At 44.5% G+C, this 57,671-nt stretch carries 56 protein-coding genes and 2 pseudogenes (2 of these 58 cut by a window edge); 35 read left to right on the top strand and 23 right to left on the bottom strand.

From position 1 onward, the window contains the following. The 18 genes and pseudogenes from QUA13_RS01210 to QUA13_RS01125 all read left to right on the top strand — a co-directional run. On the top strand, window positions 1–254 hold the end of the coding sequence (locus tag QUA13_RS01210) for a DUF3122 domain-containing protein (protein ID WP_333135994.1). It extends 268 nt beyond the left edge of the window; 254 of the gene's 522 nt are visible here — the last part of the coding sequence; the start codon falls outside the window, past its left edge; its stop codon occupies window positions 252–254. 22 nt (window positions 255–276) lie between these two features. Further along, window positions 277–2,796 (top strand): magnesium-translocating P-type ATPase, encoded by a 2,520-nt coding sequence (gene mgtA, locus QUA13_RS01205; RefSeq protein ID WP_333195998.1) that lies wholly within the window; start codon window positions 277–279, stop codon window positions 2,794–2,796. A 337-nt stretch (window positions 2,797–3,133) separates the two neighbouring features. Continuing rightward, complete coding sequence (locus QUA13_RS01200; protein WP_333195997.1) at window positions 3,134–4,609, top strand: serine hydrolase domain-containing protein; 1,476 nt, start codon at window positions 3,134–3,136, stop codon at window positions 4,607–4,609. Between the two features lie 344 nt (window positions 4,610–4,953). Further along, a complete protein-coding gene (locus QUA13_RS01195) occupies window positions 4,954–5,775 on the top strand; it encodes a CPBP family intramembrane glutamic endopeptidase (RefSeq protein WP_333195996.1) in 822 nt (273 codons plus the stop codon). Between the two features lie 498 nt (window positions 5,776–6,273). After that, the gene (gene tnpC / locus QUA13_RS01190) at window positions 6,274–7,656 is read left to right on the top strand and encodes an IS66 family transposase (RefSeq protein ID WP_333195995.1); all 1,383 of its coding nucleotides are present in this window, start codon (window positions 6,274–6,276) and stop codon (window positions 7,654–7,656) included. A 3-nt stretch (window positions 7,657–7,659) separates the two neighbouring features. Continuing rightward, the gene (locus QUA13_RS01185; protein ID WP_333196069.1) at window positions 7,660–8,640 is read left to right on the top strand and encodes a calcium-binding protein; all 981 of its coding nucleotides are present in this window, start codon (window positions 7,660–7,662) and stop codon (window positions 8,638–8,640) included. A 119-nt stretch (window positions 8,641–8,759) separates the two neighbouring features. Next, window positions 8,760–9,800 carry a calcium-binding protein gene (locus QUA13_RS01180; RefSeq protein ID WP_333195994.1) on the top strand — a complete coding sequence of 347 codons (1,041 nt, stop codon included), beginning with the start codon at window positions 8,760–8,762 and terminating at the stop codon, window positions 9,798–9,800. 138 nt (window positions 9,801–9,938) lie between these two features. Beyond that, the gene (locus tag QUA13_RS01175; RefSeq protein WP_333196068.1) at window positions 9,939–11,003 is read left to right on the top strand and encodes a calcium-binding protein; all 1,065 of its coding nucleotides are present in this window, start codon (window positions 9,939–9,941) and stop codon (window positions 11,001–11,003) included. A 235-nt stretch (window positions 11,004–11,238) separates the two neighbouring features. Then, window positions 11,239–12,042: a CPBP family intramembrane glutamic endopeptidase gene (locus QUA13_RS01170; RefSeq protein WP_333195992.1), complete on the top strand. Its 804-nt coding sequence runs from the start codon at window positions 11,239–11,241 to the stop codon at window positions 12,040–12,042. Window positions 12,043–12,216: 174 nt separating this feature from the next. Continuing rightward, on the top strand, window positions 12,217–13,086 hold the full coding sequence (locus tag QUA13_RS01165; protein ID WP_333195989.1) for a hypothetical protein: 870 nt from the start codon (window positions 12,217–12,219) through the stop codon (window positions 13,084–13,086). Window positions 13,087–13,171: 85 nt separating this feature from the next. Continuing rightward, window positions 13,172–13,981 (top strand): CPBP family intramembrane glutamic endopeptidase, encoded by an 810-nt coding sequence (locus tag QUA13_RS01160; protein WP_333195987.1) that lies wholly within the window; start codon window positions 13,172–13,174, stop codon window positions 13,979–13,981. Then, the gene (locus tag QUA13_RS01155; RefSeq protein WP_333195986.1) at window positions 13,978–14,676 is read left to right on the top strand and encodes a DUF6064 family protein; all 699 of its coding nucleotides are present in this window, start codon (window positions 13,978–13,980) and stop codon (window positions 14,674–14,676) included. The genes QUA13_RS01160 and QUA13_RS01155 overlap by 4 nt, the downstream gene beginning before the upstream one ends. A gap of 354 nt (window positions 14,677–15,030) precedes the next feature. Next, window positions 15,031–15,792, top strand: coding sequence for a DUF6920 family protein (locus tag QUA13_RS01150; RefSeq protein ID WP_333195985.1), 762 nt, complete (start codon window positions 15,031–15,033; stop codon window positions 15,790–15,792). Window positions 15,793–15,822: 30 nt separating this feature from the next. Then, window positions 15,823–16,614, top strand: coding sequence for a type II CAAX endopeptidase family protein (locus QUA13_RS01145; RefSeq protein ID WP_333195982.1), 792 nt, complete (start codon window positions 15,823–15,825; stop codon window positions 16,612–16,614). 35 nt (window positions 16,615–16,649) lie between these two features. Then, the gene (locus tag QUA13_RS01140) at window positions 16,650–18,191 is read left to right on the top strand and encodes an NAD(P)/FAD-dependent oxidoreductase (protein ID WP_333195979.1); all 1,542 of its coding nucleotides are present in this window, start codon (window positions 16,650–16,652) and stop codon (window positions 18,189–18,191) included. A gap of 216 nt (window positions 18,192–18,407) precedes the next feature. Beyond that, a pseudogene (locus QUA13_RS01135) lies at window positions 18,408–18,732 on the top strand (transposase); the annotation flags it as partial. Between the two features lie 52 nt (window positions 18,733–18,784). Beyond that, a complete protein-coding gene (locus QUA13_RS01130; RefSeq protein WP_333195977.1) occupies window positions 18,785–19,282 on the top strand; it encodes an adenylate/guanylate cyclase domain-containing protein in 498 nt (165 codons plus the stop codon). Window positions 19,283–19,512: 230 nt separating this feature from the next. Continuing rightward, entirely contained in the window at window positions 19,513–21,123 is a 1,611-nt protein-coding gene (locus QUA13_RS01125) for a chemotaxis protein CheB (protein ID WP_333195975.1), read from the top strand. On the opposite strand, the gene QUA13_RS01120 is transcribed toward QUA13_RS01125, so the two are convergent. After that, complete coding sequence (locus QUA13_RS01120) at window positions 21,118–22,065, bottom strand: IS630 family transposase (RefSeq protein ID WP_333195973.1); 948 nt, start codon at window positions 22,063–22,065, stop codon at window positions 21,118–21,120. The two genes, QUA13_RS01125 and QUA13_RS01120, sit on opposite strands and share 6 nt — an antisense overlap. A gap of 41 nt (window positions 22,066–22,106) precedes the next feature. Between QUA13_RS01120 and QUA13_RS01115 the strand changes: the two genes are divergently transcribed. The 10 genes and pseudogenes from QUA13_RS01115 to QUA13_RS32635 all read left to right on the top strand — a co-directional run bounded on the left by QUA13_RS01115 (window position 22,107) and on the right by QUA13_RS32635 (window position 32,303). Beyond that, on the top strand, window positions 22,107–24,749 hold the full coding sequence (locus tag QUA13_RS01115) for an ATP-binding protein (protein ID WP_333195971.1): 2,643 nt from the start codon (window positions 22,107–22,109) through the stop codon (window positions 24,747–24,749). 795 nt (window positions 24,750–25,544) lie between these two features. After that, window positions 25,545–26,393 (top strand): DUF6920 family protein, encoded by an 849-nt coding sequence (locus tag QUA13_RS01110; RefSeq protein ID WP_333195968.1) that lies wholly within the window; start codon window positions 25,545–25,547, stop codon window positions 26,391–26,393. A 268-nt stretch (window positions 26,394–26,661) separates the two neighbouring features. Further along, entirely contained in the window at window positions 26,662–27,117 is a 456-nt protein-coding gene (locus QUA13_RS01105) for a pyridoxamine 5'-phosphate oxidase family protein (RefSeq protein ID WP_333195965.1), read from the top strand. A 53-nt stretch (window positions 27,118–27,170) separates the two neighbouring features. Continuing rightward, the gene (locus QUA13_RS01100; protein ID WP_333195963.1) at window positions 27,171–29,993 is read left to right on the top strand and encodes a cation-transporting P-type ATPase; all 2,823 of its coding nucleotides are present in this window, start codon (window positions 27,171–27,173) and stop codon (window positions 29,991–29,993) included. 184 nt (window positions 29,994–30,177) lie between these two features. Then, the gene (locus QUA13_RS01095; RefSeq protein ID WP_333195960.1) at window positions 30,178–30,408 is read left to right on the top strand and encodes a helix-turn-helix domain-containing protein; all 231 of its coding nucleotides are present in this window, start codon (window positions 30,178–30,180) and stop codon (window positions 30,406–30,408) included. Then, window positions 30,386–30,685, top strand: coding sequence for a winged helix-turn-helix domain-containing protein (locus QUA13_RS01090; protein WP_333195959.1), 300 nt, complete (start codon window positions 30,386–30,388; stop codon window positions 30,683–30,685). Before QUA13_RS01095 ends, QUA13_RS01090 begins: the two co-directional genes overlap by 23 nt. A gap of 88 nt (window positions 30,686–30,773) precedes the next feature. Further along, the gene (locus QUA13_RS01085; protein WP_333195957.1) at window positions 30,774–31,238 is read left to right on the top strand and encodes an IS630 family transposase; all 465 of its coding nucleotides are present in this window, start codon (window positions 30,774–30,776) and stop codon (window positions 31,236–31,238) included. A gap of 460 nt (window positions 31,239–31,698) precedes the next feature. Next, complete coding sequence (locus tag QUA13_RS32645; protein ID WP_445242663.1) at window positions 31,699–32,082, top strand: transposase; 384 nt, start codon at window positions 31,699–31,701, stop codon at window positions 32,080–32,082. Continuing rightward, a pseudogene (locus QUA13_RS32640) lies at window positions 32,030–32,170 on the top strand (transposase); the annotation flags it as partial. The gene QUA13_RS32645 and the pseudogene QUA13_RS32640, both read left to right, overlap by 53 nt. Further along, window positions 32,118–32,303 (top strand): transposase, encoded by a 186-nt coding sequence (locus QUA13_RS32635; RefSeq protein WP_445242662.1) that lies wholly within the window; start codon window positions 32,118–32,120, stop codon window positions 32,301–32,303. The pseudogene QUA13_RS32640 and the gene QUA13_RS32635, both read left to right, overlap by 53 nt. 527 nt (window positions 32,304–32,830) lie before the next feature. On the opposite strand, the gene QUA13_RS01075 is transcribed toward QUA13_RS32635, so the two are convergent. From QUA13_RS01075 to QUA13_RS01040, 8 genes are all read right to left on the bottom strand, one after another. Continuing rightward, window positions 32,831–33,949, bottom strand: coding sequence for an ISL3 family transposase (locus tag QUA13_RS01075; protein WP_333195954.1), 1,119 nt, complete (start codon window positions 33,947–33,949; stop codon window positions 32,831–32,833). A 373-nt stretch (window positions 33,950–34,322) separates the two neighbouring features. Next, a complete protein-coding gene (locus QUA13_RS01070) occupies window positions 34,323–35,228 on the bottom strand; it encodes a ThiF family adenylyltransferase (protein ID WP_333195953.1) in 906 nt (301 codons plus the stop codon). After that, window positions 35,194–35,832, bottom strand: coding sequence for a Mov34/MPN/PAD-1 family protein (locus QUA13_RS01065; protein ID WP_333195952.1), 639 nt, complete (start codon window positions 35,830–35,832; stop codon window positions 35,194–35,196). The genes QUA13_RS01070 and QUA13_RS01065 overlap by 35 nt, the downstream gene beginning before the upstream one ends. A 44-nt stretch (window positions 35,833–35,876) precedes the next feature. Beyond that, window positions 35,877–36,584, bottom strand: a complete 708-nt coding sequence (locus QUA13_RS01060; protein ID WP_333195951.1) for a hypothetical protein — start codon at window positions 36,582–36,584, stop codon at window positions 35,877–35,879. A gap of 66 nt (window positions 36,585–36,650) precedes the next feature. After that, window positions 36,651–37,007, bottom strand: coding sequence for a DUF3768 domain-containing protein (locus QUA13_RS01055; RefSeq protein ID WP_194060237.1), 357 nt, complete (start codon window positions 37,005–37,007; stop codon window positions 36,651–36,653). Window positions 37,008–37,140: 133 nt separating this feature from the next. Beyond that, on the bottom strand, window positions 37,141–37,938 hold the full coding sequence (locus QUA13_RS01050; protein ID WP_333184770.1) for a hypothetical protein: 798 nt from the start codon (window positions 37,936–37,938) through the stop codon (window positions 37,141–37,143). 136 nt (window positions 37,939–38,074) lie between these two features. After that, on the bottom strand, window positions 38,075–38,443 hold the full coding sequence (locus QUA13_RS01045) for a hypothetical protein (protein ID WP_333195950.1): 369 nt from the start codon (window positions 38,441–38,443) through the stop codon (window positions 38,075–38,077). Between the two features lie 10 nt (window positions 38,444–38,453). Next, window positions 38,454–38,924: a hypothetical protein gene (locus QUA13_RS01040; RefSeq protein WP_333195948.1), complete on the bottom strand. Its 471-nt coding sequence runs from the start codon at window positions 38,922–38,924 to the stop codon at window positions 38,454–38,456. A gap of 243 nt (window positions 38,925–39,167) precedes the next feature. Between QUA13_RS01040 and QUA13_RS01035 the strand changes: the two genes are divergently transcribed. Continuing rightward, complete coding sequence (locus QUA13_RS01035; protein WP_333195947.1) at window positions 39,168–39,311, top strand: hypothetical protein; 144 nt, start codon at window positions 39,168–39,170, stop codon at window positions 39,309–39,311. 791 nt (window positions 39,312–40,102) lie between these two features. On the opposite strand, the gene QUA13_RS01030 is transcribed toward QUA13_RS01035, so the two are convergent. From QUA13_RS01030 to QUA13_RS01010, 5 genes are all read right to left on the bottom strand, one after another. Further along, window positions 40,103–40,420: a helix-turn-helix domain-containing protein gene (locus QUA13_RS01030; RefSeq protein ID WP_333195944.1), complete on the bottom strand. Its 318-nt coding sequence runs from the start codon at window positions 40,418–40,420 to the stop codon at window positions 40,103–40,105. Further along, window positions 40,389–40,739 carry a hypothetical protein gene (locus tag QUA13_RS01025; protein ID WP_333195943.1) on the bottom strand — a complete coding sequence of 117 codons (351 nt, stop codon included), beginning with the start codon at window positions 40,737–40,739 and terminating at the stop codon, window positions 40,389–40,391. Before QUA13_RS01025 ends, QUA13_RS01030 begins: the two co-directional genes overlap by 32 nt. Window positions 40,740–41,137: 398 nt before the next feature. Next, window positions 41,138–41,800, bottom strand: coding sequence for a 4'-phosphopantetheinyl transferase superfamily protein (locus tag QUA13_RS01020; protein WP_333195942.1), 663 nt, complete (start codon window positions 41,798–41,800; stop codon window positions 41,138–41,140). 20 nt (window positions 41,801–41,820) lie between these two features. Beyond that, window positions 41,821–42,090 (bottom strand): hypothetical protein, encoded by a 270-nt coding sequence (locus tag QUA13_RS01015; RefSeq protein ID WP_333195940.1) that lies wholly within the window; start codon window positions 42,088–42,090, stop codon window positions 41,821–41,823. A 415-nt stretch (window positions 42,091–42,505) separates the two neighbouring features. Beyond that, window positions 42,506–42,871 (bottom strand): helix-turn-helix domain-containing protein, encoded by a 366-nt coding sequence (locus tag QUA13_RS01010; protein WP_194060227.1) that lies wholly within the window; start codon window positions 42,869–42,871, stop codon window positions 42,506–42,508. A gap of 289 nt (window positions 42,872–43,160) precedes the next feature. Here QUA13_RS01010 and QUA13_RS01005 point away from each other — a divergent pair, with 289 nt between their 5' ends. The 3 genes from QUA13_RS01005 to QUA13_RS00995 all read left to right on the top strand — a co-directional run bounded on the left by QUA13_RS01005 (window position 43,161) and on the right by QUA13_RS00995 (window position 47,345). After that, window positions 43,161–46,142 (top strand): DUF3987 domain-containing protein, encoded by a 2,982-nt coding sequence (locus QUA13_RS01005; protein WP_333195938.1) that lies wholly within the window; start codon window positions 43,161–43,163, stop codon window positions 46,140–46,142. After that, on the top strand, window positions 46,124–46,399 hold the full coding sequence (locus QUA13_RS01000; RefSeq protein WP_333195936.1) for a hypothetical protein: 276 nt from the start codon (window positions 46,124–46,126) through the stop codon (window positions 46,397–46,399). Before QUA13_RS01005 ends, QUA13_RS01000 begins: the two co-directional genes overlap by 19 nt. Before the next feature lie 691 nt (window positions 46,400–47,090). Then, a complete protein-coding gene (locus tag QUA13_RS00995; RefSeq protein WP_333195934.1) occupies window positions 47,091–47,345 on the top strand; it encodes a hypothetical protein in 255 nt (84 codons plus the stop codon). A 688-nt stretch (window positions 47,346–48,033) separates the two neighbouring features. Here the strand turns inward: QUA13_RS00995 and QUA13_RS00990 are convergent. Further along, a complete protein-coding gene (locus tag QUA13_RS00990; RefSeq protein WP_333136127.1) occupies window positions 48,034–48,270 on the bottom strand; it encodes a hypothetical protein in 237 nt (78 codons plus the stop codon). Between the two features lie 252 nt (window positions 48,271–48,522). On the opposite strand from QUA13_RS00990, the gene QUA13_RS00985 reads away from it, so the two are divergent. Beyond that, window positions 48,523–49,497: a tyrosine-type recombinase/integrase gene (locus QUA13_RS00985; protein ID WP_333195931.1), complete on the top strand. Its 975-nt coding sequence runs from the start codon at window positions 48,523–48,525 to the stop codon at window positions 49,495–49,497. 141 nt (window positions 49,498–49,638) lie between these two features. Beyond that, window positions 49,639–49,962 (top strand): hypothetical protein, encoded by a 324-nt coding sequence (locus QUA13_RS00980; protein ID WP_333195930.1) that lies wholly within the window; start codon window positions 49,639–49,641, stop codon window positions 49,960–49,962. Between the two features lie 80 nt (window positions 49,963–50,042). Here QUA13_RS00980 and QUA13_RS00975 read toward each other — a convergent pair whose 3' ends face one another. The 5 genes from QUA13_RS00975 to QUA13_RS00955 all read right to left on the bottom strand — a co-directional run bounded on the left by QUA13_RS00975 (window position 50,043) and on the right by QUA13_RS00955 (window position 53,608). After that, window positions 50,043–50,561: a DNA-binding protein gene (locus tag QUA13_RS00975; protein ID WP_333195928.1), complete on the bottom strand. Its 519-nt coding sequence runs from the start codon at window positions 50,559–50,561 to the stop codon at window positions 50,043–50,045. Further along, the gene (locus QUA13_RS00970) at window positions 50,558–51,004 is read right to left on the bottom strand and encodes a DUF6932 family protein (RefSeq protein ID WP_015211867.1); all 447 of its coding nucleotides are present in this window, start codon (window positions 51,002–51,004) and stop codon (window positions 50,558–50,560) included. Before QUA13_RS00970 ends, QUA13_RS00975 begins: the two co-directional genes overlap by 4 nt. 386 nt (window positions 51,005–51,390) lie before the next feature. Next, window positions 51,391–51,690 carry a hypothetical protein gene (locus QUA13_RS00965; RefSeq protein WP_333195925.1) on the bottom strand — a complete coding sequence of 100 codons (300 nt, stop codon included), beginning with the start codon at window positions 51,688–51,690 and terminating at the stop codon, window positions 51,391–51,393. Window positions 51,691–51,927: 237 nt separating this feature from the next. Beyond that, window positions 51,928–53,112: a transposase gene (locus tag QUA13_RS00960; RefSeq protein ID WP_333195923.1), complete on the bottom strand. Its 1,185-nt coding sequence runs from the start codon at window positions 53,110–53,112 to the stop codon at window positions 51,928–51,930. 112 nt (window positions 53,113–53,224) lie between these two features. Then, window positions 53,225–53,608, bottom strand: coding sequence for a hypothetical protein (locus QUA13_RS00955; RefSeq protein ID WP_333195921.1), 384 nt, complete (start codon window positions 53,606–53,608; stop codon window positions 53,225–53,227). Window positions 53,609–53,784: 176 nt separating this feature from the next. Between QUA13_RS00955 and QUA13_RS00950 the strand changes: the two genes are divergently transcribed. Then, complete coding sequence (locus tag QUA13_RS00950) at window positions 53,785–55,074, top strand: hypothetical protein (RefSeq protein WP_333195918.1); 1,290 nt, start codon at window positions 53,785–53,787, stop codon at window positions 55,072–55,074. Window positions 55,075–55,479: 405 nt separating this feature from the next. On the opposite strand, the gene QUA13_RS00945 is transcribed toward QUA13_RS00950, so the two are convergent. The 3 genes from QUA13_RS00945 to QUA13_RS00935 form a co-directional block, all read right to left on the bottom strand. Continuing rightward, window positions 55,480–56,421, bottom strand: a complete 942-nt coding sequence (locus QUA13_RS00945; RefSeq protein WP_333195915.1) for a ParB/RepB/Spo0J family partition protein — start codon at window positions 56,419–56,421, stop codon at window positions 55,480–55,482. Next, window positions 56,418–57,173, bottom strand: coding sequence for an AAA family ATPase (locus QUA13_RS00940; protein WP_333195914.1), 756 nt, complete (start codon window positions 57,171–57,173; stop codon window positions 56,418–56,420). Before QUA13_RS00940 ends, QUA13_RS00945 begins: the two co-directional genes overlap by 4 nt. Window positions 57,174–57,358: 185 nt before the next feature. After that, window positions 57,359–57,671 carry the end of an ATP-binding protein gene (locus QUA13_RS00935; RefSeq protein ID WP_333195913.1) on the bottom strand. 2,018 nt of this gene lie beyond the right edge of the window, so only the last 313 of its 2,331 coding nucleotides appear in the window; the start codon falls outside the window, past its right edge; the stop codon is at window positions 57,359–57,361.

The raw sequence follows: 57,671 nt of genomic DNA, 5'->3' as shown, positions 1-57,671 counted from the left end.
TCGATCGCACTCAACCGCTGATTATGACAACATCTATGGGCGAAACTCTAACCGCCAAGGATATTTCTAGCGAAATTTCTAAGGACACACCAACCCCAGCGAATGTCGCAGAATATGACATTAAGTCTGTCCTACCGCAGTTGCAGGCTGAAATTCCCCTTCACCTAACTTTACCGATGGTAACTGGCTCAGCGATCGAGTTACAAATCCCATTCACGGCGATTCAAGAGTGGCAAACAATTTCTGCTCATTGACTAACTCCAAAAAATCAAACCGATGAATCCCCAACTCTCCACATTTTGGAGCTTACCCACAGATCAGGTGCTTCAGCAGACGCACTCTACAACCTCCGGTTTAAGCCGTGCTGATGCGAAACAACGCCTGAGCCAGTACGGCGCAAACAGCCTCAAACAAACACACAAATCGAGCGCATTGGTGCTGTTACTCAATCAGTTCAAGAGTCCGATTATCTTGATTCTGATTTTTGCGGCGCTGCTCTCGATTTTTCTGAAAGATGCGCTAGATGCGATCATCATTTTGGCGATCGTCCTCATCAGTGGACTATTAGGATTTTGGCAAGAGCGAGGAGCATCGAATGCTGTCGAGAAACTACTGGCATTAGTGCAAGTTAAAGCAACTGTGTTGAGGGATAATCAATCTCAAGAAATTCCCAATCATGAAGTAGTTCCCGGCGATATTGTGGTGCTTTGTGCAGGTAAAAATATTCCCGGTGACTGTCTAGTTTTAGAGTCGAAAGATTTATCCGTCAATGAAGCAGCACTGACAGGAGAAACTTATCCGGTTGACAAACTAAATGGTGTATTGCCGGCTGAAACTGGACTAAATCAACGCACCAATTCCCTCTATATGGGAACCAATGTGATTAGTGGAACTGGCAAAGCAGTAGTAGTTCATACTGGAAAAGAAACTGAATTCGGCAAAGTATCGGAACGCCTGAAACTCAGACCTCCCGAAACAGAATTTGAACATGGGCTGAGCAAATTCGGCTACTTTTTGATGGAAGTAACGCTAGTTTTGGTCGCTCTAATTTTTGCCGCCAACGTCTACCTGCATCGCCCTGTACTGGAATCCTTTATGTTTTCTCTGGCGCTGGCGGTTGGTTTGACCCCTCAACTGCTACCTGCGATCGTCAGTGTTAACCTGGCTCGCGGTGCTCAGACAATGGCGAAAAAGCGGGTGATCGTGAAGCGCTTACCCGCGATCGAGAATTTTGGCAGTATGAATGTGTTTTGCACCGATAAGACGGGTACGCTGACGGAAGGAGAGGTGAAAATTCACTCTGCGGTTGATGTCGAGGGGAAAGATAGCGATCGGGTTTTACTTTACGCTTATTTGAATGCCGCATCTGAGTCTGGTTATGTGAATCCGATCGACAAAGCAATTCGCGAATACAAAACATTCGACATTTCTGGTTATCAAAAGCTAGATGAAGTGCCTTATGACTTTAACCGCAAACGTCTCAGCATCTTGTTCAAAAAAGACAGCACACATCTGATTGTTACTAAAGGCGCACTGAAAAATATTTTGGATGTTTGTTCAACCGTTGAAACTGCTGAAGGGAAAACGATCGACATTGCAGATCAGCGACAAAAACTCCACCAACAAGCGGAAGATTTGGGCAGTAAAGGATTTAGAGCCTTGGGTGTGGCTTATCGGAATTGCGATCGAGATTCCTTCACCAAAGATGATGAAACAAACATGACATTTATGGGCTACCTGGCGCTCTTCGATCCGCCAAAACCTGGCATCGCTGACACCCTCAAAGAGTTGCAACAGCTAGGAGTCACCCCGAAGATGATTACTGGAGATAGCAAGGCGGTGGCTATGAGTATTATTCAGCAGGTAGGACTGCCTGAACCAAAGGCTTTGACTGGATCTGAACTAGAAAAACTCAGTGATGAAGCCTTGATGCACCGAGTACAAGAAACAAATGTTTTTGCTGAGGTAGAACCAAACCAAAAAGAGCGGATTATCATTGCTCTCAAAAAAGCGGGGAATGTAGTTGGATATCTGGGAGATGGCATTAATGATGCTTCTGCGCTTCATGCTGCTGATGTTGGTATTTCGGTAGAAAGTGCTGTGGATGTGGCGAAGGAAGCTGCTGACATTGTGTTGATGGAAAAGGATTTGAATGTCCTGATCGAAGGCGTAAAGGAAGGACGGATTACCTTTGCCAACACTTTAAAGTATGTATTTATGGCAACTAGCGCCAATTTTGGCAATATGTTTAGTATGGCGGGAATTTCTCTGTTTCTACCCTTTTTGCCGCTGTTACCTAGTCAGATTTTGCTGACGAATTTATTAACTGATTTCCCAGAATTGACGATCGCGAGCGATCGCGTAGACAAGGAGTTAGTCAACAAACCGCGTCGCATGGATATCAAGTTTATCCGCAACTTCATGATTGTGTTTGGTTTGCTGAGTTCCATATTTGATTACCTGACGTTTGGGGCGCTGCTATTCCTGCTGCACGCTCAACCACAACAGTTTAGAACAGGCTGGTTTTTGGAGTCTGTCATCTCGGCTTCGATGGTTGTGCTGGTCGTTCGTACCCGCAAATCTATTTTCAGCAGTAAACCTGGAAAATACTTGTTGATGGCGACGCTGGCGACCGTAGGAGTGACAATCGTCATTCCCTGGACACCTTTAGGAACGCTGCTCGGATTTCAACGGTTGCCGTTGAGTTTTATGCTGGTTCTGGCGGGGATTGTCATGCTCTATATTACTGCTGCCGAGAATGTGAAACGAGTGTTTTACAGCCGTGTAAAATTTTAGTAGTCAAGCAGTTTTATCTCTTAGCCCCCTGACTGAAAAAGATTTATCTGACCTGGATTTTGTCGCCACCCACGCAGATATTATTGGCTACTCTTTTGTGCAACGTCCTGCCGATATTGAGTTAGTTCAACAAGAATTGGACAAGGGATGTGGCAAAGATTGAAACCGCGATCGCCGTTTCCCATTTACCAGAAATTCTGGATGATGTTCTAACACGCATGGAAGCCCATCAATTGAAAAAAACGCCACAGTTGCGGGCGCTCCATTCGTGGTAATTCTTTTACTTCAGCGCAAAACCCTGGATTATGTTTTATCGAAATCAACAAAATCTAACCCAATGAATAAACTTTTCCGCCCGATTTTGATATTCCTGAGTGCGTTGATTGTCATCACATTCAACATCAATGGCAGTGCAAACCAACTGGACTTGGATGATAGGATCGATCGCTTCATCACAACTCAAATGAAGACTCATCACATTCCTGGTTTGGCACTCGCGATTACTCACAATAACCAAGTGTTGCACGTTAAGGGATACAGTACAGCAAACAACGAGCGGCCTGTTACAGCACAGACCCAATTCTTGATTGCTTCAATGAGCAAATCGTTTACCGCAATGGCAGTGATGCAGCTAGTTGAAGCGGGACAAATTAATCTGGATTCACCCGTGCAAACTTATCTACCACAATTCACCCTAGCCGATCCAGCGATCGCTGCCAAAATTACCATTCGTCATCTCCTCAATCAAGTGAGTGGTTTATCTGACGTAGGCTTTCCTGAGTTGCAGGTTTCTCAAGCAACAACAATTGGCGATCGCATTACTAGCCTTAGTCAAGCACGTCCCGTTGCGTTCCCCGGTAGTCAGTTTCACTATTTCAATCCCAATTACGAAGTGTTGGCGCGAGTGGTTGAAGTAGTGAGTCAACAGCCATTCTCAGCCTACTTACAAACGCATATTTTTACACCTCTTCAGATGTCGCGGACGCTCAATCCAACTACAAGTGCTGACGCATTCCAAGGTGCTACCAACATGGCACAAGGACATCTGATGGCATTTGGACTTCCCTTCGCATATCCAGAAATGTCTGGTTATGTGGGCGGCAGTAGCGGGATCATTTCAACCGCAGAGGACATGGCAAATTATCTAATCTTCCAAACCAACAGTGGACAATTTAAAGAGACAAAATTGCTTTCCCAAAGTAGTGTGGCGCTGATGCACACTCCACCCAAAACCATCGGTAGTTCCTATGGCATGGGTTGGTTTAAGGGCAGCGAGAACGGTGAACCAGCGATCGAACACAATGGAGTTTTGTCTACATTCTATACGGAGGTTGTGCTGTTGCCGAAGGAAAAGTATGGAATTGCGCTACTTTACAACATCAATGCGTGGCCGTTAACTGCGGCATTTCCGCAAATCAAAACTGGACTGATTCAATTACTAAAGGATGGGCAGCCTGCCACAGGTGGATTCTCAATTACCTTGTGGGGTATAGCGATCGTACTGCTGATGTTTATAGGTGTAATGCTGGCAATCCGCAGTTTGCTTTACTTACCGCAATGGAGACAGGCGATTCGTAGAACTCCATTGTGGCGGGTCTGGTTAGGGATTGGCTGTACATTCTTGCCAGCGTTTTTCCTACTTGTATTCCCTTGGCTATTCGCATTGGTGTTTGATCGATTCTTTGGATATGTACCACTGTTTCGATCTATGCTGGATCTGATGCTTTGGCTGAGTGTGTGTGCGGTTTTGGGCGTAGTGAATGGAATTGCACGTTTGATACTTCTGGCGCGTTCCAATGGAGCAGAGTATTAAAAAAGCCAAATTATCTATTCAATCTCACGTCAATTTCACAATTCAAAAGAAATTATTTTATCAAAAGCCAGCATTCATCCCCGCCCATGAGTACATGGACGGGGATAAATGCTGTCGATATAATTAAAAAGCTTTGTTGAAAGATAAGTCTTAAGGAGTAGAAATATGAAGTCAAAATTAATTAAACTTTAAAAGTTAGGAAGGCTGCATTTAATCCTGGTTGAAACAAAATTATAGTTGCTAATAATCCTGGTTTGAAAATGTCTTGATTGCAGGTTTGAGCAATTACCATTGCAGGTCGCTACAAATAATCAGTATAAAACGACATCTAACAGATCACAATTATGTACACCAGCACATCATCAAATAAATCACCGCTAAAATTCTTTCTACTGGTTTTTGCCCTTACTATTCCGTTATGGATAATTGAAACAATGGTCGAAGTCAAGGGACTTCCTCTGGATGTTCCTGTGACTGACTTTATAGTCACCTTTACTCCGTTAATAGCTGCTATTGTCCTTGTTTATCAAGAAGAGGGAACTATTGGTGTCCAGAGTCTGTTAAAAAGAATTTTCGATTTTTCAAAAATCAAGCAAAAAATCTGGTATTTGCCTCTTATTTTCTTGATGCCAATAATATATTTATTGATATATGGAGTAATGCAACTGTTTAGACTGCCACTTCCTGTAGGAGTGGAAATTCCGTTTCTACAGAATGCGCTAATTTCTGTTGTCATCTTCATCGGTGCTACAGGTGAAGAAGTCGGCTGGTCGGGATATGCCGTTGATGCTATGCAAAAACGATGGTCTGCACTAACAACCGCCATCACTATAGGCTTGGTGTGGGCAGTATGGCATTATCCATCAATCATTCAACAGGGTCACGGTTTGATATGGATACTATGGGCAACTCTCGGTACTGTTGCTATGCGGATACTTATTGTTTGGCTTTATAACAACACTGGGAAAAGTGTATTTGTGTGCATTTTCTTTCACACCCTAGCTAATATGGGGAGGATTTTATTTCCCAAAAATCAAACCCACAATCCGCTAGTTGACTATCCTGATATTCACTATTCAATAATTGCGATCGCCGCTGTTATTGTAATTTTTCTGTGGGGTTCAAAGACATTAGCCCGATATAGATATAGATATAGATATACTTGATTTGTGCCCCGTTGGTTTCCTGAAAACCTATGAAAGTAATATGTCATTTCCCCATGCTTGAAAATTTAGATTGGCTAAGTAAATTAGTCCCGCAAAGCATTCAGGAAGTTCAAAAATAGTTATTAAGAAAACAAGAAACTGTAGCCAACAAAATTTAGTAAGATAATGAAACAATTATTAACATATACAATTGCCATAATTCAGGGGGGAGCAAATCTAAATCTGCAAGAAATTGGGATGATAAATTCCTTTAATCCTTCAGCGGTTATCACTTTCCTCGGCTAGAAATCTTGCACAAGAATCAATCAGCCTTTTAGGGGATGACTCTTGGGTCAACCCCACAATAAAATTGAACTTAGCTTAGCAGGTCTGAAAGGCTGTTCGTGCAAATGGTGCAAGATGTCCGATCGCACCTTACTCTCTTCAAGGAACAACGATGAATTACGGTAATTGCTCAACCCCCTTGACAAGAGAACGAGATAGACATTAGATAAAGGAATGAAAAAACTCCCTGACCTAAAACAACTATCGGATGAGGCCAAAAACGCCTTGATAGTAGAGCTATGGCAGGAAATCCAAAAACTGCGGGCAGCATTAGACACTGACGAATCAAAACCCAACTCATCTCCCGCCAAAACCAGCTCGAATTCAAGCACTCCACCATCAAAAGGATTCAAGCCCAACATCAAGCCGAAGCCATCGAAAATAGAAGGAGTCAAAAGACAAAAAAGCATCGGCAGAGCAGGAGGGGGAAGACATCTACATCCCGAACCCGACCAAATCATTGTCGCTCAAATCAAAAGTTGCCCCCAGTGTTCAGAAACAGTCACTGCCACGTCCCAAAAATTGCAAGCGGTCTATGACAAAATTGAACTACCACCAATTCGTCCGCTCGTCACCCGCATCGAGCTCTATGGCGGTCGCTGCCCCTGTTGTCAAACCGAGTATCTGGCCCCGGTACCTGCTGGAATGGAACCAGGCTCACCATTTGGCAGCTCAATTCAAAGCTTGGTTACATATCTGCGCTACACTCATGCGATCGGCTACGAACGGCTGTCGGGAATCTTGGCGGAAGTTTTTGGACTCAAGATCTCCGAAGGAGCGATCGCCAACCTCTTAAGTACCGTCAAAACCAGTTTAGATGACCAGGTAAATCAAATACTGCAACGTTTGCGGCAGGCAAAATTAATTTGCTCGGATGAAACCAGTGCCAGAGTGAACGGACAAAACCAATGGGAATGGGTGTTTCAGAACCAAGATATTTGCCTGCATGTCATCCGTCCCAGTCGAGGGGCTCGAGTAATTAGTGAAGTTCTCGGAGAACATCGCCCGCAACTGTGGGTATCAGACCTTTTTAGTGCTCAAAAAAATCACCCAGCAGCACAATGGCAGGTGTGTTTAGCCCATCAACTGCGGGATTGTCAATATGCCATTGATGCAGGAGACAAGATTTTTGCCCCAGCGATGAAGAGGTTATTATTAAGAGCTTTTGTCATCCATCGACGACGCGACAGGATGGACGAGGCAAGAGTGGAGCGATATCGCAGTAATTTACGAGAAAGATTAATCACAATTTTGAGTTTAATGCCATATCAACCGGATGGTGTTCGGTTGCGAAAACGCTATGGCGAGCTGATGGATAATTTGTTTTTATTTCTGGAAGATGCTGCAATTCCACCGACAAATAATTCTAGCGAACAAGCGATTCGGATGAGCGTGATATTTCGTCGCGTGACTAATTGCTTTCGTTCCGAATGGGGGCGAGATTTATTTGCGGCGGTTCGTTCAGTTGTCAATACTGGTAAAAGGCAGGGCTTAACTGCTTATCAAGCTATTCAACAAGCCCTCTCTATTCATGGCTCCCTTTTTTCCCCTAGTTGAGCAATTACGAATTACGATATCTTTGACGAACAATACTACCTTTCGCAATATCCTTGGGTGAAACCAGCCATTGATGCAGGAAGCATCAAATCTGGACTAGAACACTTTCAAAAATACGGTCAAGCCGCCGGCCTCACAAAAGTATCGCGCTATTTTGACGAAGCTACTTACCTTGCTGGCAACCCAGACATCGCTGCCTTAGTCCGCACTCCCAGCAACCCAAACGCACCTTTTGCTACAGGCTTAGACCACTTTATCCAGTTTGGCTACGAAGAAGGCCACACCCCCGTATCGCCTGAGTACAACGAAGATTTTTATTTAGCAAATAACTCTGAGTTGCGATCTTTTATCGGGGCTAATGCAGCTTTCAAATCAGGATACCAGCATTTCATTCAATTCGGGGCAAAAGAAGGTCGTTTTGGGACTTCATTTTTTGAACCAGAATACTTAAGGAAAAACCCCGACATCGTGCCGTTTGTCAACTCTGGAAATTTGAAAACGGGTCGGGAACACTACTTCAATTTCGGAAGAAGCGAAGCCAGCCGCTCTGCTACTTTCGTCGGCACTCGCGGCAACGATATTCTCACAGGTATTGGCGTGGGGAATAACGAACTGATTGGAGTGGAAGTGGGTATCGATCGCATTGGCAATCGGCAATACGAAAGCTTTGGAACTAATGAATTTGATGTGCTGACTGGCGGGCCAGGAGTTGATACATTCGTACTCGGAGTTCCTGCTACAGCCACGAATAGCCCGATACCGCTGTATTTGAATAACGGTCAAGCTACTATTCGGAACTTCAACGCAGCAGATGATTTGATCCAACTGTCAGGAACTTCTTTAAGCACCTACGACTTAACTCCCGTTGGCAACAATTTGTCAATCCAGCGTTTTGGAGATGTGCTCGCCGTGATTGAAGGAGGAGGAAGTTTGAATTTAGTATTCCAACAATCTAATAGTAATAGTACTTTCTTGATTGGATAGTCATTGGTCATTGGTCATTGGTCATTGGTCATTAGGTAACGCCGATGATTCATGAATTTTTTATCTGGAAAACTAATGAGTATTCAAGCTCAAAATCATCCAAACATCAGGAGTAAAACATGGCTAACTACGCAATTTTCGACGAACAATATTACCTCTCGCAATATCCTTGGGTCAAACCAGCCATTGATGCAGGAAGCATCAAATCTGGACTAGAACACTTTCAAAAATACGGTCAAGCCGCCGGCCTCACAAAAATATCGCGGTATTTTGACGAATCTACCTACCTTGCCGACAATCCAGAGATAGCACCCTTCGTCCGCACAGTCAACCCAAACGCGCCCTTTGCGACCGGACTAGACCACTTTATCCAATACGGTTACGAACAGGGTCGCAGCCAAGTATCGCCTGAGTATGACGAAGCGTTTTATGTAGCAAATAACCGAGATATATTGCCGTTTATTCAGAATGGAACTTTTAAAAATGGCTACCAGCACTTCATTCAATTCGGAATCAAAGACGGTCGGTTTGGAACTTCATTTTTGGAATCGGACTACTTACAGAAAAACCGCGATATTGTGCCGTTTGTCAACTCTGGAGCCTTAAAAACTGGTCGCGAACACTACTTCAAGTTCGGAAGTTCCGATCCAAGCCGCTCTGCGACTTTTGTTGGAACTTCCGGCAATGACATTATAACGGGTTCCGGGGTGGGGAATGCCGAATTAATTGGAGTTGAAATAGGTGTAGAACCTCATTACGGTGCCCGATTGTATGAAAGTGATGGCAGCAATGAATTTGATACTCTCATTGGCGGTATCGGTCGTGATAAATTTGTGTTGGGCGAATATCAAGACTTCGCCCGTAATGTGTCATTGCGTGGAGTACAGTATTACATCGGGCCGGGTTTTGCTACAATTCGGAACTTTACCAAAGGTCAAGATAGCATCCAGCTATTAGTGGTTTCCTCAGATCAGTTATTGGTGTTTCCCATCAACAATAATCGAGATTTAGCTATCCAAAGGAAAGGCTATCCCACGTTTGAGAATGGAGTTTCTGTTCCCTCAACCAGTCCATTTGATACAATTGGTGTTATTGAAGGTGGCGGAAATCTCAGTTTGAATCTATCACCAGGATCTGGTTTCACACGTTTACTTACGTAGAAATCTTGAAGCTATTCAGGATTTGCCTGATTGCTGCTGGGAGTACGATCGCACATTCAACAAAATCTGCGATCGCACTTGCCGATGCCAACAACTCGCCTTTCGCGACTGTACTTTACTTTTTTTAAGAAAGCAACCATGAATTACGACATTTTCGACGAAAAATACTACCTCGCCCAATATCCGTGGCTGAAACCAGCCATTGATGCCGGAAGCATCAAATCTGGGAAAGAACACTTTGAAAAATTCGGTCAAGCCGCCGGCTTAACTAAAGTATCGCGGTATTTTGACGAAGCTACTTACCTCGCTGGCAACCCAGACATCGCTGCCTTAGTCCGCACTCCTAGCAACCCAAACGCGCCTTTTGCAACCGGACTAGACCACTTTATCAAATTTGGTTACGAAGAAGGTCGTACCCCCGTATCGCCTGAGTATGACGAAACGTTTTATCTAGCAAATAACCGAGATTTACTGCCGTTTATTCAGAACGGAACTTTCAAATCAGGCTACCAGCACTTCATTCAATTCGGGGTAAAAGACGGTCGGTTTGGAACTTCATTTTTTGAAACAGAATACTTACAGAAAAACCCCGATATTGTGCCATTTGTCAACTCTGGAACCTTGAAAACTGGTCGGGAACACTACTTCAATTTTGGGAAAAACGAGCCAAGCCGGTCTGCGACTTTTGTCGGAAGTTCTGGGAATGACATCCTCACCGGTTCCGGGGTGGGGAAAGTTGAATTAATTGCAGTTGAAGTAGGTTTAGCTACAGGTAATGGCTTTGGAAACAGTCGAGTTTATGAAAGTGATGGCAGTAATGAATTCGATATTCTCATTGGCGGTAGCGGCCGCGATACATTTGCGCTTGGTAAGGAGAACATAAGCCGTAGGGGATCGCCACTAGGATCGACACAGTTTTATATCGGGCCGGGTTTTGCTACAATTCGGAACTTTAATCAAGGTCAGGATACTATTCAGCTAGCAGGATCTTTCACACTATCAAATTCTTACTTAGATATATTCTCGGTGTTTCCCATTAACAATGGTCGAGATTTAGCTATCCAAACGAAGGGCTTTAGGAACTCTATAAATGGAGTGCCATCAATCAGTAACTTTGATACGATCGCTGTTATTGAAGGCGGCGGAGATCTGACTTTAAATCAATTACCATCATCTCCAGCTTTTACATTTTTAATTGGATAGAAATCTCGAAGTTATTAGGGATTTGCTTGATCGCTGCTGGGGAGTGCGATCGCTGCTGGGGAGTGCGATCGCACTTTTTTATTGGCTTGGGTGGAACAGAAAGATGGCTTGTTTATCCAATTGTGCTATGGATAACAGGCTTAGGCGGTTATTTGATGAACATAACACCAACCAAAAAACTTGGCGATCAGCACCTAGAAAATAATTTTGTAAAAAGTTAAGGAGAGATAAAAATATGAAACAAAAGAAGCGAGCGCTAAAGCAAATCGGATTTTTTCTGCTTTACACTTTTTCGATAACTTGGTTATCTTGGCTGATTATTATCATCGGGAATAAATACTTTAATTTCCTTTTGTATGGTGAGCCTTTATTTTGGATACCATACATAATCGGTGTCTTAGCTCCAGCCATTAGTTCTTATATTATCTATCGCCAGTTCAACAAAGATTTCATTCCAGAATCTTTTGTTAAGTATATCTTTGGTAAAAAAATCGATAGAAAAGCATGGCTAATATTTGGATTATTTACAATTTGGCGTTTATTGATGATTTGGATTGCTTTTGGCATCAACAGACCTATCTCAATACTCTCGATAATTATTAATTTACCACTGCTCATCCTTTTCGGTGGGTTAGAAGAATTAGGTTGGCGCGGAATTTTGCAGCCTCAATTAGAAAAGGTAGTTAATTATTCACCTTCTATTCTTATGGTGGGAACTATATGGAGCATATGGCATTTGCCGTTATGGTTTATAAAAGGGACAGTTCAAAGTTCATTTCCATTTGGGTTGTATTTATTCTCAGGCATAATTTTAACTTCCAGTTTTACAACTCTGTATAAATACACAAGCAATTTATTTCTCTGTGTATTAACTCATGCCTGGTTCAATGGGTGTATTGGCTTAGCTTTATATATAGGTAATAACGGAGCCTTGCAGCTAAACTTGAATTGGAAAGTAATTGTTGTTTTTTCCATCGAGCTAATAGTATCCGTCATTTTAGGAATAGCATATAGTCGTAAGAAAGCCCTTCTGTGTTAAGCAATACTTTCAATTGAAACAATTACTAACGTATTTCCGACTTGCATACTTAATCCCTTGGATGATTTGGTCGATTATAAGTCATCTCATTCAAACGTTACTCACAGTTTCTTCATTTTTGTTCGATATCATGAAAGATAGTTAATTTTCTTGTCGTTGACGAGGATGAAATCGATGAAATGGCAACAATTAATTCTGGCTTTTATAGCTACCATTTGCTTAATATTTGCAGGCAATGCCCTGGCGCAGACTGATATCAATATCAACAATACCAACCTCATCCGCTTTGGTGGAAGCGTAACCGTACCAGAGAACCAAGTTGTCGAAAATGCCCTTGCTTTTGGCGGGAGTGTTACGGTATCCCCTAATGCCAAAGTTGTGGATACAGCGATCGCGTTTGGCGGAGATGTCATCCTGCAAAAAGGAGCGCGGGTAGAAGGGGATGCTTACTCATTTGGCGGCAAAATCGTACAGGAACCAGGTGCCATTATTGGTGGTGAACGCGCTACATTCAGCGATCGACATGGCATGATGTATGGCTCCGATCGAGGCAGAAGTAGCTTCTTCGCGCAATATTTCTTCAGTACCATTTTTAGAACTTGTTCCGCTGTAGTAGCAGCTATTCTCGGACTGATCGTGTTACAAACCAGCCCACAGTTCCTGCCAAATTTGGCGACAAAATTGGGTCAACATCCCGGTTTGACTGCTCTATGGGGAATCGGGGCGATCGTTTCCTTTGTTTTTGCTACCGTGTTTTTAGCGATTACGCTCATTGGTATTCCTCTGATTCCACTCCTGAGTCTGACTGCGGTGATTACTGCTCTAGTCGGCTCATTAGGTGTGGCGCTTTTTGTCGGTCAACGTGTGGTTGGTAAGGGCGATCGATCTTTACAGCAGCAGTTCTTGGTGGGTTTGGCGATCGTGACAGTTATGACACTAATTCCCTTTTTCGGAGGGTTAGTAGTTTTCCTAGTCAATCTGTTCGGCTTGGGTATCATCTTGCTGTGGCAATTTGGTAGAGAAAAACCCCAAATAGCTACTTAGTGAGTAGGGCGGTATAAATGTTAATCAGAGTGAACAAGGTTCTGCCGAAGGCAACGGCCAAAAATGTTGAAGGTAAATTTCACAAATGAGAAATCCCCAGAAACCTTTCTCGCTCAGAACATATCTATTGATTGTCGTGGCGATATCTTGGCCATTTCAAATTGCGTATATGCTGTGGGCAGAGACACCGTTTATGCGCTATGCCTTAAGCTCATTACCAATGATTATGGTCACAGTTGCTACTTATATCGCCGGTCGATATATATTTCATGATAGCTTCTCAAAAGCTGGTTGGGATTGGGGTAAATCAAAACACTATTTAGCCGTCTTTTCAATAGCGATCTTTGTCTGGGTTGTTCCTACAATCCTCGAATTAGTCTTAGGAATGCGGAGTATTCCTAAAGCAGTTATCGTTCCCGAAATTCTCGGAAATTTTCTACTTCGTTTTATCGCAACCTTGATTCCAGCCTTGGGCGAAGAGTTTGGTTGGCGCGGCTATATGCTACCGCACTTGGTAAAACGATACAGCCTAAGAACAGCACTGCTGCTTCATGGATTTATTTGGTGGGCATGGCATTTGCCTGTAATTGTTGGAATGGGCGTGACTGAAAAACTAACTGACAATATGGGTACTTCCATAGCCATTATGCTTGCAGTAAGTCTAATTCCTACGATGATGCACGCGATGATTTATGCCTACATTTGGACAGTCACCCAAAGCCTTGCTGTTGTAACTGTTTATCACGCTGCATTTGATGAGATTCGGGATGCGATTGAGGTTTCGATCGGTTTTGGTTCTCTGGTTGAAATCTGGCAGATGCTTACCTTGACAGTCTTAGGGGGACTGCTGCTGTGGAAGGGAAATTGGAAACAGTTAACTGCGAGGAAAACATGAGTAATTCACAGATATCTCATCCGATGGGCAAACAACTTGGAATCCCCTTTACCACCGAACAATTTTTTCAGGTTTTTGATAATTACAATCAAACTACATATCCGATTCAGTTTGTACTGATTTTAGTAGCGGTTGCAGTGATTTTCATGGCGGTAAGTCGCAAACCGTTTAGAAACAAAATCATTTCAGGATTACTTGGATTGCTCTGGCTATGGGCAGGGATTGTTTATCATTTAATTTTCTTTACAGCAATCAGTCCACCTGCCTACCTGTTCGGTGCATTATTCATTTTTCAAGGCTTGTTATTTTTATACGAAGGCGTGGCAAGAAATCGTTTAAGTTTTCGTGCTAGTCGGAGATTTCACGGCATTCTCGGCGCGATATTTATTGCTTATGCACTGGTGATTTACCCGATAATTGGCTACGCTTTGGGACAAACTTTTCCATCATCGCCAACGTTCGGCGTACCTTGTCCAACCACCATTTTTACGTTCGGCTTGCTGCTCTGGACGGACAAAAAAGTTCCGTTAAGTTTATTGATTATTCCAGTTTTATGGTCGATTGTCGGAACCTCAGCGGCTTTGAATTTTGGGATTAAAGAAGATTTTGGATTGCTCGTCGCAGGAACGGTCGGAACAGCTTCTATTCTTTGGCGCAATTTAACGCCCAAAATGGAGAAAGTATATGGACGGTGAAACTAAACTGACTTTGATTAAAAGCATTCACACGTTGATATGGATATTCTTCAATGTTGTGATTTTCTATATGCTGTATGCCGCGATCGCCAATAAACTCGATATCGGGCTCTGGATTGGTTATGGATTTGTATCTTTAGAAGGTATAATCTTACTAACCTTTCGCTTCGTCTGCCCGTTAACTCTGATTGCACGGAAGTATTCAAATTCAACAAAGGACAATTTTGCGATTTATCTTCCTAATTGGCTATCTAAGTACACGTTTTCAATCTATACAGCTATTTTAGCGATCATTTTCATCATCACCCTCTATCAAATCTTGAATTAAGAAACGTCAAAACACTGGAGGCAGTAATGACCAAACAAATTTCTCTTGATGCGCTATGGAATTCAGCCACATCTCAGGATCGTGTATTCCACTTAGATGACTTCACTCACTTGCCAGAAGCGGCCAGACGGTATCTCGAACACGCGATCGCACCTGGAACAAAGCTCGCCTCTGCGGTTCGGTGGAAAATGCACGGCGAAATTAAATTGAAAAAGTGGATTCCATTCACAGCCGAGCAAGTCGTTTGTTGGGAACATGGACTGATTTGGAGTGCTACAGCATGGATGAATAGCTTCTTGCCAATTGTCGGCTCGGATCGCATCATCGACGGCATCGGTGCGATGCAGTGGAAGCTGTTGGGATTATTCCCTGTCATGACGGCGAGTGGTGCAGATATTACGCGGTCTTCTATTGGTCGCCTCCAATCAGAGTCAGTGTGTTTACCGTCTGTGTTTTGTGGCGATGACGTTTTATGGACAAGCACAGAGTCATCGAATCTAGACTCCAATTTGCATTCCAGTTTTGTAGTGCAAGACGAGCGAGCCGAACTAGATTTCACGATCGATCGAACGGGTCGTCTTAAGACCTTCAAGTTACCACGCTGGGGCAATCCAGACGGTGCTGAGTTCCGTTATGTGGACTTCGGTGGAATTTTAGAGGAAGAGGGTACATTCTGCGGCTACACCATTCCAACCCGTCTACGGATTGGATGGTACTTTGGCTCCGATCGGTTTGAGTCGGAGGGCGAGTTCTTCCGAGGCACGATCGATGATGCAATCTATCGATAGACCAACTTATGTCAAAGGAGAGAATGAAAAATGAGAAAATATCCGATTGCTTGGTTCTATATCTTGGCTTTTGGTATGTCATGGCTTGGCATGATATCGACCGTCTTAGCCTCGCGAGGCATTGCCCCATTTAACAGTCCCTACTTCCAAGTTCTTTTCATCTTTTATGCCGTTGGACCTGCTCTTGCGGCTATTATTGTGTCACAGGTGACGCATGGTAAAACAGGGATTCGGGATTTGAACAAGGGACTAATCCGATGGCGGGTTAGCCTAATCTGGTACATCGTAGCGGTGCTGGGGTCTGCAATTTTGCTGATTGTGGCGCAAGTCGTCACGAAATTATTGGGCTTTTCAGTAACAATTGCAGTGCCACCAGTCAATCTATCTCCCTATGTTATTTTCGGTTTGGGAGTAAATTTTCTCGCCACTACTTGCGAAGAAATTGGGTGGCGTGGCTTTGCATTACCACATTTGCAGAAACGATATAACGCTCTGATTGCTACTCTCATTGTGGGCATATTGTGGGGTTTATGGCATTTACCGCTTGTCTTTTTGGTAGGCCACCCGATGTCTGAGTTCCCTTTCCTCTGGTTCATCATCATCGTGACCAATGCTTTTATCTATACTTGGATTTACAACAGCACTAAAGGCAGTATTTTGCTAGTGGCGCTTTTTCATGGTTCGCTGAACGTATGGGGATTATTTATAACTGGGGTGTCCCCTGTCGCAGATGCTCTCCTGAATTGCGTTGTGGCGATCGCACTGATCGCAGTATTGGGAAAAACCAATCTCTCTCGCCGAGAAAGGGTTCTTGCGGGCTAACACGAGGTATAGCAAACATATAGGAAATCTTCATTATGAAGCCTAATTGTGGTGGCACCATTATCATCATTGGGGCGGGGATTGCTGGGCTGGCAGCAGGTTGCTACGCCCAGATGAATGGTTATCGATCGCAGATCTTTGAAATGCACGATCAACCCGGTGGGCTGTGTACGTCATGGCGACGACAGGGATTTATTTTTGATGGTTGCATTCACTATTTGTTTGGCTCTGGGCAAGGACAGCCTTTCTATCGGCTCTGGGAAGAACTTGGCGTTATGCCGCAGCAACAATTTGTCCATCACGATGAATTGCTACGAGTTAGCGAACCTCATGGTAAAACCTTAATTGTCTACAGCAATCCCGATCGGCTGGAGCAGCATTTAAAAGAACTATCACCCGTTGATCGGCGATTAATTAGCGATTTCTGTGCTGGGATTCGCACGTTTACTCACTTTGATCTATCCCTACTTCAGCAGCAACCCAAAGCATTAATGCGTCTGGGTGACTGGGGACGCCTGATGGGAAAACTGTTGCCGTTTGTATGCCCAATGTCGCAGTGGGGAAACCTCTCAGCAACGGAGTTTGCCGATCGCTTCCAAGACCCATTTCTTCGCCGTGCTATTCCTCAGATGTTTGGCTGGGAAAGCATTCCAGTGATGGTGGGTATGTCTCTACTGGCGTATATGCACACCAAAAATGCTGGATTTCCGCTGGGGGGATCGCTACAATTTGCTCAAACGATCGCCCAGCGCTATCGGGAATTAGGAGGTGAAATCCACTATGAATCACAAGTAGAAAAGATTTTAGTGCAGAATCATCGAGCGAATGGTGTGCGATTATATGACAACGAAAAATACTTTGCCGATCGAATTATTTCAGCCTGTGATGGACACAATACGCTCTTTGGGTTACTCGTTGGCGGAGCCTCTCCGAAGAAGAATCAGCAATATGTCCCTCGCGAGATGCAACGTTACTATGATGGACACTTACCCATTCATTCTCAACTACAGGTATCACTAGGAGTCAATCGAGATCTATCATCTGAACCGCATTGGACGACACATTTACTCGACGAACCTGTAGTCATTACGGGGGAAGCGCGGTATGAGATTGGAGTCAAGCACTATTGCTTCGATCCCTCACTAGCACCACCAGGGAAATCGGTTCTGATGGTCATGTTGACGACTAATTATGAATATTGGCAACGTATTTACGGTCGATCGAGCTACGACGCGGAGGAACTTCAAGAATCGCAAATTCTCATCGATCTTCTAGAGCAATTTTACCCTGGTATTAAGACTGATATTGAGTTTGTCGATGTGGCAACTCCCTTGACCTACGAGCGTTACACTGGGAACTGGAAAGGATCAAGTTGTGGCTGGCTACTGACGAAGCAAACCCTCCCACTGTCGATAAAAGGATTACCGAAAACATTACCTAAACTGCGGAATTTCTATTTGATAGGTCAGTGGGTCGAACCCGGTGGTAGTGTGCCAGTGGTGGCAATGTCTGGACGCAATATTATTCAGCAAATCTGTCGGGAAGACAAGCAGAATTTTCAGGCAATGACACCTTGAAAATAGGGAGGGAATATGGAAAATAAAACCAAATTGATGCTGATTAAAATCGTCCGCACGGGGATCTGAATATTCTTCAATTTTGTGATTTTCTATATGCTTTATGCCGCCATCGCCAATAGACATTTTGCAAAATAATTTTATGATATAATGAGAACTTTTGCTTTACTTGATTAAATCCCAGATCCTAACTTAATTTTCACAAACTTTTGCTAAAAACAAGATAAAAAGAAACAGAAAAAATGTTATTCAGGCAAGAAAAAACAGCATACGCTAAAAACTCAATTAGTAGCATAAAGGATTATCACCGGAATAGTTATATCCCTAGAAAGAAACCTAAAAATGGGCAAGTTTATCTGTTAGCAAAAAACTATAACCGAACTCTAGCCCAGAAAAGAATAGGGAATTGAACACGTTAATCGGAGTCTCAAAATTTTCTGGCATTTTGTCGAGTCGTTATCGGAATCGTCGTCGCCGTCATGGTCTGCGTTGTAATTTGTTGTCAGGAATTTACAATTATGAGTTAGCTCTAGGCGATTAAATTTAAAACTTCTCATTATAACAGAGATTTTTTTTGCAAGAGGTCTAATATTGTGCGCGATCATTTTGAAATTTTCTTTGAGTCGATCGAGAAAGTTGGCGGTAAAGTCATTAAAACCATTGGCGATGCCGTCATGGCTTCCTTTATCAGCAACGAACAAGCAATTATGGCGGCAGTCGCTGCTGTGACCCGTTTCAGAGAGTACAATTTAACTCGCCCGCAATCCGAGTGGGTTCAAGTCAGAATTGGCATTCACCGAGGGACGGCTTTGCTCGTAAATCTCAATAATTCGATCGACTATTTTGGCTCGACAGTCAACAAAGCCGCCCGCATCCAAAATCTTTCTAAAAGTGACGAAGTTTCGTTTTCCGAAGATGTTTACAACGACCAAGGATTTTTAACTGCATTAAAAGCGGCTGGAGTGTCCGAAGTTCACAAACGAGTTGAAGACTTAAAGGGGATACAAGGGGCGCAAGTCGCTTATACTGCTAGAATTAATACGGAATCTGTAATCGCACTTTCTGGTACACTGGTCGCTGGAAGAAGCTAAGTAGGTAAACAAATATAGCTGGTTATGGCTAGCTTCTGCTTGCGATCGCCCCAACAGCAGATAAAGTTCTTCGATCGCGCTCAGCTCATGGCTCCAAGAGTGTAGCTCATCCTTAAGGGAGTTGCGTTATGATGGCAACTTAACCGACGCTCAAAATAGTCGGAATTAATCAGTAGCACACTTGCCAGATAGGTATGCTGCTAAATAACTGAAGTCGAGGACTTCACATCATGACTTCTCCTCAATTCTCTCAAGAAAATACACCAGAATCGATCGCCCCAGCCACCCTCGACATCGAACAATCAGCAAAAACCGAGGCCCCCTTTCCCATAGTTGGGATTGCCGCCTCCGCAGGAGGGTTGGAAGCATTCACGGGGTTACTGACCCATTTACCGATAGATACGGGTATGGCGTTTGTGCTGATTCAGCATTTAGCCCCGGATCACAAAAGTTTGCTGAGGGAGATTCTCAGCAGAAGCACGCAAATGCCTGTTAATGAGGTACAAGACGGCATGGCTGTAGAGCCGAATCAAGTCTACGTCATTCCGCCCAACACCAAGATGGTGCTATCTAAAGGCGTGCTGCAACTATCACCCCGCGAGAAGCTTTATGGCAAATATATGCCGGGAGATGCGTTTTTTACGTCATTGGCGATCGATCGCGGACACAAAGCAATTGCCGTAGTATTATCCGGGGGAGACGGAGACGGTTCACTCGGGCTCAAGGCAATCAAAGCAGCCGGAGGCATGACTTTTGCTCAATGTCAAGACACGGCAAAATTCGATAGTATGCCGAATACCGCTGTTGCGACAGGAAATGTCGATTTTGTTCTGCCACCGGAAAAAATTGCCGAGGAACTGGCAAACTACAGTCGCAGTCCCCTTCTCACTGGCCCGCTTCCCCTGACAAAAGTTGAGGAATCGCCCGAACAGCCATCGGCCCTGGCCACTATTTTGGCGCTGTTGAAATCGATCGCAGGCGTTGACTTCAGCCAGTACAAAGCGGCTACCCTGAACCGACGCATCCAGCGACGGATGGTATTGTACAAGCTAGAGAACTTGGATGATTACGCCGAATACCTTCGACACAATTCGGCTGAAGTCAAAGCTTTGTATGAAGAAATCCTGATTCACGTTACCAGTTTCTTCCGTGACACCGAAGCCTTTCAAAAGTTAAAAAAGCTGGTTTTCCCCACGATTACCCAAAATAAATCGGCAAATGCTCCCATTCGGATTTGGGTGGCGGGATGTTCGACTGGTGAAGAAGTTTATTCGATCGCCATTTGCTTGTTAGAGTTTTTGGGCGATCGAGTTATCCCGCCGATCCAGATTTTTGCCACGGACATTGGCGAGGCGACGATCGGCAAAGCTCGGTCAGGCGTCTACCTAGAAAACCAGATGGTAGACGTTTCACCAGAGCGACGCAATCGCTTCTTTATTCTCCAAGAAGGAGGTAGTTATAAAATTTGCAAGGCTGTCCGCGAACTGTGCGTATTTGCCCGACAAGACTTAGGTAGTGACCCGCCTTTTTCCAATCTCGATTTAGTTAGCTGTCGCAATGTGCTGATTTACTTGGGAGAGTCATTGCAAAAGAAAGTGATGCCGATTTTTCATTACAGCCTTAACCCAACAGGCTTTCTGATGTTAGGTACTTCTGAGAGCCCCGGAAAATTTTCATACTTGTTTAAGTCAGTGGATAGAAAGTATAAAATTTATGCCAAAAAGTTGACTGCGACTCGTCCCACTTTTTCCTTTACGGCGAGCTCCTATCCCGTCGCTAAAACTGTTCAAAAACAGGAAATGAATGAAGAAAATTTAATACAGCAGATTCCAGGCTCATGAAGTACAGTAGCAGCAGCTTGTAAACCAGTTTTTAAAGTGCTTAATATTGACTAAATCAAGCGCAGTAGCAAGTATTACATCAACCATCTTGGTAGTGGTTGGTGAAAACTGACGTAAAAAAGCTTTCAGTTGTGACCACCATAATTCTATAGGATTAAAGTCAGGAGAGTAAGGCGATAAATTCAGCACACTGGCACCAGCCGCTTGAATCAATGGTTCAATCACCGCTAACTTATGAGCTGGTAGATTATCCATGACAACCACTGCACCATCCCATAAGTTTGGCACTAAAAAGTGTTCCACAAAAACTGCAAATGCCTGACTATCCATCGACCCATTTAGCGTCATTAATCCTACTACTTTTTTTAAGCTGATTGCTCCAACAACTGTTACTTTGGTTCCACGATAAAATGGTTTTAAATCGTAAACTCTACTACCATATCTTGAACGTGCGTGGGTTCGTGTTAACCCAAGTAAAACCCCCATTTCATCCAAAAATACGAGGTTATTCTGGTCGATGTTTTTCACTTTTTCCCAATATTCATACCTCAAAATTTGCACTCTTTCTGTGGCAGACTGACTACTTCGTATGGTCTTTTTTTTTCGCGTTAGATTTTGTTTGATTAGTTCGCGACACATCATACTAGGGCTGACAGCTTCCTGGTAGGTATCTAGCCAATATTCACAATATTCTGACAAGGTAAGATCGGGATATTTTTCCACCATCTCTGTTAATTGAATTGTACGCGAGTGTAAGACACTTTTTTGACTTCCACCCTGTTTTTTGGGTTGAATATGACCAGTCGTTTGTTTTTGTTTTAAGAGCTTCTGGATAAAGGCTTTACTCACATCAAACCTGGCGGCTACTTTCCGAATTGATGTATCACCTTGTTCATAGGCTTTAACTATTTTTTTACGAAACTCAATCGAATAAGGTTTCATTTTTTCCGCGATCGCTACTGAACACAGTGTACCACATATACATGGAATCTGCTGTAAATAGCTTCGACTTACAGCGAGAAACTGAGCAACGGATTTTGAATCGTTATGCCCCAGCCAGTGTGCTTGTCAACGAGGATATGAAAATCTTGCAAGTGCGGGGAGACATCGATCCTTACTTTAGAGTGGCAGCCGGAACGCCGGACTTAAACTTGCTGACAATGGCAAGGGCAGGCTTGCTTGTTGAGCTTCGCACCGCAATTTATCAGGCACAAACGCAGAACCTGACAGTTAGGAAAGAAAGGGTAGTGGTTGAATCGGGCGGACGATCGACTATCGTCAATATTGAGGTGATGCCGTTTCAGCCGCAAGCGTTCACAGTACGCTATTTTTTGCTGCTACTTGAAGAGGTTTTACCCCAGGCGATCGATTTGGGCACCGTCACTTCTGCAAGCTGCGAGCCAGGTGATTTAGCTTCGGAAAATGAGTGCCTGAGGCAGGCACTAGCCACCGCTAACCAAGAAAAAACTGCGGCTAAAGTGCACCTGCAATCACTGATCCAGGAGCAGGAAAATCTCAACCAAGACCTCAAAATTGCCAACGAAGAAATCCTATCGAGCAACGAGGAGTTGCAAAGCACCAACGAGGAGCTAGAAACTGCCAAAGAAGAGATTCAAGCCACTAACGAGGAACTCACCACCACTAACGAGGAACTTCGCAGTCGAAATATTGAACAAAGCCTGGTCAATAACGATCTGACAAATTTGCTTGCCAGTATCAATATCCCTATCTTAATGCTGACAAACGATTTACAGATTCGACGGTTTACGCCAACGGCACAGCAACTTTTTAGTCTGATTCCTACAGATGTTGGACGACCTTTTAGGGACATCCGATCGACTCTTGAGGTTCCCGACTTGGAACAGATGATTTTGGAGGTGATTGATACTCTCCAGACGCAAGAACAAGAAGTTCAAACTTTATCGGGATATTGGTACAACATCCGCATTCGTCCTTACCGCACAACGGAAAACCAGATTGACGGTGTGGTGATGGTTTTGATAGATATTGATGCTCTTAAACGCAGTGCCGCCACCTTGGAAGATGCCCGAAACTACGCTGAAACCATCGTGGAAACTGTGCAAACGCCTTTAGTCGCGCTAGATGCTAATTTCCGAGTGAATAAAGCAAATCGATCGTTCTATGAAACGTTTCAGGTTTCATCCTCAGAAACAGCAAAATCTTCGCTGTTTGAGCTAGGCAACGGGCAGTGGAATATCCCCCAATTGCGATGGATATTGGAAGATATTCTGGTTAGTGATGTTCAGCTTCAAAACTTTGAGTTGGATCACCTGTTTGATAATATCGGGCAGAAAACTATGCTGCTTAATGCTTGTAAACTTGAACGAGAAGATCGAGCTTTAATGATTCTGTTGTCGATCGAGGATATCACCGAGCGCAAGCAGTTTGAGACGCTACGATCGCAGTTATTGCAGCATGAACAGTTGGCCCGCCAACAAGCAGAAACCGCCAACCGTGCTAAAGATGAATTTCTCGCGAATCTCTCCCACGAGCTCCGCAATCCCCTGACTCCGATCCTGGCCTGGGCACAACTGCTGCGTTCTGGCAAGCTTAAGGAAGCAGACGCTATTCGCGCTATAGAGGTGATCGAGCGCTCCGCGAGGGCGCAATCTCAGTTAATCGAAGATATTCTCGATATTTCTCGGATTACGAGCGGCAAGCTCGCTTTTGATACCAGTTTGATCGATCTGCAGTTAGTGGTGGAAGCTGCGCTGGAGGGGGTTCAATTATCAGCCGAAGCAAAAAACATTCAAATTGTTTCGCATTTGATTGCTACAACTGTTTTAGGCGATATCAATCGCTTGCAGCAAGTTGTGTGGAATCTTTTATCTAATGCGATTAAGTTTACTCCGGCCGGGGGACGAGTGGAAATCACGCTCTCGGCGATCGACGATCGCGCTCAACTTCAAATCAGCGACACGGGAAAAGGCATTCGGGCAGAATTCTTGCCGTATATTTTCGATCGTTTCCATCAAGGCGATGCCAGCACCACTAAGGCTAATCAAGGGCTGGGATTGGGTTTGTCCATCGTGCGTCATCTGGTAGAATTGCACGGGGGAACGGTGCAAGCGGATAGTCCCGGTGAGGGACAAGGAACTACAATGACTCTGAGATTGCCGTTGAGAGCCTCGCCTCAAAATTTGACACCGGCGATCGATTTAGAGCCAACTTTTTTGGTAGAGCCTTTAAATGCCTCAAGAAGCGATTGTGTCCCCTCTCTCGAAGGCTTGCACATCTTAGCTGTGGACGATGGGCTCGATACCCGGGAGCTCGTAGCATTTGTGCTCGAAGGCTACGGGGCTGAGGTTTTGACAGTTGCATCTGCCAGAAGTGCGATCGCTGCTTTGACTGAGAATCCCGGCCGATACGACGTGCTAATCTCTGATATCGGAATGCCAGAGGAAGATGGATATTTCTTAATTCGAGAAGTGCGAACCCTTGCTGCGGAAGCCGGAGGAGAAATCCCAGCCGTCGCGCTGACTGCTTATGCGAGCGATACAGAACGGCAAAGGGCGATCGAAGCTGGTTTTCAAACTCATATTGCTAAGCCGCTAAAGCCTATTCAACTAGGATTAATTATTGCCAATCTAGCAGGACGATTTTAATTTATTTTGAGATAATACTCGGCTGTTGAAACCGCTTTTTGTCAAAGGAAGCATAGTCCCGCGCCGGATTTAGCCTGGGCCGTTTTCCTACAAATATCCCGTAGTGATTTTGTAGGGACACAGCACTGTTGTGTCCTAATTTTGTAGGGAAACAATTCAATCTTATACCAATCATATCATGTCCGATCGATCGCCCATAATACATAGCCGGGGCGGGTTTGTGAGATTGTCCGTTTTTGGCAAATATTATTGGTGAACCCGCCCCTAGAGGAATCAGGGTAATCGACCGGACATGATATCATTAACAGCCGCAGACTCCAGCGCCACATACAACAATGCCGTTTTTCTATAAATATTGCGTACTGATTTTGTAGGAAAACAACTTAGCATATGCTGTTTTTTCTTGCCTGAATAACATTTTTTCTGTTTCTTTTTATCTTGTTTCTAGCAAAAGTTTGTGAAAATTAAGTTAGGATCTGGGATTTAATCAAGTAAAGCAAAAGTTCTCATTATATCATAAAATTATTTTGCAAGAGGTCTAATAAAATCGATATCTGGCTCTGGATTGGTTAGGGATTTGTATCTCTAGAAGGTATAATCTTACTAACCTTTCGATTGGTCTGCCCATTAACCCTGATTGCACGGAAGTATTCAAATTCAACAAAGGACACTTTTGCGATTTATCTTCCTAATTGGCTATCTAACTACACGTTTTCAATCAATACAGCTATTGTAGCGATCGTTCTGATCTTCACAATCTATCAACTTCTGAATTAACAAACATAGGTAAGTATCATGTGGATTAAGTGGATTGCAATTATTGGTGTTTTAATCATAGTCAGCTTGGGAATTGCTGCCATTTATGGTAGCTATCGCTGGGAGTCAGATACCGATCGCCTACGAGCAAAACTAACAAATGGACGGCGAACAATTAAGCCCAAAATCTACGACCCAAAAGAGATTGAAGGCTTGCCAGAACCCGTACAGCGATTTTTTCGGACAGTAATTAAGGACGGACAAGCGATCGTGGCGGCGGTCAAACTCTCTCAGCAGGGACTGTTCAATATGAGTGAAACTGAGAACAAGTGGAGTCCGTTTACTGCCACTCAATTTGTGATTACTCAACGTCTGGGTTTTGATTGGGATGCACGCATCCAGATGGCTCCAGGAGTTAATGCCTTTGTTCATGATACCTATCTCTTAGGAGAAGGCAGCTTACACGCATCATTACTCGGTCTTTTTACCGTTGCAAAAATACCCAGTACGCCTGAAGCGAACCAAGGTGAATTATTGCGGTTCTTTGCTGAGGCTCCTTGGTATCCCACTGCACTATTACCCAGTCAAGGTGTGCGCTGGGAGGCGATTAATGACACCTCTGCTCGCGCTACTTTGACGGATGGTGCAACCACTGTCTCCGTCGTATTTCAGTTTAATGCTGAAGGGACGATCGATACGTTTCGGACTGAGGCTCGTTATCGCGACAAGCTGACTGCGATGCCTTGGGGCGGTCGATTTGGGGAATATTCAGTTCGCAATGGGATGCTGATTCCTTTAGAAGGCGAGGTGGGATGGGAGTATCCAGAAGGCACTCGGCTCTATTTTAAAGGAAGAACTACAGAGATTAGCTATGAGTTTGTGCTGTAGCAAAATCTTGGGATTGTAACCCTTGCCAATTTTTTTTACGATCGAGGTCGATCGCCCTAGTCACGGTTTGTTTAGTTGTGGCCAGCGTAGCTGCGGGCAAAAAAGCATCAATTAGGCGCGCAGAGGATTTGCGAGGCGATCGTTTTCTCAACAGGCTATTGACTCCGATAATTGACTTTCAGATATCGACTCTATCTAACGACAGATGTAAAGCCGGGATTATTTCTGTTCAATACTACCAATCAACTGACTTTTTAAGAGAATAATAATGTTAGATATTGATGAAATGAGTTCCAAAGAAATACAGGAGCTGCTACACAAAGTAGGATACGGTCATCTGGGCTGCATACACGAAGGCAAGCCCTACGTGATACCAATGAATTATTATCTCGAAGAAGAGGAGATTTACCTGTTTACAACGATCGGCATGAAGACTCACGATCTTGATGCAAATCCAGAAATTTGTTTGCAGGTTGAAGAAATACGCGAGCCGCTTCATTGGCGCAGCGCGATCGTCAATGGTCGAGCTTCGCGCCTAACTGAGCAGGAAGATATCGATCGGGTAATGCACCTCGTCAAAAAGCGCAATCCCATGCTCTCACCTGCGATCAATCGAACCTGGACTGATTCTCAGGGACGTTCAGAGGTAATTGCAATCTACCGCATCCACGAGAGTGAAATGAGCGGACGCACGACTGATGGAGTCAGCAGTAAGAACCCATAGGAGCGCTCTCGTCAACCGTGCAGCAAACTTATGAGGCAACTTGTTGATCCTGTATGGCATCTCATTTACCTGTTTGGACACTATCGACCCCGCAAGTCTACGAAACTTTGTCAACTTCAGAAAAGGGACTTTCAGAGGCAGAGACAGCAATAAGAATCAAGCAATACGGCTTTAATGAACTGCCCGAACCAGCCAGAAGATCGCTATTACTCCGCTTCACCGATCAGTTGACCCATTTCATGGCACTCTTGCTCTGGGTTGCAGGTGCGCTGGCTTTTGTGTCCGGTACACCAGAACTCGGCTGGGCAGTCTGGGCTGTAATCTGGATTAATGCCGGTTTCAGTTTTTGGCAAGAATTCCAGGCAGAACAAGCGTTAACAGCACTCAATAAAATGTTGCCCGCCCGCGCTAAAGTCTATCGAGATGGCAAGCTAGGGGAGATTCCCGTCAGGGAGATGGTTCCGGGAGATGTCCTGCAATTGGAAGAGGGCGATCGCATCTCTGCTGATGCCAGACTGGTTTCGGCTCAGTCTTGTTATGTCGATGTCTCGGTGCTGACTGGAGAATCGCTGCCGGTTGCCCGATCGGCCGAACCTGTAGCCACTGAAAAGATGCGTGCCTCGGAATCAAGCAATCTGGTTTTTGCGGGTTCTACCGTTTCGGCAGGGCGTGGATTAGCTGTCGTGTACGCTACAGGAACTCAGACCGAGTTTGGTCAGGTTGCCCATCTCACTACAACTGTGAAGCGAGAACCTAGCACCCTGGAAGTTCAAATTAACAGCGTGGTGCACGTCATCACCACGATCGCCCTTGGGCTGGGTGTTGTGGTGTTTCTGCTGACTAGCCTGTTGGTGGGCATGGAACTCAAGGAAAGCTTCATTTTTGCGATCGGGATTATTGTGGCATTTATCCCAGAAGGACTGCTGCCAACGGTGACTCTGGCTCTAGCTATGGGTGTCAAGCGCATGGCAAAGCGTAATGCTCTGGTGCGTCGGCTCTCGGCAGTGGAGACATTGAGTGCCACAACAGTCATTTGTACAGACAAAACAGGGACGCTGACCAAAAATGAGATGACGGTTTGCCGACTCTGGATTCCGACATCTGAGATTACAGTAACTGGAATAGGGTACGACCCGACGGGAGGAGAGGTACAAGTTCCTGCTGGGCGAATGGAATCACAGGTAAAGCTGCTGTTGGCGGGTTCGGCGCTCTGTTCCAATGCCCGCTTGAACCATCCTGCAGGTTCCAGTCAGTGGCAGGAGATTGGCGATCCCACTGAAGCGGCTCTGCTGGTGGCTGCCCTAAAAAAGGGACTGAATTTTGAAGAACTACAGCGTCAGCTTAAAAGAACGCAGGAAGTTCCCTTTGATTCGCGCAGACGGATGATGAGTGTTGTGCTGCAAAGAAGTTCGGATAATTCAGGTTTAGGGTTTGAGTTAGAAGGGCAATCGGACAAGCTCAAACCACTCACGGCTCCCTTTCTAATCTTTACAAAAGGCTCGCCATTAGACGTGCTGCAACACTCTCAGCAAATACTCAAAGATGGCAAGATCGAAGAATTATCAGCAGCAGAACGGGCAGAGGTGACTGCTGTTAATGATGGATTTGCAAGTCGAGGTTATCGAGTTCTGGGACTTGCCACGCGGCAGAAAGAGGAGCAACCGCAAGAAGCCCAGGAATTGGAGCAAAATCTGATCTTTGTTGGGTTGGTGGCAATGATTGACCCGCCGAGAGCAGAAGTTGCCGACGCGATCGCCCAATGCCATCAAGCAGGTATCCAGGTGACGATGGTAACAGGAGATTATGGACTCACCGCAGAAGCGATTGCCCAGCAAATTGGCTTAGTAGATGGTAAAGCCAGGGTAGTTACGGGCGAAGAAATGGGACATCTTTCGGATGCCCAGTTGTATCAAATATTGCAGCAAAAATCCGGGTTAATCTTTGCTCGCGTACAGCCGGAACAGAAGTTAAGGCTGGTTCAGGCTTACATCAGGATGGGTCATACCGTAGCGGTGACGGGTGATGGGGTGAATGATGCTCCAGCCTTGAGAGCCGCCAATATCGGCATTGCGATGGGGCTCAGCGGCACGGATGTGGCGCGGGAAGCGGCTGATATTGTGCTGATTGATGATAACTTCGCGACTATTATTAGTGCGATCGAGGAAGGACGAGCTGTATATCAGAATATTCGCAAGTTCATCACCTATATCCTGTCCTCGAACATACCAGAATTGCTCCCTTTTCTGGCGATGGTCTTTTTTAAGATTCCGCCCGCTTTAGTGATTCTGCAAATTCTGGCGATCGATCTAGGCACAGACATGATTCCCGCCCTAGCGTTGGGCGCAGAAGAACCGGAGGCAGGCATCTTGCTTCAACCGCCACGCAAAAAGTCGAAACCATTACTGGATAAGTCTTTAATGCTGCGTGCCTTTTTGTTTCTAGGGTTGCTCGAAGGTGTGGTAGGAATGATAGGTTTCCTGCTGGTTTGGCGGTCAAATGGTTACGGGATTACCGAGTTGCAGGGGATGACTTCGGCGATTCTTGCCCGTTCGGGGACTGCTACTCAGATGGCAACTTATCATCAAGCAACAACTGTGACGCTGGCGGCGATCGTGGCTTGTCAGGTTGGAAACGTTTTCGCCTGCCGCAGTGAGCGCACCTCAATTTTTCGCTTGGGCTTCTTTAGCAACCGTTTGATCTGGTTAGGCATTGCGGTTGAGTGGGCACTGATTCTATCTATTATCTATTTCCCACCTTTACAAAAAGTATTTGCGACTGCACCCCTATCTCCCTGGCAATGGTCGCTGCTAATCCTCTGCCCACCATTGATACTAATCGCTGATGAAATACGAAAGCAAATTGTTCAGGCAGGGTAAACGCATCTTAACTTTAAACCAAAATAGGCTACAGTTAAATCCGACTAAATTTCACTCAGGCATTTGAGGTTAAAATCTTTGTATATGACGACGACGGCTATTTTCTTGTATTGGTAACGGCCGGTTATACCAATTCACTATGAAGGTACACTAAAATATAGGGTAAAAGTAGAGGAAATCCAATATGGCGAACAAACTTCAGGTACAAATCCAGGAAACGGTTGAGGAACTAGAGCATCGACTCGAAGGTCATGCGACCGCCGTAAATAAAGAAAAATTACTGGTATTATACTGGCTGGCTACCAAAAAAATCCAAAAAAGAGCAGAATTAGCCACGATGTTAAAACGAGACGAATTAACAATATATCGTTGGTTAAAAGCTTACAAACAAGGTGGAATTACGCTCATTACTTAGCATAAAAAAAGCTCCCGGAAAGACTCCACATATTCCACCATCAGTGAGAGAAAAATTAATCGAAAAACTGCAAGAACCACAGGGAGAAACAAGTTATGGCAAATTACAGCTCTGGCTCGAAAAAGAATGCGGAATTAAAGTGAGCTATAAAGTGGTACATGACCTAGTACATTATAAATTGAAAGCTGACCTGAAAGTCCCAAGACCCCAAAGTAACAAAGCGAACGAAGAGGTGCAGGCAAGCTTCAAAAAAAACTATGTGAGCTCATCAAAGTAATGATTAAATATTTCGGAAACTCGAAGCCTGTAAGGATATGGTGTCAGGATGAGAGTAGATTTGGATTGATTACTATGCGCCGGGCAGAATGATTACATTAAAGGGGGTGAAACCCATTGGCAAAAAGCAATGGAAACGAGGAAACTTTTATATTTATGGAGTCGTAGAGCCAGCAACAGGTGAACAATATTATCAAGAATTTTCTCAGCTCAATTACAACTGTTTTCAAGAATTTTTAAAGGGATTTGGTCAAAAATACTCAGAGAGCTTCAATCTAATTATCATGGATAATGGTAGTTTCCATAAAGCTCTATTATTAGACTGGGCTGACCATGTAATGCCAATATATTTACCTGCCTATAGTCCTGAATTAAATCCGATTGAAAGATTGTGGGAGCATACAAAAAAAGACCTCAAGTGGGAAAACTATTCGAGTTTAGATAAACTCCAAGAACAGGTAAATACAATTATCAAATCTCTCACGAATGAAGAAGTTTTATCTCTCTGTGGTTGGGACTATATCCTTGAAGCTATATTAAGTGCAACTTCATAGTAAATTGGTATTAGCAGCTAATCTTTCTATCCTTACTTCTCGATAATTCTGTAGTAGCCATACCCGCATTTTTAGAGTAATTAATTGTCTATTGCTCAGTTTTTTTTGCAGGACTGTTTGATAGAATTGTGATAGCATTTATGGTTGTGATCTTGTTATTTTGACGAAACCATTCTTTTCTATCATAAAACAGTCCCTCACAGATAGCTGTCTAATAACCTCACGGTTTATTCTCAATAACGTGAGTTCGGGATAAGGATTTGGGCCGTGAAAAGGGCAAACCCGATAGGCTGAAAATGCTAAAATCTCGCCCAGTTTGCCCTCCTGCTTAGTCTAGAACAACTCTTTTGCTCCGTCGATGATTTTTGCCAAGGCTTTGAAGCGCAATGGCAGCAGCAACTTTTAGGCTGTGGACTCAAGCTTCGGAATCGACCTCGCAGCTTGACGAAAGAGCAAAATCATGACGATTCTGATTGCATTCCACCAATCGTGTTACCGCAACTTCAAAACCTATTATCAACAGAAGGTGCAGACTGAATGGGCAGATGCGTTTCCACCAGGGGTGAGCTATCACCGCTTCATCCAATGGGTTCCTGGAACGTTAGTGCCAATGTGCGCCTACTTGCGCTCGTGTTTTGGCAAGTGTAGCGGCATCAGTTTTATGAATTCTACCTGTATCAAAGTCTGTCACAACCGCAGCCTCCCTCAACACAAAGTGTTTGCCGATAAAGCCGCCCGTGGCAAAACCTCGGTTGATTGGTTCTTTGGCTTCAAGCTGCATCTGGTGGTCAATGACGCCCGGCGAGTTGTTCAATATCATATTGACTCCGGGGAACACCGATGACCGCACTCCGGTTCCTTCATTATTGCAGCAGTTGTTTGGCAAGGTGTTTGCAAGCAAGGGCTACCGAGTCGCAAAAATTGGCAAAACAATTGTTCAAAACCGCAGGCATTCAACTAATCACCAAGCTCAAGCGCAACATGAAACAGCGCTTGATGCCCCTCAATGACCGGTTGATGCTCGCGCTTGCGCGCCCGATATCGAAACCATTATCGATCAGTTAAAGAACATCTCTTAAATCGAGCATTCGCGTCATCGTTCTCCGGTCAATTGCTTTGTCAACATTTTGGGTGGGTTGATTGCCTATTGCCATCAGCCAAAGAAGCCGTCGATTGCGCTCAACCATAATCTGTTGCTTCCGGCTTAACCCGAACTCACGTTAATAGCTAGGAAGTCGAGCGACTGCTGTAAACCAAGTCAGGGAATAAATCTTTAGCCAACTGTCAAGCTTTATCAGACAACAACAGTTTAGCCGATTGCAAAGCGCGAGTCCGACAACAGCAATTTACGCGACTGTCAAGGCTGGTATAACGGCTACTGTGTTGCCAATTTTCTCATACTCCTTATTTGATTTTTTATTCAATTTAGATAACGGCTACTGTGTTACCAATTTTCTCGCACTTGCTCAACTTGATTCTTAATTCAACTTAGCGGGGCTCTTCTGGGTTTATGGGGATAAGTAAAGCTAATGAGAAAGACAGGCTAATAATCTAGAACGAAAGTTTACAAAATTCAAAAAGCCATAGGCTTGTCATTTAATTAATTTGATTCGGTTATTAAGTCCCTCCATCACACCACTAGATGTACGGTTTAAAAAGTAATTACAAATATTGTCTAGATGGTTGTGAATTGTTTCCAAAACTGCTCCGTAGACAACTTGAGCTTTTTGAAGCCATTCTTTCAATTGTTCCTGACCATCTTCAGGGGTTTTACAAGTTTCAAAAATACTCCTAAAATCTTCTTTTAGAGTATAAGCTAATCGCCAACGCTTAGAATACTTCAAGACAGTTTCCAATTTCACTTTTTCTTCTTCTGTTAAATCAATATTATTTTTTAGCAGGATAAAACGACTGCCTTTAATCTTAACTCCAGTTTGTTTACGCAATTGATTTAACTCTTTGATCACTGGCTGCATGACATGAAATCTGTCGATGACAATTTTGGCATTTGGGAATACCTCTTTTACAACTTTTGGAAATCCTCCCCACATATCAACGCTGACTTCCTCAACTTTCTCTCTGATCTCAATTGGTTGCTGCTTAAGGATTTCAATGATGTCATCTTGTTTATGACTATCAATCACTTCTAGCAATTCTCCTAAGTCAATATTTGATACGACCGTGACCAAATTTTGATGTCCTTTGCATTTACTCACTTCATCAATACTCACCCGTTTTACTTCTTCCCAATTCTCCTTTTTTTTGAGAGAAAATTGGTGGTTAAATATTCCCTGTACTTGATCCCAACTCAAAAATTCATCTCGACTTACCTGCTCTACACTCGCACTTTGCACTCGTTGATAAACATACTCTTCAGCTCTTTGTGTGTATCGTCTTTCCCAATCTACAAAGGGTAATTCTTCCGTAAAATGTTTTTGACACTGATGACAATAAAATTGGCGGCGTGGCGTATTTAAATAAATTACTTTGCCAAATACTGATAAATCTCGAATCAGTATCGGTCGATTTTGTTTTAATTTTCTACTCTGCGTATTACAATGGGGGCAAGGAGCTTCATCATGTAAGAATCTCAGCTTGAGAATAATTTTATTTTCTTCTTCCGTAAAACTTTCGATGGTTGTATTTGGTAAATTTAGCAACCTATCAAGATGCAAGTCCATGCCTATCACCACGTATTCATTGTATCTCATTATACATTAATCCCCTCAAACCCAGAAGAGCCAGAAAGAGTCAATTTTATACTTAACCCAGTGAGTTTATCGAGTTTTTAGACCGGGCAATTCACACAGTATTAAATCCGAAAAAATCTCGTTAAAGTAAAAGAGGGGGAAGGGGAAGGAAGGATAAATTTTAGCTTTTTCTCTTTAATAAAAGCTAACAATAACCTATAACTTTCCATTCGGACGTTCGGTAAGCGGGGTTCCCGTCGGACTTCGGCGTGAGGCTTCGACCATGAGCTTAGCCGAATTGTGGCTCGATTGAGCGCAAGCCGAATGTCGCTCAGTCGAGCCGCATAGTTCACGGCGAAGCCTTCCTTTCCCCTCCCCAAATAATCAGCTTTTTCTACCCTTCCCCTTCCTCTTCCCTTCCTTTTTCCACCCTTCCCCTTCCCCCTCCCCCTCTTGCAAACCTTTTAAGAGATGAAAAACTGATAAATTCCGAGCGCATAGAACCCGATTTAAGGTTAAGGAAAGTGGCAAACCTGCGCAAGTCATTCGTCAAAGTGAGACGGAATAAATAGTCAGCAATAATGGAGGCCATCCCCTGATTAATTGTGAGACTCTGAGCGTTAATAGTGGCTAACTCAGCACAAGATAAATAGGTATTTGCCAGTTCTTCAGGCTGGGATTCTCTCAAATTGGGGCACTGCCAAATAGGAGAGGGTAACGCTCCCATAATGCCTGTTTTCTCAAATTGATCTAGGTGAGTAATTAACCCCTCACCACAATTATGACTACCTAGTAGAATTTGACCGCTATCAAAGTTATTGCCAGCATCAAGATACCAGATTCTTGGAATATCAGAGTGGCGGTTACTTTCTAGTGTTTTGCCGAGGGAACGACGAGCCGCACTATTGTCAACGCAGCCAGTGATAATTACCAAATCATTCCAGTATGATTTTACCAATTTGGGGTCAAAATAGTCAGGAATTGCACTAATTTCTAGCCCCCAGGTAAGATTGTAACGCAAAGCAAGAGTAGCGGCTTTATTCAATCCGAGTTCAGATTGACAAAATCTCTGCCTTCCCAAGTTTTTCTCTTCAACAATGTCAGGGTCAACAAAGGCAACATTGACATTTTTACCACGTTGTTTGAAAACGTAAGCTAATCGTGCTAAACTTTCAGCTACATAAGAGCCAGTGCCCCCACAGCCAACGAGCCACAAGTGTAGGTGAGAGTAATCTTTGAGGAGGAGAGGGGTAGAATTGGCGTACTCAAAGTCGAGGTTTAAGGGAGTTTTGGTAAGCATCGGTGATAAAATATGGCTCTTCAAATACAGAACTAGCTTTAATTAAGCTATAGTGTCCGAAAATTCCGATTCTGACTAAAATCTCAGGATTTAAAGTATTAACTTTACCCAAGACTGCATAGAGTCTAAACCCGCGCTCGTCAGCATCATCTGTGCTACTAAAGAAAGCAGGCATTTCTCCGTGAGAGTGGCATTCAATTAAGGCAGTTGAGCAGGATAAATTATCAAGAGGTTGGCAGCTTGTTCGTGTAGTTGTTTGGAGTGGAATTGTCAGTTGCCATTGATTGCGGCTGTCAAGGGATAGGTGAAATAAAATCTCTGTGAGATTCCCACTATTATCTTTGCAAAATGCAGATTTTGTACACATAGAAAGGAGTAATTCTAATGGTACTGAACGAGTGTCAAGGTGCAAGTACGGTTCTATAGATGGCAACCCTTTGATAGTATTGGGCGCTGAATTTGCAATAGGAATCATTGCCTCTAGTCCGGGGCGAACTGAACGCACAAACACGCCGTTAGAAGCTGTAACGTATTCGCAGAATACTCCAGTAGCAATGGGAGGCAAGGGAATAGAGGCATGAATGTGGTTAAAAAGTTTTAGCATTAACTTAAACTTGGCGGTTGAAAGAAAAATGTTGAGTGCAATGCCTAGATAGGGTTAGCAATCAATAAAAGGTGTTCTATTAAAGAGTTAATTGACTGGTTGCACCTGCTTTCAACTAAATCTTTAACAGGATAGGAACGCCTTTTTTTCAAGGCTAAACTTTTCAGATGTTCTCTGACATCTTGGGGAAACTTTCGGCTTTTTTGGCTGGATAAGTCAGCATTGAAAGGAGTAGTGATGAAAGTTTGCCAAGCAATATCAATGGTTTGAGTTGAAGCAACCGGGGGAGTATTTTGTCCCCAGCAAATTAAACCGTTTGGGTGGATATTTGGTAAGGGAGTATGGTAAGCTTTCGCCTCTGGGTTGAAGGTGGCGACATCAGTTGCCCATACCCAATATTGAGTGTTCTGTCCTACCAATACCAAAGCGGTTAGCGGAATAGTAATCGGTTCAATATCATCAAAGTGGAGGTTATATTGAGCAGGATGTATGAATTTTACTACCCAATTTCCTTGAGAATTAGTTCCCCACCTTATGACTCCTGGAGGCATCCAACCTGTATCAATTGGCTCGTGAGAAAATGCAGTTCTCAAACTGACAGAGGAGAGTAGTTTGTAGTGTTCCTTTGTCCCTTCTCGATAATGGAACAGGTATTGTTCTTTGATGAACAGTAATTCAGCATCAATTTCTGTTAGCTGTCGGGGAGCTATTTGCAGAATTTCACGGAAGGCTTCTCCTGACAAATGTTGCATAATAGCTTAAAATTGATAGAGGTTATAGAGCTAACCCGATAGGTAAGGTTAGCTCCTACTTGAAAATTAGTATTCATTCGATTTCATTAGGGTAGCAACTCTCCAAGTTTTATCCGAGTTTTCTGGGCATTCTGAACTCACTTCTTGGTTGTCCAGCCAAGCTTTTCTGTCAAAATAATCAATTTTGAAAAAGTAGTTTTTGCTATCCAGTTGAATGGCAAAAAAATCTCGTTCTCCGTAGGGGTCGTTGCCCGATTCAAAACTGTTAAAATCTCTTACTAATTGCAGTAATTTTTGTTGGTATTCAGGAGGAAGAGCTTTTACAGTTTGAGTGATCCGAATTTCACCAATTTTGGTATTTCCTTGACGCAACTGGTCATTGAGACGTGCAATTCTTTCGGTTGTTGTTAGAGTTTCAGTCATGGTTAAGACCTCAATTTCCAACAGCTACAACCGCACTAGCGGTTGCTGCTTCACAATGAATACGCTTAAGCGGGGAGCTCAGCATTTTTAGACTTGAGAGTTTCAATCGTAATTATTTGGATTCATAGGTAATTCAAATTGACAAAGTGCTCTTGTTCCAGAGTTCAAGAATTTGCTGAAAACGTCGAGGGCGGTCAGTAGCAAGCCAGTCGATAACCTGTTGAGCTTGGGTTATTACTTCTTTAGCACTTTGCCATTGCGCTGATAAAGATATCAAGTTTTCGACTGTCCATTCTCTAAATTGATACTCGTCTTGAGCGCAGCCGTCTAGCCAAATATTACCTGTTGAATAATTGAGGAAACTTAGTACAATTGGCACTGATTTTATGGGAAAGTCAGCCAGAGAGCAAAGCTCTTGGAATTGCAGATAATTGATACTATCGGGTGGTAAAACGTGAGAAAATAAAACGTTAAATTCCTCTTCATACCAATCTTGTGCGTCATTTTCAGTTAGCCAATCTAGTCCTTTAGAAGTTAGAGGCAGCAAGATTTGCCACTCAGGGGCTAATGACTCAATATCATAATCTTCATAGCTCAACCAATCTAACCCCCAAGGCTCTATCAGGAGTTCGTCGAGGCGTTCTTCTTGGGCTATTTCTAATTGCCAGGGGCTGATAGGGATAAGTTCTGTTTCGTCAAGCCGACTGAAAAATTCTAATTCGCGGGGGCTATGAATGTCAGGACTATCAGAGTAAATAGAACTGGTACTGGTGGTAAATTCAGTTGGAAAAAAGTGTTGGTAAAGGTTTAGTATTTGAATACTATTAAGCGTTTGCTGGAGAAATTCAATCGCTTCAATTGGCTTGGTTACTGGGTAGGAGTGTCGCAAACCAGCGATGGCTTGCGACACAGACAAAATGGTTGCAGGCATTAAAAATTCAGGGGAATTTGGGGATGTGCAATAGCTGGCGCAAGTTGCAGTTGTTTGAGAGTTGCTTTAAATCGCTGTAGTTCTTGTTCACCTCTCGCTATTGCTTGAGAGATTTCTTGAGTGCGACTTGCTAAGGTTAGCGGAGTAACATAACCGTTGATAGATTCACATTGGAGAGCCCAAGTGAGTTGGACAGCTTGATTCGGTTCTTCTGGTGCTGCCATAAGTGAGGAGAGTGGGGAATGGGGGGGAGGATTTGATGAGTTTTTATCTGGCATTGAAATACGCAATTTTTATGCAGTACGGATAGTTTTTTTTGCGACTCTTCTACACCTTTTGTCTTGGCTTGTTTGATGATTTTAATGGGTTGACCTGCTTTTCTTTCAATCGTAGCTTCGCTTAATTCCGGGAAGTAAGGAAGCAGGACTTCGAGTAACTTTTCATCATTTGAAGTAATTTCGTTGGGCAGTTCAATTTGTCTGCATTCGTATTCTATTAGACTCATTTTTACCTCTTTAAAACAAGGAAATTTGGACTCCGATTTCACCCTTATTGACGGGTGAATCAGTAGGGTGTTGAGGGATTGGTTTAGCTTTCTTGCGGGGTGGACGTAAAGAAGAGCGAATTTGAGCACTCACTTTTCGGTTAGGTAAATTGGAGGCTAACCGCTGGAGCAATTCTTGTAAAGCACTTGGCCAAGCTCCAATTGAGTTCTCTCTAACTTGTGTTAATAATGGTAAGTCGTCGTGGCTCGTTGCTGTAATTTCTACGATTCGCCCTTCGGGATGCCCGTCGTCTGGTCGCATAATAATGTGGATTTTGACTGTACAAAAATTGAATTCATAAGGTTCTGATTCTCCTTCATCAAGTAAGTCAGGACTCTGTGAAATGTTCTCAGTTTTGTTGATGGTTTCACCCACTTTTTGAGTAGCTGAAAGTGGAATCTCCTCTCCAGTTAGTTCGGAATTTGGTTCTATTTGGGTCATGGCTGGATTCGCAGTACAAGCAAGTGCAGCTTATTCTCAAAAATTGCCGCGATCGCGGCCTTGCTTTTAACGATCTATTTTTTGTAAAGTTTTAACGGTAAGCGTGTTTCCCAAGAAATTTCTTAATTAATTCCCATTAATTATCTGTCCGACAAGATGCGGTCGCACTTGTCTCTATTGATTCTTTGATTGTAATTGCTCAACCCCCTTGACAAGAAGACGAGATAGACATTAGATAAAGGAATGGAAAAACTCCCCGACTTAAAGCAACTATTGAACGAGGCAAAAGAAGCCTTGATAGTAGAGCTATGGCAAGAAATCCAAAAACTCAGCGCAACATTAGCCACCTACGAACCTTGCGCCAGAGCCATCTCTCAAAAAAACTAGCAAAAATTCCGAAGTATTGATAGAGAAGGAATATCTATTGCGCTCGCAAGCTATATTACTATTAGCCACATCTACGATTGCACAGCTATCAATCAGAGCATATTTACTTATGCAATTGTAACTATCCGTACAAATGCGATCGCTTTAGAGCGTAAATCAACACTATGATAAAAAGTTGTAGTTAGTAGATGATCGGTAAAATATATAAAAAATTCTCCCAGCTATCAGTAGGTTCTGTCGCTGGGAGAAATCGCTGGAAAGTCGGTTTGTTCAACTAACGCAGGTATCTCGATTAATTCAAATTCAAACCTTCGCTGCATTCGCCGTTATTCTTTAGGCACAGTAGGCTTTGGTTGCATGTCAAAAATAATCACAAATGTGCGCGTTTTCACTAATCGCTGCAAAACCCGTAGATGATCGTCTGCATCGTTTCTCTTACGAAATCGTGCCACAATAACACGCTGACAATTAGGAAGCAGGCTAATGATACACCACGGGTGCAATTTTTCAGAGTAGGTCATTTTAGTACCTCAGCAGTAAAAGTAACAGATTGTGCTCTTGTTTCATTGCTTGCCAAGACAGTAATTGAATAATCTTGTCAAAGACAGGTCACGGTGACATTGATATTTGACGAGGTTTGTGCTAAGACAAGCTCAAATTATTTTTTGATGCTGAAAAAGCTTGATGTATAGCAGCCAACAAAACTGTTAGAACAAGTCAGCAGTATATGATTGCGACAACGTATACAGTCGTTGCCCTAAACAGTCTTTCCGTTATACGCGCCGCTACTATTAATCCAGGCTATTCTCTTCGCAAGGCGGACACAGGAAAGCCACCAATGCCTCTGGGATTTCCTCAAAGTGTTCCAGCAGAAAATCCATTAAAGCCAAATGACGCAAATCGACAGCAGTAGGAAATCTGCGATTTTTCCCCTTTCTAAACCAACCCCGCACTGTAGAATCAGAACGAGAACAAATAAAAGCAATTTCCTCATAACTCACTCCCCACTTTGCATAAAACTGCCTCGGTGTCATTTGCAATTGGCATTCACTGTAAACTGCAATCAAATTGCGTTCTCTATCTGTCAAAGTCTGCTGCTTTTTTATCATCCTCAAACTTCTCCAAATCTTCCTCCCAGGCAGTATCAAACTGACACCACTTTGCACTCTTGGAATCAGGAGTAAGGCAAATGATGTAGCACCACATCCAACAACGCTGACGCTGTTCATAGTTGTAAAATTTGCCTATAACCATTCCTCTGTCACCTTCTTCACCAACATCAGTCCAGCGCACCATCTCGCCACACTCAAAGCGCGGGGGATGAATTTGGGCAAAATTTGCAGGCAACTCAGTTGAAGGTGGTATATCCTTCAACTGTTTTAGTGGCAGGCCCGAAATCAAATCTCGCTTTCCTTTTGAGATTGACATGAGTTCTCAACTGTGCATCTATTGCAACAGATTTGTTTTGATAGATTTTCCGACCAATTTCTTGATAAAGAAATTGCAGCGCGACATCTCCTTGAATCAATCAATTGGAATCTATATTTGACCGACTATTTTCAAATTCAAACTCTGACTAGGCTATGAATTTTTTGAGACTCCGCCTAATCGCGTTGACTCCTTTTTTGCCCGCTGCAATTAATTTCTAGACTGCTGTTTGTCCGAGAGAAGGTACTAAAACTTTGCTTAAATCGGCTGCGTTTGATCAACCAGAATCCCTTCTAGGATTTATTAGCAGGAGTATTGCCACTGCCAGCAGAGAAGTTGGCAGCGATCGCCCTCAACGGCAAGAGTTGCTACCATATCTAAACCGGGGACTAACTCAATCAAAGACCATCGGAAACTTCTTTTGGATTTTTCAGAAAGTTTAACAGTGCTGCTGGTTCTCCCGGCGCAATCGCAACATCAAATCCATCCAAAGGAATTGAAAGACCTTTACCTACCGCTTTGATGTAGGCTTCTTTGCGAGTCCAGCAGGTAAAAAAAGCTCTCAGTTGTTGATGTTCGGGGAGCGAGCGCAATACGGCGTTTTCAAAAGGCGAAAAAAAACTTTCGGCTATCTGCTGGTAGGGAAAATCTTTACGAATGCGTTCAATATCAATGCCAACTTCTCGATTTTGCTCCACAGCAATGAGAGCAATTCCGTGAGAGTGAGACAAATTGAAGCAAAGTTTATATTCGGATACTGCGGTAACTAAAGATGGTTTTCCGTAGGGGTTATAGCTAAAGCGCAGTTCGTTAGGATTTTTATTTAGATAGCAGCCCAAAATTTTTCTGAGAATACCGCGAGCTGCGATAAAATGCGCTCTGTCTTTCTGAAAGTAAAAACGCTCTGCTCTTTTAAGTTCGTCAGTAGAGAGACTCTCCTGCAAGCTTTGTAGGCAAGATGCTCTCATCTCCAGATCAACGCGCCAAACATGAACCTCATCGCTATTAAGTATTAGGTCTTTTGGGGGTATTTTCCACTCAATTATATTAGTATTCATCATTAGTCGTAAGCCGTGAAAAATTATTGATTTTGCTGCAATTTTTGACAAGTAGCTTGAAGCAAAAGCAACTGATATCTCTTAAAAAAAAAGTGATGGTATGGAAACATTTGCAGCGAACAAAAAGCGATTGTATGTTTGTTCCAACCTTCAATAATATCGGGACTCGTTTCGGGGTATTGCAAACCACCAATTACAGTAATCGGACATTCTAATGGCGCTTCGTTAGTATAAACATAGACTTCATCAATTGCTAAATCTGCCCGCACAATAGGAATCAGTAGTTGCATCATTTCGTAATTTTATAGAACTTCTTTAGGGATACCGTTGAGACGATGCAATTCATGCAACAATTCCGGTTCTGACAGAGCGTGCATTGGCTATGGATCGGGAATGTGAGGTGCAAGGCTAGCGGATGCGACTGCTAAAAATTGGTAACTCGCTAAGTAGGACTCAGATTTTCGCAAACAATTAGGCCTACCACCAGAGACCTCAATAACAAATAAGTATCAATTAGGAACAAATCTAGTGAAGAAATGGTAGTTGTAGTTGATAAATAACTACTTTTTGTTGCTATATTTGGGTAAATTAAGTAGTTAAATTAATTCCATATCACACTAAATATTAATTTTCATTAAATATGAATTTTGCAGGTATAAAATTATTAAAAATTTGGCGCTACATCTATTATCTTAGAGTGCTACCATTTTAGCGATGGAACTCCATCAACGCACTTGTTGCATAAATTGATGGATGGTCAACTGATTTCCAGCAACGCGCGATCGCCATCAACAATTCAGGAATATCCTCAGCAGAAATCTCCTTAATTGCATTCTCCACACCCGCTCCTTCCACCAGCTCCCCAGCTACCAGCGAACAAAAATGTTTGCGTGCTCCCGGAGCAATCTTCTGCATCGCCTGCAACAGGTTGTCGAGCATCTCGTCCGTTACACCCTTCTTGCCGTGCCTAAACTGCGACACAAGACTCTCGCTGACCCCAGCAACTCCAGCTAGGGCTTTGCCACTGATGTCATAACGTTTCAACGTATTGTGGAAGGCTTCATAAATCAGCATTAAGATTTGTCACCTTAATTCACTGTGGGTGAATCTAGATTTACTATTGGTAAATGATTGGGGTCAAAATGGAGGTTTTTGATGAAGACTGACCTGCATCCACAGCTGCATAAAGCTTTTTGGCTGGGGAGGCAAAATTGGATGCTATTTAACTTTAGCAAAATTAGGAGGTTTGCCAACACAGATTGCCAAATTTTTAGCAAAAACTTCTCGGTAACCCTCGCAGGGACTTGGAAGATGTCAAAACAGGCATCGCCTAATTCCTCTCATATCGCTTGGAGGTGCACCGATGAGCGACATTAATCAGGCTCCCCAGACGATCGCCCAGACAATCGACTGGCTCCACAATTGCTTGGGCAGACCTGCGCTGCCGGAATGTCCCAAGGAATGCGAAAGGGACTGCAACGTTCCCGGAGGCAAAGCGCCTGCTTGGATAAACCAGAAAGGAAAAGCAGTCAAAGTCAGTTGGAAACCCTATCAAAAGCAATTGCCAACTCAGGCAAACTTAGCGAAGTGGTTCGCCCACACCACTGGCATCGGCACTCTCGGCGGCGGACCTAATACACAGGGCCACTACATCGCCTTTGTCGATCTAGATCGTAAAGAAAAAGTCTTCTCCTCGTCACAAGCTTTTGAGGCGCGCCTTGAACAGTGGTTCAACGACTACCCCCTCCTGAATGTCGCCCCTCGATTTCGCACCCCTTCGGGCGGATACCGAGTCATCCTCGCCTTCACAGAAGAACCAGATTGGACAGCCTTCAGCCTAGATCGAGACAGGTCCCGAATGGGCGAACTGCTTGCCCGAAACGGCGGTCACACCCTGCTGCCCCCTACTGTCGGCGCGAACGGCATCCCATACCGCTGGGAGTATTTTGTTGCATATCCGCCTACAGTTGCCAAACCGGAAGATGTTGGTATTTACCCAACACGGCAACAGCACCCGTCTGTTCCTGCCAACACCTCGCCCCGTTCTGTAGGAAGTTACGTCCCCGGCGCAATTCGCCTAGAAGACCTCATCTCCCCCCGCACCCTTGAAATTCTGACAGGTGGTGCCAAAACAGGCGATCGCTCCGACGCCCTGACCGCTCTCGCCTCCGAATGTTACGGCTGGGAAGAGTTCTGCCACCGCTACAGTATCTCCTACTCCGGCACCACTGAAATCTTAGCCGAGTACGCCTGGGGGCAAATGGAAGACAGCAGCCGAGATCCCTACAAATGGCAGCGCATCCTCAAAACCATTAGCCCCTCCGCTTGCCAAACCGCCGCCGAATATCACAGCGGAGACTCTGAAAATTGCTGGAAAAAGATTTACCGGCTGGATCGAGAAACCTTCCAGGCTTCATGCCCCCCTCACATTAAAGACAGGATTTTAGGAGAATGGGGTATCGACAAGCGCCCCAGGGCATCACCGACCGCGAGCCAGCAGCAGCTCAATTCTCAAAAGTTACAAGCAGATGCGCCAGAGAGCATCCCGCCAAACAACGGTGAGGTTACAGATAATTTTTACCCGCCGGATTCTGACAGCAAACAGAAAGAAAACCTGCTCCTCAAATATATCGATCGGCTCCTGGAACGGGGCAACATTCCCCTGTCAGAAAGAAGATCCGAGTGCGCCCAAATCGCTCAAGCTTTGGAACTCGACCCCAAATACGTCGAACAAATCGTTTTAACCCGACTGCAAGAATGGCAGTTCGCAGAAGTCGAAAGCGAAAAAACCCTTATTGAAGATTTAGTTAGCAAGCGCAAGCAGAGTCTCGACTTGCACCAAATTTTACCGCCTGAAATTGCCTGCATCCTGGCACAAATCGCTGCTGCAATGCCCACCAGCGCCGAACACCTGATGACAGTAGGTTGGTCAACCTTCGGCTGCGCGATCGGCACGGCCGCTGAAATTGTTGCTTGGCCTGGATTCAGACAAAAGTCCTGCGTGCTGTGGACAATCAGCACCGCCCGGTCGGGGAAGCTTAAAAGTCAAACTCAAGAAGTTATGGTCAACCCCATCCGGCTCTTGCAGCAGGATGCCAACAGCGAATACTGCATTGCCCTCAAAAGCTACAAAGAAGCACAAAAAGCCACCCAGCAAAATCGAGACTCTGACAGCCCGCCAGAAGAACTCCCGCTCCCACCCGTTCCTCGCGAGTATTGGGTCGAACACATCACCGTAGAAGCCCTGATCCGCACCATCAACGAAAATCCGCGCGGCTTCCTCGTCCACCGCGACGAAATCGACGGCTTCTTCAAAGCCCTCAACAAATATCGGGCTGGCAAGGGGGACGACGAAGCCTTTTACCTCACCCTCAACAACGGCGGCGGTCCCAAAGTCATCCTCATTGACCGCGATCGTCGAGTCGAGGTGGAGAGGTCGTGCGTCCCCATCACCGGCACCATCCAGCGCAAGACGCTTGACGAAGAGATGACACCTCGCAAAATTTCCAGCGGCTGGATGGCCCGGTGGGTAATCTGCTTGGCCCAGATGCCCAAACGGCGGCGGACGCGACTGCCCTACCCCGACATTGACGCCTTTCTCAAAGACATCTACCACAAACTTTCCGTCCTCAAAATGCACTATCGTCCCGTTCAAAATGAGGAGACAGGCGAAGTGCTCAAAGATGAAACGAACCGCACTGTTTACCAGGGTTTTCCGATCACTTACCACCTCAGCGACTCCGCAGCAGACTACTACGAACAGCACTTTTTCAACCCGATGGTCGAGCGCGAAGAAGCTGAACTGAATGAAGGCTTCCAGCTAGCCATGTCCAAGTGGAGTGGGTACTGCCTGCGGATTGCCCTCATCCTGCATTGCTTGCACGAAATCTGCAAGTTGAAAAACCCGGACGGCACCCTCAAAACTTACTTGCAGTTGAAAGAAGAGTGGAAGCTCTCAGGCGGGGAACATTCCGAGAAGCCTTTTGAGATTGAAATTCCTACCTCGATTGGGGCCGAGATCATTCAAAAGGCGATCGCCACCAGCTACTTCTACATCAACCAGGCTGAAGTGCTTTACAAAGGGCAGCAGCAAGATGAGGACGATACAGTCCCGGTCATCCAGAAACTGATTCAGAAATCAGAAGAGTTGCGGGACACGGTTGCTGAAGGTTGGATCAGCACCCGTGAAGCATACCGCAACTGTCGCGAACTCGTTGCAGGAGCTAAACTGCGCCAGATGTCGAACACCGACTTTACGGCTGCGGTCTTCAACCAAATGGTTTCGATGAACCTCGGTGAAACGAAAAAGGTCGGCAAGTCTTTCAAGTGGCGCATTCTAAGATAATTGTTGCTCGGCCACGTTTTGGCGGTTATATCATTTCCGAAAAATCCTGCTACAAACACGAGCGTTGGGTTGATTCGCAAGTCAAAGCCAACAAAAAAGTTGCTACTGTTGCAGAATTTTTCGGAAATGGTATTAGTTGCAAGCCCGCAGAGCGATCGCGCGAACCGAGTTGCAAGTGCAGTCCAGGGTATTTGTGGCAACTTGCAAAAAATGCCGTCCTCCGACAGCAGCGATTCTTCCAAAGTCTTCCAGAGTAAGCGATTACGTTATCAATAATGACAGTTGTGACGATTCTCAACCGTCATTGACGATCGCGCTTCCCGCCTGGAGCGCTCTACACGGTGGGGCTGCTCGCACCGGAGTCAGAATCGTCAAAACCAGGTAGGGCATTCCTCAAACCGCATGATAGAAATCTGACCTTAGCGGGTATTTGCACTTCAATCGTCAAAACCAGGTAGCGCATCCCTCTTGCCTTATAGGTCGTGAACTCGATCGCGAGAATCGTCAACCAGACTTACGCAAAACCTCTATGTGTAAGGTGCGAAGTGATAGCGTAACGCATCAAACCACCACATTTTTTGTCGCGGGGTGAGTCGTGGTCAAAAATTTTGTAAAAAATCATTGGTGATTCTTAAAAGCTGAAACCTTTACAGAGAGAACAGTTCACTATAATCGTCTTGCACGTTGGGCGAAATTTGTAACTGTTGGCAGCCTGGGCTAAAGCTGAGCATTGAAACCTTCGTCTGTTGCCTCAAGAAAGAAGCTGTGTTGGGAGAAGAGCGGAAGAAACTAAATAAAGCCCAGTCGGTTGTGGGCGATCACAATTGTCACCGGATACCTAATTACCGCTAGTTTAAAAATTGCGTTGACGATTTGACGATAGTTTGAAACTCCCACAGAACAAGCTGTTCCCTCGTCAATAACAGCTTCGACGATTGAAAATCGTCATTGACGATTCCTCAGCACATCCCAAGAGATTTACGATCGCCCGCAGGTGAGCATACTGGTAACAGCGGCAACCTACAAACTGCTAGTTCGGCAAGCTGGACTCGTCAAGCAATCGTCAGAATCATAGAAAACTCCAAGTACACCAAATTTTGTGTTGACGATTTGACGATTCCCTATAACTGTTACCCCGTAAGCACTTCAGTCGTCAATAACAGCTTTGACGATTCTGAATCGTCATTGACGATTCACTGCTGACGTTACTCACGGTAATTACATCAAGCGCCATATAGCACCATATATGGTGTGGTGTCCTATTTTTGTGTTGACGATTTGACGATTCCCTATAACTGTTACCCCGTAAGCACTTCAATCGTCAGTAATAGCTTTGACGATTCTGAATCGTCATTGACGATTCATTGTTGACCTTACTCGCGGGACTTACAAAAAACGGTATATATAGTGTTTTAGTAAATTAAAGTCTACATTAAATAACTATATATAGAGTAACTGCGTAAGTCCTGCTCATTCGCTTACATCGAGTTCATGTGATAGTGGCAGTTCGCTTGTCCACCAGAGGTTGTCAAGCAATCGTCAGAATCGTCAAAAACTCGCAGTACATTCCCACAGCCCTTGCAGAGAAAGCGTTTATCGAGAATCGTCAAAAATAATGTCAATAATCGTCAATAAAAGCTAGAAGCTGAAAGCTTTATAAATAGAAGAGTTTAGGAGAATCGTCAAATCGTCAAAGAAAATTTCTTTTTTAGTCGCGCTCTGGTTCACGGCTTGACACTGAATCCCAACCCCTTTGTAGAAGCTGTGTTAGGAGAAAAGCGGAAAATACTGGGGTGCAAGTTGGTTGTGGACGATCGCGACGGACTATCCGGCATCTAATTTACTGCTAATTTAAAAATTGCATTGACGATTTGACGATAGTTTGAAACTCTTACACATCAAGCAGTTTCCCCGTCAATAGCAGCTTTGACGATTGAAAATCGTCATTGACGATTCCCCAGCCACATCCCAATAAATTCACGATCGCCCGCTCCCGCGATAACAAGGACAATCCGCTTCCCTGCCAGCTTGATAGGGCGATGGGCGTCAAGCAATCGTCAAAATCGTCAAAAATTTGCAGTATATCCCCAAAATCCATGCTGAAAAAGCGTTTGGGGAGAATCGTCAAAAACAATGTCAATAATCGTCAATGAAAGTTAGAAGCTGAAACCTTTACAAACAGGGAAGTTCAGGAGAATCGTCAAATCGTCAATAAATTTTAGTTATAAGTAGTGTTGAGACTCAAAATTGAAACTGAGTATTTTTACAGCCCAGCAAATTTTCTGCACGTATTCAAGTTGTCTTTCAAGGTTGAATCTTGTGCTATTTGCACCTCTCGATCGGGTAATCTGGTCTGGAAAGGCAAATTATCAGACCGGCTATGGACTTAGAACACGCTGCTAATTCCTTTGGAGAGATAGCTTCGACGCGCGACCTAGTGGCAGAGCTGTTAGCTGCCAAGCGCTCTGTCAACACTAGGCGTGCTTATGAGAAAGACTTATACGATTTCTTTGCGACAATGACGGGGCAGGAACCGCATCCGGCATTGGTGCGCGAGTTCCTACGGCTGAACCGCTTCGCCGCTGTCGCGGTGGTTCTCAAGTATAAAGCCAAACTAATCGACAAGGGACTCAAGGAAGCGACGATTAATCGGCGGCTGGCAGCTATCAAAAGTTTGGTGAATTTTGCTCGGAAGGTGGGCGAGTGCGAGTGGAGTTTGGTAGATGTTGAAGGAGAGAAGGTGGTTCCTTACCGGGATACTACAGGGTTTGGCCGAGTTGCTTCTGAGAATGTGGTGGCGATGCAGTCGGTGTTGTCCATTCCTGACCGGAGTACGCCCCAGGGAAAGCGCGACTATGCAGTTCTCCGGCTGCTGTGGGACAATGCGTTGCGCCGGGGGGAAATCGGCGGAGCCAATATAGGCGACTTTGACCCGCTAGCCCGAACTTTGAATATTTACGGCAAAGGTAGGGGAACTCAAGCGCAGCTAATTGACTTGCACGGCGCGACGGCAGATGCGATTTCTGATTGGCTGAGCGTGCGGGGAGCTGCAATGCCCCAAGAGCCTTTATTTATCGCTTTGACAAAGCGGGAATACGGATTGAGGTTGAGCGGGTATGCTATTTACAAGCTTGTTTTCTCAACTTGCTCCGCTGCGGGAATTCCTAAAAGAATCAGCCCGCACAGAATACGCCACGCTGCAATTACGACGCTGTTAGATGCAAGCAACGGCAATACGCGAATGGCGCAGAAGTTGAGCCGCCATACGAGCTCGAACGTCCTTAATTGCTACGATGATAATCGGCAGAGTTTGCAGCGGGAAGCGTCGGGGCTGCTGGCTAGTTTAGTGCGCTAAGTTTAGATTTGTATGTTCGGATTGTTAAATAGGGAACTGTTTCTATTTCAGGCAATCCCATCAAGAAAAAGGACGGGGTTTCTATCCAAGTTTCTGATGAAAGGCGATCGCCCCAAAATCGATCGAGCCTCCACGTGTTGAATGCTGCTGGCGTTTTGCGCTCAACCCACTGCGAACTCAGTAAATTTTAGGCAATCCCCATCCCGATCGACCCAGTTTTGGCACGCTCGCCACTGGCGAGCGTTGCCGAAGCTTTATTGCAACTGCACTCTGGCCGAACCGACTCCGGCTGTATTGTTCTCGGGCAATTTCCAGTATGAAATTGCGGGGGAATTAGAAGGGGAAAAGCTGCATCATTTGTACGAGCTTCTGGAAAACTGGCAGCCCGATTTAGAGGCTTACCGGGAAATTGTCATCAAGCGGTTTTTGGGACAAGAAACCGAAGAGTTGCCGGCTGCCGCGTAAAGAACGAGAGGAAATAAGTTTATATTGTCTGAGGCTGTTTGAGAAGCTTAATATCAGGAATAGCCAATCGGGCCTAACATTTATGATGCTTTAGCTGTCAGGTTAATTTTTTCCTTTCGCCACTTCCGGGCGCTTTGTTTGACAGCTTCTATTTCCTCAAAATCTACTCGAATCGCGGCGATTTCAAATTCTATGCCTAAAACCGTACTAACTTCGAGGATTTCTACAAAACTGGCGCATTGATAATCTGTATCTTCATACTGCCTAACTCGCTGTTCTTCAATTCCTAGTATTTGAGCCAGTTCTTGTTGGCTGATTTGGGCTGCTATTCTCGCTTTAATTAAAGCATCTGGCAGCTTATTTATGCTGTCAATTTTAATGAAAATCGGCTGATTTCTCTCGCACTTAATTAGTGTTTCGTATTCAGCAATCTCTGCTTGTAAAGCCGTCAAATGAGATTGTTTGACATCGCGAGAAAGTTGCCAACCATCAGGGTCTTTTTTCTTCAGTTCTTCATCTCGTTCTAACGCCTTAAGAGAATCTTCAAATCTGCGGGCGCATTCTTGGCTGGATTCATACTCTTTTTCGTTTTTAATCATGGTTCCCACCTTAATATATCTATGGCTATAATCCCTTTAGGGTTTAACTCTCTGTCGCGCAGAAAGAATTCTAAAGAAGTTAATCCGCTATCTCCTACAGGTTGGTCCGAACGAAAGATTTCACCTTTATATTTGGATTTCTGCGCGCTGCGGTCTAAATTATTTAGCAATCTCGGGGCATTTTTTCTCAGATAATCGTAATCCACATCTTCCGGTTCCCAACACGCATCAAAATCACCTGGTTTTGGCTTGCTACTAACAAAACTACCGTTAATATAAATAGTTCTACAGCCTGCTGCTTTTAATTGGGCGAGTGCCAACTCCAAACCATCTATCATTCGCTGCCTCGTAGAATTAGTACCAAATCTATTTTTAAACTCCTCCCATTCGCACCAATGCACTCCCGGTGGCAAGTTGCCGTTCTCATCAAATTTAGGAATCATGCCCTCACACCTTTACACCTTAACACAATTTTACTGTCAGTTTTTAATGACTGTTGGTTTGCTCAGCATACCTGAATGTTTGGGAAAAAGCGATCGCGATTTGTCATAATTAATAAGTTGTAACAGGAACGCTCGATCGGACAAAAGTCGCTACGCTAGCACAGCCTGCAACAGTTTTCAAACGCATGAGGTACGATCGGTAAAGTACCAAGTGTATTTTGAGCGCTCGCGCGACGAAAACAACGAACCATTGTGCGAGATCGCACAAATTCAATTGCTTGTAGAAAAAGTCGCGATCGCAATTTGCATTCTCATCTAGCTGTTGTTTGATTCAAGCACGCGCGGCGCAGCTATCCCGAGCGTAACTCGCCAACTTTTACCAATACTTATCCTACCTCAACTTGAGAAGCATTTCGCTCTAAATACTCCCGATACTCGGCTTCATTACCCCCAAAAGAATCGACAGTAACTTGACCTTTAGCCAACGGTTCTAAAACCGATTCGAGCGGCACCCACTTGCAATAACAAATTACAATAATATCGAAATACGCGATCGGATCGAAATATGCGATCGCACCGCCACTCAATCCTGGACTGTCAATACGGGGTAAAGTCGGGATACGATCTTGCACAAGACAATACATGAAGTTTTGCAACAACAAGCGATCGCACAAATCGCGGTACATTTAATTTACATTGCCTCAAAGCCATACAGTTCAGGGAACTTCCCACTACAAAAGGCTAAAAACGCTCCGCTCCGCGTTTTTGTCCCCAGTAAAAAAGGGATAAATGTTCTTGATGGAGATTGTGCTTTCAAAAATGGAACGTGAATCTGCTACATAAGATTGACATAAAGCGGACAAGAATGACATCTCGGACACTTAAAACTTACTTCCTGCTTCTACGTAGGGAGTCGGCTCCTTCTACTCTACAGGCGTGAATTCAGGATTAGCCATCCTTACTCTATCTCGTGAGACCGATGCTAAATTAATCGCGGCATTCAAATCTCGATGACAACTGTTGCCACAAGCCTCACAAACAAACAATCGGTCGGAGAGTGGCATCGGTTGAACGTTACCGCACTTTGAGCAAGTTTTAGATGAGGGATACCATCGATCTACCACTTCGACAACAGTGCCGTAGATGGGAGATTTATAAGTTAGTTCTCGTCGAAATTCATAAAACCCTGAATCTAAAATTGCAGCCGCCAGTTTGTGATTTGCTGCCAGACCAGAAATATTTAAATCTTCGATGCGGATGCGAGCGTACTTTTGGCTAATTTCTGTAGTTGTTTTCTGCAAGAAATCCCGCCGTATATTGGCAATATCGGCGTGTTTTTTAGCCAGTTGTCGAGCGAATTTCCGAGCGTTTTTCGATGCTTTGATGCCAAGTTTTCGATTGCCTAATTGCTTGTTTCGATTGCGGTACTGTAGTTTCCCTAGCTTGATTTTCGCATTTTTTAGGGAATCTGGCAGTTGGTATACCGTACCGTCACTCAAGGTGGCAAAGGTGGATACTCCTAAATCTATGCCTGTCGCTTCCGATACTTCACGATATAAAGGGGGGATTTTGTCAGCTTTTATGGTAAAACTGACGTACCATTTGTCCGCAGTACGGCTGATGGTAAATGTTTGAGAGCAACAGTTGTACCCGATAGCTTCTTTCAGGCGAAACGTTCCCAGTGTAGGAATTTTTATCCGATTGCCAGCCATCTGAAATACTGGTCCATTGCTGCTGTCTACTGTAAACGAATCCCCGGATTTCTTGCGTTTGAAATTAGGAAACCCGCTTAACCCTTTAAAAAAGCGTTCGAGGGAGTTATTGAAGGCCCGGAAAGCATTTTGATAAACGCGGGATGATAAAGTGTTAGTCCATTGATATTCTGGTTGTTTTTTGATGAAATTGGTAAAGGTTTTTTTTATTTCGGCAATCTTTCGGGTGCGGCTGACTTTAATGTCCATCACGCCCACGTACAGGGTACGAGCTAGGTTGTAGCAAAACCGAGCGTAACCAGCGTGTCGCGCCATGAGGGTACGTTCAGCATTGTTGAGTTTGAGTTCTAGCTTCAGGGCGTACATAGCCAGGGAGCAAGTCAGGAGTGCCAACATTGATACTTATTTTACCAGTTACAGACAGCGATTGCGACAAGAACACCGTGTTTTTAGGACCTGATGTCTTTAATGTCAGGAAAAGTCTATGAAACTGCCGTTTAGTATCATCTCAACCAATGGACGATCGGCCCAAGCATGAACGATCGAACCAATTACCCGCAGCCAATTGCGGGCCGCTCACCTGAGATTGCGATCGAAGAACAGTTTTTTTACGGATAATCTCTGCAATATCATCCATAATCTCTGCAAGCTCCGTCTCATCCATTCCCAAAAAAACCGGAACTCGATCGCCAAGAAACAAACTGAACAAATATCGCTGCGGCTCCAGAGGAAGCGAACTAATCATTGCCTCAAGACTGTCGCTATAAACCCGCTGCTTCCCTTTTCTAAACTGCGAAATCATTTGCTGGCTTACGCCTGACTGCTCCGACAACCATTTAGCAGTGATCCCGTAGTATTCAAGGGTTTTGTCGAGAGCTTCATAAAACTTCATTTTTATTAAGCCATAACTGAAACTATATCATATAATTAAGTAATTACTTAATTATTGTTGCCTACTCAGACAAGCTCAATATAGCACAAACATTATGTCTGAAGAAAAAAGCTGGCGATCGACCGGAGCGGGGAAAAACCTGAAGACTTGCAGCTCTTGATGCAGGAGTTTAATAAATGAAAGCAATTAATAAAGCTAAAACCAGATCGAAAGCCAAGTTTCAACCACAGCCTCCGGCAGAACAACCGGTCGATTGCCCTCAACATGAAAGCGACGCTCAACAAGCGATCGACTGTGCGGCACCTTTGACAACTGACTCAATTGCTGAGTTGCTGCCGTCAGTCCCAGCAGGGTTTAATATCTCGCAAGCCTTACCGGAGTTCGATCTAGAAAGCTTTGACAAACAAGAATTGCTAAGCCGAATTGCGTCGGAGCACAGACTAATAGAGCGCATCGAGCGAAAGGAACTAGAGCTAGCTTTTGCAAAGTTGAACTGCGCTCGCAATGCGGGTTTGCTGCTGCAAGAATTTAAGCGACGGTGCAATTATGGAGAATTCCTGAGCTGCTTGGAGTCGGCGGGAATTCGCCCGCGAACCGCACAGGACTACATGGCGATTTCAAAATATTGGAACCTTATCGAAGCAAAAGCGCGGAGCTCCGCGTTTTTGAAAGATTGCGAAACACTCAGCATCAATTGGGCGCTCGCTGCTGTTCGAGATGAAAAAAAATCTTTAAAGAAACCTTTGAAGTCGGCAGCAGCAGCCAGCAACCCAGACAGCGGTCGAACGTCGAGCGCGCCAGAGCAACCTATTTTGGATTTAGCGATCGGATCGCCGCCCGTTGAAACAGTACAACTGGTCCAAGGGGATTTAGTTCAAATTGGCAACAGCAACGCCCTCTATGGCGGAAATACGGGCACTGTCAGAGGTTTTGCCAACGGTGGGCGATCTGTTATAGTTCGCCTTGACGGAGGTTCGGTTCCCTCTGAAATATTTAATCTCTCTGACTTGGTTCCGCTCCCGATCCATAAAGTTGTTGCACCTACTGCACCTGCTACAATCGCTAGCGTCACGCAAGAGCAAAATGCAATGGCAGCAAGTATCGGACTAAGCAACGGTAAAACAGTATTGCCCGACTTTGGCAACAGCGATCGAATTCGGATGGAACGATCTGACCCATTCACTGTAGACGATCGACCTTTTGCAACCGCGATCGAAATTGAAGGAAACGGCGAAGCCGCACGCTGGTACGAAGAAACAGCAATCGGCGTTATCAGCAGTTCCGAAGGTTTCGACACCAATCAAGCTGCACGAATGGTCTGCGAACTTTTAAAAGTTGACTTTAATCGAAGAACAAAGGCTACTTTAGAGCTTTTTTCTTATTCACAATTAAAACAACTACTGCAATTGTGCGAGGCAGAATTAGACAACTGCAAACAAAGAGCGAGCGCTCTCGCCGATCGCTAATGACTATCTCTCGACTTTTTGGGCTTTAAGTTCTGAATTGTTAATATTTTTTAGAGAATATTGACCGCCAAATAAAACCACGGTTGCGGCGTGGTTTGCTTGCGGTTGCGCGCGGGCGATCGCAGATTAAAGCTGCCGCGATCGACCGCGGCAGCCCCAAAAAAATTTCGACCCTCAGTCGGCTAATTTACTGCCTGCAATAGACGAGCGCTCCAAATCGCTCTCTCGATCTCAACAAAATTGAATAGTGCTGGTCTTGGCTAAAAAGTCGCACCCGCAAACAACTCGATCGATTTAATTGTTTGCATTCTGGCGATTGAGGATGTCTTGCGTCTTGCGTCCGCCGCCGACGAAAGCGGTTGCTATAATTTGGTGAATTTAGGTGGCTTTACTTTAAAATCCGCCTCAATTTTCCAATCCCTCACCCACCAAAGCTTCCAGTTCAGCTAACAGCTTCTCTAGTTTCTTCTGCTTTTTGGGGTCATCCCAAACCTTAGACTTTTTTACTCGCTGCAAAGCTGCATCTACGCGACTTTTAAGCGAGCGATTCGGTGCAGTCGCCTCCCCTGTATTTTGGGCTTTTAAATCGGCAATGCGATGTTTGATTTGGGTCAGAGAGAGGTCGAGAGCGATCGCCTCTTCTAACAATTGGGAGCGCTCTGAGCTATCCTTAACTCGGGCGATCGCTCTGGCTTTAGTATACTCAATCCGTCCTTTCCGCAGCGCTCCAATCACATCATCTGGCAGGTTCAGCAAGGGGAGGCGATTGGTTCGGAAACTCTCTGGAGTGTACTTCCCGACGAGTACAAATATATCGCTTACTATTTGCCACTGGGAGCTGTGGATAACGTTATCCACACCTGCGCGTTCTGGGTGCGCGGCCGCTCCGAGCAAAGCAATAACTGACGAGGAGGTAGAGTTTAATTTCATTGCCAGCAATTGCAAAATCCCCTCGGTTTCCTCAATCGCATTCAAATCTTCCCGCTGCAAGTTCTCCAGCAGTGCAATTTGCAGAGCCTCTGTGTCTGTCAGTTCCCGAATCACAACAGGAATCTCAGTCAAGCCTAACGATGACGCGGCTCGATAGCGCCGTTCTCCCGCTACCAATTCGTACTTGTTGCCATCTATGGGGCGTACCAGGAGCGGTTGCAGAATCCCTAGCTGCTTGACTGACTCCACCAGTTCTTGCATAGCTGTCGGCTCGAAATAGCGGCGTGGCTGCTGCTGGGGCAAGACAATTTTGTGTATTGAGACAAGTTCGGATGCGGCATCTGCGCTGTCGCTGGTTCCTAATAGAGCCTCAACTCCTTTGATTTGATAAGGCTGACTGTCGCGCTTTTGATTCATGCCAGAGCTAAGAGTCCTTGTGCAATAGTATCGAGTACGGCGACGGCTGGATGTTTTGGATTGTACACGGCCAGAGGTACGTGTTGCTGTGACGCATCGGCAAAAGCCACAGTCCGAGGGACAGGGGGGTAAATCGCACCAATCTTCTCCAGAGAAGTAGTAATTGACTGCAAACTTTGAAAAGCCTGTACAGTACGGGTATCGTACAGCGTCGGAATCACTCCAGCAATCTGCAATGAACGATTGGCGCGTTTTCTGACGCGAGCAATGGTTTGCAACAGCAATTCTGTTCCTTTGAGAGCTTTATATTCAGTCTGAATTGGAATTAAGACGTGAGTGGAGGCAACTAGACTGATATAGGATAGGATGCCGAGCGAGGGAGGGCAGTCTATCAATATGAAGTCATAGTTCGAGCTAAGGGGGTCAATGACTTCTTTTAGCCGACTATCTCTCATGTCAGCCACCACCAGTTCCAGCTCTGCTCCGCTCAAATTAATATTAGAAGGGAGCAAGTCCATGTTGTGAAGGTTTTTGCGGAGCGCCGTGTCAGAACCGTTCATAATGGACTCGTAGACAGTCTCCTGTAACTCAGATGGCTCCAAGCCCATGAAGGTGGTAAGTGAGGCTTGGGGGTCCATATCTACTAACAAGACTTTTTGCGAACGCTTGGCTAAATGGTAGCCTAAATTCATTGTCAAACTGGTTTTGGAGACACCGCCTGACTGGTTGAACAGCGCAATAATTTTGCTCATCTATTTTTAAGCACGCTCACTCAACGTGTTGATTAAACAATATTAGTGGACTGCGGCTTATTGTAGACTAATCCTGGAAAGAACTTTGAGAACCGCGTCTGATAACTAACTGCGATCGCAGTTAGCACTGAGCAGAGATGTTCAGCGCAGTCCCTACCCATAACTTGGATTTTGGTGGGGTTCATTCAAAGGTAGTGTTGAGTCAAATCGCTGATAATATCTAAGCTCATATTGTCAACTAATTTAGTCAGAGCCGCCGCAATTTGCTTCTGCGACAGCGGAATTCGCTCAATCAACAGCCTTACCGCTTGCTCGTCTCCACAAGTGGCTGCTTTGTAAAGCTTCTCAATCGACTCCCTCGGCAACACAGACAGCGACTCAGGAGTCAGTTGCATAACAGGCTCATCCTGTTCGGACTTCCTTGGCGACTCCTCTTCATAGATATAGCGAACTCCCAAATGAAGCGCCATCTTCTCAAAAATTACTGTTTCTCGGAAC

Origin of the sequence: Microcoleus sp. S28C3 (assembly GCF_036700785.1) — a bacterium.
GTDB classification, from domain to species: domain Bacteria; phylum Cyanobacteriota; class Cyanobacteriia; order Cyanobacteriales; family Microcoleaceae; genus Microcoleus; species Microcoleus asticus.
This window is presented reverse-complemented; position numbering and strand designations above follow the sequence as displayed.

What these genes read in the sequence shown, in the direction of transcription:
- QUA13_RS01170 (WP_333195992.1), top strand. Translation starts at nt 11,239, where the DNA reads ATGAAACAAAAGAAGCGAGCGCTAAAGCAAATCGGATTTTTTCTGCTT.
- QUA13_RS00970 (WP_015211867.1), bottom strand. Translation starts at nt 51,004, where the DNA reads ATGATTCCTAAATTTGATGAGAACGGCAACTTGCCACCGGGAGTGCAT.
- QUA13_RS01020 (WP_333195942.1), bottom strand. Translation starts at nt 41,800, where the DNA reads ATGATGAATACTAATATAATTGAGTGGAAAATACCCCCAAAAGACCTA.
- QUA13_RS00945 (WP_333195915.1), bottom strand. Translation starts at nt 56,421, where the DNA reads ATGAATCAAAAGCGCGACAGTCAGCCTTATCAAATCAAAGGAGTTGAG.
- QUA13_RS01110 (WP_333195968.1), top strand. Translation starts at nt 25,545, where the DNA reads ATGTGGATTAAGTGGATTGCAATTATTGGTGTTTTAATCATAGTCAGC.
- QUA13_RS01065 (WP_333195952.1), bottom strand. Translation starts at nt 35,832, where the DNA reads ATGCTAAAACTTTTTAACCACATTCATGCCTCTATTCCCTTGCCTCCC.
- QUA13_RS01050 (WP_333184770.1), bottom strand. Translation starts at nt 37,938, where the DNA reads ATGCCTGCAACCATTTTGTCTGTGTCGCAAGCCATCGCTGGTTTGCGA.
- QUA13_RS00950 (WP_333195918.1), top strand. Translation starts at nt 53,785, where the DNA reads ATGAAAGCAATTAATAAAGCTAAAACCAGATCGAAAGCCAAGTTTCAA.
- QUA13_RS01140 (WP_333195979.1), top strand. Translation starts at nt 16,650, where the DNA reads ATGAAGCCTAATTGTGGTGGCACCATTATCATCATTGGGGCGGGGATT.
- mgtA (WP_333195998.1), top strand. Translation starts at nt 277, where the DNA reads ATGAATCCCCAACTCTCCACATTTTGGAGCTTACCCACAGATCAGGTG.
- QUA13_RS00960 (WP_333195923.1), bottom strand. Translation starts at nt 53,112, where the DNA reads ATGTTGGCACTCCTGACTTGCTCCCTGGCTATGTACGCCCTGAAGCTA.
- QUA13_RS00985 (WP_333195931.1), top strand. Translation starts at nt 48,523, where the DNA reads ATGGACTTAGAACACGCTGCTAATTCCTTTGGAGAGATAGCTTCGACG.
- QUA13_RS00955 (WP_333195921.1), bottom strand. Translation starts at nt 53,608, where the DNA reads ATGAAGTTTTATGAAGCTCTCGACAAAACCCTTGAATACTACGGGATC.
- QUA13_RS01175 (WP_333196068.1), top strand. Translation starts at nt 9,939, where the DNA reads ATGAATTACGACATTTTCGACGAAAAATACTACCTCGCCCAATATCCG.
- QUA13_RS01095 (WP_333195960.1), top strand. Translation starts at nt 30,178, where the DNA reads ATGGCGAACAAACTTCAGGTACAAATCCAGGAAACGGTTGAGGAACTA.
- QUA13_RS01200 (WP_333195997.1), top strand. Translation starts at nt 3,134, where the DNA reads ATGAATAAACTTTTCCGCCCGATTTTGATATTCCTGAGTGCGTTGATT.
- QUA13_RS01035 (WP_333195947.1), top strand. Translation starts at nt 39,168, where the DNA reads ATGGAAAAACTCCCCGACTTAAAGCAACTATTGAACGAGGCAAAAGAA.
- QUA13_RS01030 (WP_333195944.1), bottom strand. Translation starts at nt 40,420, where the DNA reads ATGATAAAAAAGCAGCAGACTTTGACAGATAGAGAACGCAATTTGATT.
- QUA13_RS01180 (WP_333195994.1), top strand. Translation starts at nt 8,760, where the DNA reads ATGGCTAACTACGCAATTTTCGACGAACAATATTACCTCTCGCAATAT.
- tnpC (WP_333195995.1), top strand. Translation starts at nt 6,274, where the DNA reads ATGAAAAAACTCCCTGACCTAAAACAACTATCGGATGAGGCCAAAAAC.
- QUA13_RS01085 (WP_333195957.1), top strand. Translation starts at nt 30,774, where the DNA reads ATGATTACATTAAAGGGGGTGAAACCCATTGGCAAAAAGCAATGGAAA.
- QUA13_RS01150 (WP_333195985.1), top strand. Translation starts at nt 15,031, where the DNA reads ATGACCAAACAAATTTCTCTTGATGCGCTATGGAATTCAGCCACATCT.
- QUA13_RS01005 (WP_333195938.1), top strand. Translation starts at nt 43,161, where the DNA reads ATGAGCGACATTAATCAGGCTCCCCAGACGATCGCCCAGACAATCGAC.
- QUA13_RS01145 (WP_333195982.1), top strand. Translation starts at nt 15,823, where the DNA reads ATGAGAAAATATCCGATTGCTTGGTTCTATATCTTGGCTTTTGGTATG.
- QUA13_RS01060 (WP_333195951.1), bottom strand. Translation starts at nt 36,584, where the DNA reads ATGCAACATTTGTCAGGAGAAGCCTTCCGTGAAATTCTGCAAATAGCT.
- QUA13_RS01010 (WP_194060227.1), bottom strand. Translation starts at nt 42,871, where the DNA reads ATGCTGATTTATGAAGCCTTCCACAATACGTTGAAACGTTATGACATC.
- QUA13_RS01055 (WP_194060237.1), bottom strand. Translation starts at nt 37,007, where the DNA reads ATGACTGAAACTCTAACAACAACCGAAAGAATTGCACGTCTCAATGAC.
- QUA13_RS01160 (WP_333195987.1), top strand. Translation starts at nt 13,172, where the DNA reads ATGAGAAATCCCCAGAAACCTTTCTCGCTCAGAACATATCTATTGATT.
- QUA13_RS01040 (WP_333195948.1), bottom strand. Translation starts at nt 38,924, where the DNA reads ATGACCCAAATAGAACCAAATTCCGAACTAACTGGAGAGGAGATTCCA.
- QUA13_RS01075 (WP_333195954.1), bottom strand. Translation starts at nt 33,949, where the DNA reads ATGAGATACAATGAATACGTGGTGATAGGCATGGACTTGCATCTTGAT.
- QUA13_RS01115 (WP_333195971.1), top strand. Translation starts at nt 22,107, where the DNA reads ATGGAATCTGCTGTAAATAGCTTCGACTTACAGCGAGAAACTGAGCAA.
- QUA13_RS01120 (WP_333195973.1), bottom strand. Translation starts at nt 22,065, where the DNA reads ATGAAACCTTATTCGATTGAGTTTCGTAAAAAAATAGTTAAAGCCTAT.
- QUA13_RS00940 (WP_333195914.1), bottom strand. Translation starts at nt 57,173, where the DNA reads ATGAGCAAAATTATTGCGCTGTTCAACCAGTCAGGCGGTGTCTCCAAA.
- QUA13_RS00975 (WP_333195928.1), bottom strand. Translation starts at nt 50,561, where the DNA reads ATGATTAAAAACGAAAAAGAGTATGAATCCAGCCAAGAATGCGCCCGC.
- QUA13_RS01025 (WP_333195943.1), bottom strand. Translation starts at nt 40,739, where the DNA reads ATGTCAATCTCAAAAGGAAAGCGAGATTTGATTTCGGGCCTGCCACTA.
- QUA13_RS01125 (WP_333195975.1), top strand. Translation starts at nt 19,513, where the DNA reads ATGACTTCTCCTCAATTCTCTCAAGAAAATACACCAGAATCGATCGCC.
- QUA13_RS01045 (WP_333195950.1), bottom strand. Translation starts at nt 38,443, where the DNA reads ATGAGTCTAATAGAATACGAATGCAGACAAATTGAACTGCCCAACGAA.
- QUA13_RS01155 (WP_333195986.1), top strand. Translation starts at nt 13,978, where the DNA reads ATGAGTAATTCACAGATATCTCATCCGATGGGCAAACAACTTGGAATC.
- QUA13_RS01015 (WP_333195940.1), bottom strand. Translation starts at nt 42,090, where the DNA reads ATGATGCAACTACTGATTCCTATTGTGCGGGCAGATTTAGCAATTGAT.
- QUA13_RS01165 (WP_333195989.1), top strand. Translation starts at nt 12,217, where the DNA reads ATGAAATGGCAACAATTAATTCTGGCTTTTATAGCTACCATTTGCTTA.
- QUA13_RS32645 (WP_445242663.1), top strand. Translation starts at nt 31,699, where the DNA reads ATGACGATTCTGATTGCATTCCACCAATCGTGTTACCGCAACTTCAAA.
- QUA13_RS01195 (WP_333195996.1), top strand. Translation starts at nt 4,954, where the DNA reads ATGTACACCAGCACATCATCAAATAAATCACCGCTAAAATTCTTTCTA.
- QUA13_RS00980 (WP_333195930.1), top strand. Translation starts at nt 49,639, where the DNA reads ATGCTGCTGGCGTTTTGCGCTCAACCCACTGCGAACTCAGTAAATTTT.
- QUA13_RS01070 (WP_333195953.1), bottom strand. Translation starts at nt 35,228, where the DNA reads ATGCTTACCAAAACTCCCTTAAACCTCGACTTTGAGTACGCCAATTCT.
- QUA13_RS00965 (WP_333195925.1), bottom strand. Translation starts at nt 51,690, where the DNA reads ATGTACCGCGATTTGTGCGATCGCTTGTTGTTGCAAAACTTCATGTAT.
- QUA13_RS01105 (WP_333195965.1), top strand. Translation starts at nt 26,662, where the DNA reads ATGTTAGATATTGATGAAATGAGTTCCAAAGAAATACAGGAGCTGCTA.
- QUA13_RS01100 (WP_333195963.1), top strand. Translation starts at nt 27,171, where the DNA reads ATGGCATCTCATTTACCTGTTTGGACACTATCGACCCCGCAAGTCTAC.